Here is a 56,533-nt window from a genome sequence, read left to right on the forward strand (position 1 = left end):
CGATCTACCGGAGACCTCCCTACTTTTCGATCACCGACACGCCGCCTGTGACCTGACCAGGCAACCACCAACGCCAGTTCTTAAACACGGCCTAGTCGAGGAGCGATCGCGCGCAGTCAACAGATGCCATGGCCTGGGCCGCAGGCTGGGATCAGGCGCGAACTTAGTCCGAGCAGGCGGGCGGTGGCACCGAGCTACGGACAGCGACGCTAGGGTATTTGATACAGCAGTCCATGCCTCGGTCGAGTGGAGATGAGTTGTGGCGGAACAGCGTCGACAGACAACGCAACCTATCGCTTGGTTCTTAGACCTTCACCGCCGCGAGCTCCTAGACCTCGAGCCGCCGTATCAGCGTCGCAGTGTCTGGAATCAGGCGTACAAGGATTATTTCATAGACACAGTTTTGCTCAACTATCCAGCGCCAGCAGTTTTTATATTTGAGGAAATTACCGATGAGGGCGTCGGGAACTACGCCGTTGTCGACGGCAAGCAGCGACTGCAAACTGTTTTTGAGTTTATAGATGGTGAATTCCCGATTGGCGATAAGGCATCCACACCGCGACTTCGTGGTTTGTACTTCTCTGACCTAGGAAGCGCAGAGAAGCGCAGCTTCTACGCCTATCAGTTTTCAATTGAGTTCCTTCCATCGACGGACGAAGGGACGCTAAGCAATATCTTTGACAGAATCAACCGCAACGTTTCCAAGTTGACTCCTCAGGAACTTCGACACGCGAGGTATTCGGGAGTGTTCGCTGCGTCCGCCGAGCGGCTGACTGAGGACTTAATCCGTAAACTTCCTAATGACTTCCCCCGTATTGCATCTTCCTCACGACGCCAAATGAAGGACGTCGAGCTCGTTGCCCAGCTACTGCTTTTAGTTGAACGCGGCATCGAGTCATATTCCCAGGCAGATCTTGACGCGGCATATAGCAGCCGAGACGAAGACTGGGAGAGCGCAGCGGAGGTTGAAGAGGAGTTTTCGGAGGTCTTGGGGGTCATGCGCTCCTGGGCTGAGGGTCTACTCGCCGGCGAGGCGAAACGGCTACGAAACCAAGCGGACTTCTACTCATTGTTTGGCGCGATCCTGCTTGCATTTCGGGAAGGCGAATTGCCAGATTCCGAGACGGCGATTCCGCGCCTGAACCTCTTCATGTCCGAGGCCAACAGCGAAGACGCGCGAGCAGACAACGCGAGGGCCCGGCGATACTACGAGGCGGCAAGATCGGCTTCGAATGACCTCGCACAACGCAGAGACCGTATTGCCATAATCCGGGACGTAATCACGGGTAACTGACCATGCCTGCACCGGAGCGTTTACGGCTGGAATACGAGAAGGCCTCTCCCCTCCTCCGAGAACTTCAAGCATACGTAGCTCGCACGTTACGACCATATTGCGATTCCGAAAAGTATATCTTCCTTGACCGAGTCAAGGACCTTGAATCCCTAAGCGAGAAGCTGGAAAGCGGAAGATACTCATCTTGGAGCGATCTTGACGACTTGTATGCCTGCACTATCGTGATTCCGGTTCCAAGTCACGAAGCGGAGGTTCTTGACAGGTTGAGACGCAGTTTCCAAGAGGTCAATCTTCGCGATAGGAGTATAGCTAAAAAGGCGCCGGAAGTATTTCGCTTCGACGGGCTGCGATGGTATGGTCGCATGAACTCAGAAGCTGCAGCTGCACGTCAGCCGGGCATGGCCACAATAACTTTCGAGGTCCAGGTCCTGACTGCCTTCGAGCATGCTCTGTCGCTGGTCACACACGACCTTGTTTACAAGGCGGACAACGCTGACTGGAAGCGCCTTCGGCTGGCTGCTCAACTGAAGGCCGCCGTCGAACAAATCGAGTTGATTATCGTAGCGTTCGATCAAGCCGCCGATTCCGTTCGGGTGTCGCCGTGGCCAGAGATGGAGGCAAAGGAACGACTAATTTCCGGCTTTAAGAATTTCTTTGCCCTTGACTTGATTTCGGAAGTTCTCGTTCCAGCAAGCTGGCGACGCTTCGCCGACAACACCTACGACTTGATTCGGTCCTACGAGCGAGATCCCAACAAGTTACCAAGCAGTGTTGATGATCTCTTGAGCGCTTGCGAGTCCAGGCTGCAGGACTCCAGCTTGCCGGGTCCACCGATTAGTGGATCCCTCTTCCGGTACGTGCTATCAGTGGTAAATTCTCCTGCAATTCGCGGGAACCTCAACAAGTTTGTAATAGTTGATTCTTCGGACCTGGCCGAGCTTTACGGGATTAAGAGCGTTCCCAGGAGGTTCACATTTCCTGACCTTGCGACCTGATTCGGGCTTGAGCGGGGCGAATGGGGGCGGGGGCCGCAGTCATCCTGGAGTCGGAGTACCCCGCTCGAGGTGAGTTAGCCGCGAGTAGCACAGTTGGCCACCGCGCGTCGTAGTGACCGACGCGCGTAGCTGGTCCGCGCCTTCCAGGTCGCGCCGGTAAGCTGCCGGCAAATTTCTTCACCCACATAGCCCGCGTTCTGCCTGGTGTAGACCCAGTCGACTCTGCGTTCCACGCAGACGACGAGGCCGCCTGCCTGCCCCGGGCCAAGCCCGACAGCGACGGCCCAGGCACGCACCCAGTCGGGTGCGTGAGCGGCCCGCTTCGGGCCGCCTTGAATACGTACAGCAAGTTGACAAGATCCGGCGGCACCGCCTGCCGTGGGCGAGGACGGTCTGCGTCACAAATCATGCAAGCGGCACTGATGCTGGCAGCGGCTCTAGGCATCGCGGACCCCCGGGGAGGCGGCTGGCACGAACCCGGTCGCGCTCGCCCCTTTGTGGGGGGTTTTCGAGGGACGATTCAAAATCCGCAAACGAAACAGGCGTGTCCTGACCGGAAAAATCTGGTCAGGACACGCCAGTGGTCGGGGTGGCCGGATTTGAACCGACGGCCTCTTCGTCCCGAACGAAGCGCGCTACCAAGCTGCGCCACACCCCGAGCTGCCAGCAAATACTATCCGACGCCGAGGCCGACGCGAAATCGGTATCCCCCCACCCGCAAAACCCCAGCTCAGCGCGGGATCAGCGTCAACACCGAAGCCTCCGGCCGGCAAGCGAACCGGATCGGCGCCGTCGGATGAGTCCCCAGCCCAGCCGACACGTGCAGCCAGGCATCCGTCCCCGGCCACCGATGAAGCCCACGAGCCATGCCGTGCGGCAAATCGCAGTTGGTAGTCAACGCCCCATACGCCGGCACCCGAACCTGCCCGCCATGCGTATGACCGGCCAGCATCAGCGCGAACCCATCACCCGCCATGGCGTCCAACACCCGCGCGGCCGGCGTGTGCGTAACCCCAATATGCAGGTCAGCCCCACCCGAGACAGCCCCGGCCACCGAGGCATAGTCGTCCCGATCAACGTGCGGGTCATCCACCCCCACCAGCTCGATCGACCGCCCCCCAGCCTTGACGATCGTCCGAGCGTTGTTGAGGTCGGCCCAGCCGGCGTCCACGAACGCAGCCCGCAGATCCTCGCTAGGCAGATCCACCCCCTGCACGTACTCGCGCTCACCAGGCAGGACATACCGCAACGGATTAGCCCAAACCGGCCCCCGATAATCATTCGACCCGAACACGAAAGCTCCGGGCACCGAGAGGAACGGATCCAACGCCCGCAACACCCCCGGCACCGCCCCCGGATCGGACATATTGTCGCCGGTCACCACGACCAGATCCGGGTCGGTGCCGACCAGGGCCGCCACCCAGTCCTGCTTTCGCCGCTGGTCAGGCATCATGTGCAGGTCTGAGATGTGCAGAATCCGCAGCGGCTCCGCGTCCGGCTCGAGAACCGGCACATCGAAGCGCCGCAGCGTGAAAAGGTTTCGCTCGATCAGCGACGAGTAGGCGAAGGTGGCCGCTCCGGCCGCCGCCACACCGGCGGCCAGGGCAATAAGGGGACGCTTGCGCATGATGGCAAGAGTAGTTTCTCCGTCCATGGGAACGCTGAAAGACCGCCTGAACGATGACCTGCACACCGCAATGAAGGCCCGCGACGAGCTGACCACCGCCACGCTGCGGATGACCCTGGCCGCGGTCCGCAACGCCGAGGTGGCCGGCTCCGAGGCACGCGCTCTCAGCGACGACGAGGTGCTGGCCGTGCTCACCAAGGAGTCCAAGAAGCGTCGCGAGGCAGCCACAGCCTTCGCCGACGCGGGCCGCACCGAGCAGGCAGCCAAGGAGCGCTCCGAGGGCGAGGTGATCGAGCGCTACCTGCCCAAACAGCTGACCGACGACGAGATCGCCGACCTGGTGAAGGGTGCGCTCGCATCCGGCGGTTTCGCCGGCAAGGCCCAGATGGGTCCCGCCATGAAGGCAGCTCAGGCCACGGTCGCCGGCCGCGCCGAGGGAGGCCGCGTAGCCGCCGAGGTCCGCCGTCAGCTAGGCGCGTAACAGCCCAGCGATCAAGCGCCGGCTAACTGCACTTTCAAAAGCCCTCATATCGTACGGGCGGGAGCCGTCCACAACCGCAGCAGCGGGGCACCCGGCTGCTCAGGCCAAGGGCCGGCACCCCGGTGCGCCTCAAGAAACCCGACGAGCGACCGATCTACTCCAGGCCCATCCCCTCCTGGAGACCCGCCATGAGCTGCACGACCTGTGGTTCCCCCCGGTCCGCCCAAGCCGCCTACTGCGGCACCTGCGGCCAGCCCACATCCCCACCCGCCTGGCATACGACACCAACCCAGTTCACCCCCACCGTCCATGCCGAGCCCCAGCCCGCCCCCCACGACCCACCATCGCCGGCGTCGTCGTACCCCCAGCCCGACTTCCCGACGCCGTCCCTCTACCCCCAGTCGGCGTTCCCCACGACGCCGTCGCACACCGACTCGGCCTTCCCCGCGACGCCGTCTTACCAGTCGGCGTTCCCGACGTCGTCCTACACCACTCCCGACTTCAACCAGCCCTTCTCCCAGCCCAGCTACGGCGCCACCTTCGCGCCCAGCTACAGCGAGTCCACCTACGCCGAGCTCACCTACACCACCAGCCTCAGCGACTACGGCTCGCCCACCTTCACCGGCCAGCCTTACGCCGAGCCGGTCTCCCCGGTGCCGCAGTCGTACCCCCAGCCGATCTCCCCGGCCCTGGCTCACGTCTCGGCGCCGATCGAGCCCCAGGCTCCCGCCCTCAGCTCAGCCCCGCCCGAGGCCCAAGCCCCATCTTCGCCCCCGCCCCAGGCCCCACTTCAGCCCGGCCGGCTATATGGTCCGCCACCGATCCAGCCCTACGCCGGCCCAGGCCGGCCCTACCCGGCTTACGAAGAGCCCCGACCCCAGGCCGCCAACCGCTTCGACATAGCCGCCATCCTCTTGGCGCTGGTAGCGATCCTGGCCTCCCCCATGGGCATAGTCCTGCCCGCCGCCTTCGGCGCCCTGGCCGTCCTCTGCGGCGTAGTAGCCCAGCGCCGAGCCGAGCCCCAGGGCAAGCTCTCCCTGATAGTCGCCGCTGGCGCGACAGCCCTGGGCATGCTCGCCGCCATCGTCATCACCCTGCTCTGACGACGAGCCGGCCCTGACTGCCTTCCGGCTTCGGCGTCAGGGTCGGCCCGCTGACCTTTCATTGACACGCTTCGAATGTCAGCGAACCCTCGCCTCATGCGACCCGTCTCGCACCACCTGCCGCTCTCCACCGCGAATACCTCTCGATCGCCGGCGCGTCGCCGGTCGTTCACCGTCGCCGGTCTAGCCGTCGCACCCCTCGTCGTCGTGTTGGCCGCGGCGGCTCCCGCCCAAGCCCACACTTTCGGGCTGGACCCCTCGTTCGGCGACGCCGGCACCGTCAGCACCGACTTCGCCGGCTTCATCGATGAGGGCCTGGCCCTGCTGGTGCAGAACGGAAAGCCGGTCGTCGCCGGTTCGGCCGGCCGGCTGGTCGGGGGACTGGGTGTTACGGACTTCGGCCTGGCCCGATACACCACTGACGGTCGCCTGGATCCGAGCTTCGGCTCCGGCGGGACGGTGACGACGGACTTCTTCGGCTCCTCCGACGACGCCTACGCGGTGGTAGGGCAGCCCGACGGCGCCGTGGTCGCGGCCGGCCGCACCATCACTGACGACAGCGGTGACTCCGACTTCGCGCTGGCCCGCTACCGGCGCGACGGCACCCTGGATCCGGCCTTCGGCAGCGGAGGAAAAGTCCACACTGACTTCGGCGGCGCGTTCGACGTGGTGAAAGCCGTGGCACGGCAGCGCGACGGCAAGATCGTCGTGGCCGGGAGCACTCTGGTCTACCCGGTGAGCGACGACTTCGCGCTGGCCCGGTATCACGCCGACGGCAGACTGGACACCAGCTTCGGCGTCGGCGGCAGAGTGGTGACCAAGTTCAGCGGCAACAGCGCGGCCACCGCTCTGGTGCTCCAGAACGACGGCAAAATCGTCGCCGCCGGCGAGACCTCGACGGACACCTTCGACTTCGCATTGGCGCGTTACAACACGAACGGAACCCTGGACACCCGCTTCGGTAATGGCGGCATGGTGGTCACGGACTTCGGCGGAGCCGATCGGGCTTCCGCCCTCCTCATCGACAACGCCGGCAAGCTCGTCGCCGCCGGTGGCAGTGGGGGTCCGCTGAGTTCCGCTGTGGCGCTCGCCCGGTATCGAGGTGACGGCAGTCTGGACCGTACCTTCGGCGCCGACGGCATGGTGACCACCGAGATCGACAGCGCCACCGCCACCGCCGTGGTGGCACAAGGCACCAAGCTGCTGGTCGGTGCGGTCGCCGGCGCGTTCACGATGGCGCGTTACCACGGTGACGGCACACTCGACCGGAGCTTCGGCACCGACGGTGTGCTCGCCACCTACTTCGGATCCAGCACCACCCAGCTGGCGGCGCTGGCCCTGGATCACCGCGGCCGGGTCGTCGCGGCGGGAACCACCGCCACCGATCCGTACTACTGGGGCGACTACTTCGTGGCCCGCTACCGCTGATCGTCAACGTGGAGCCGCGGGCTGAGATCGTGGTCGCATGACGCGTTCGCGCAGGTCTGGCCGCCGCTTGAGCTGGGGTGAGGTGGCGGTCGACGCTCCGCAGGTGGATGACGGCGGCGGCCGGCCGGCGATCGCGGCGGCCGTCATTGTCGACGACGGCAGGGTGCTGATGGTTCGTCGCCGTGTTGGCGAGGGCCGTCAGGCTGCGATAGAGCGGGGCACGGCTGACGCCGTACCCCCTGATGTTCTTAAAGTGCCAGCTGGGGACGCACCGGGACGGCGGCCACCGACGGGCCGACGCTGCGGCCCGGGAGCTGTTGGGGAACCGAGTAGGGGCCGAGCATCGACTCGACCGCGGGGGCGATCGCGGGGCGGGCGTCCAGCTGGATCAGGCGGGCGGCTCGGGCCAAGGAACCGGTCTCGCCGTCGCGGAAGCCCTCCCGGTAACCCTTCTCGTAGCGCTCGCCTCGGCCCAGGGCGCGGCCGAGGGCGAAGCATGAGGAGCCGGCAAGTGCGAGGAGGAAGAACAATGCGAAGGGTGTCACGGAATGTTCCTTCCGAGTAATTAGCACCAATTAGGCGAAAAGTACCCCAAAAGGATCTCCCATGTTGTAGCGCGGTGATCAAGTACGCGGATGGGTGAAGATCTGTGTGGAGGCCAGGCGGGAGGGCACGTCGTCGGGGTCGGTGGGGCGGCAGAGGTGGTAGCCCTGGCCGTAGGCGCAGCCCAGTCTGCGCAGCGCCGCGAGCTGGTTCGCGTTCTCGATGCCCTCGGCCACCGTGCGCAGGCCGAGGATCTGGGCGAGCTCGACGATCGTGCGTACGAGCGCCAGATCTTCGCCGGTCAGCTCGGCGCGGGCGATGAAGGCTCGGTCGATCTTCAGCTCGTCGACGGGCAGCTCGCGCAGGTACGCGAGCGACGAGTAGCCGGTGCCGAAGTCGTCGATCGACAACTGCACGCCGAGACCGCGCAACACGTGCAGCGCCGCTTTCCCCAGGTCCGGCTCGCTCATCAGGACCGATTCGGTGAGTTCCAGCGTGACGGCGCTGGACGGCAGGCCGGCGATCGCCAGGGCGCGCAGCACGGTGTCGGCGAAGCGGGGGTGCATCAGCTGGTGGCCGGAGACGTTGACGTTCAGCCCGAGGTCGGGGAAGTCGCGCCGCCAGCGGGCCACCTGCTTGGCGCTGGTCTCGAGCGCCCACTGGCCGATGTCGACGATCAGGCCGAACTCCTCGGCGATCGGGATGAAGTCGACGGGGGACACGAAACCGCGGGTCGGGCTGTGCCAGCGGATCAGCGCCTCGACGCCGGTGGGGGCCAGGTCGCCGAGGCGGATCAGCGGCTGGTACTGGAGGCGGAACTCGCCCTCGCGCAGCGCGCGCTGGAGGTCGCCGCGCAGGCTCAGATGATCGAGCGCCTCGCTCTGCATGTACGGCTCGTAGAGCAGCACCCGGCCGGGGCCCTCCTTCTTCGCCCGGTACATAGCCAGGTCGGCGTTGTGCAGCAACGCCTCCGAGCGCTCGACGGAGTCGCGTGAGGTGGCGATGCCGATGCTCGCGCCGATGAAGATCTCGCGGCCGGCGACCCGGAACGGCTCCTTGATCGAGGCGATGATCCGCTCGCCGACGATCTTGGCGGCGCCGGCGGGAGAGTCGTGCAGGACGGCGGCGAACTCGTCGCCGCCGAGGCGGGCAGTGGTGTCGCTGGCCCGTACACAACCGCGCAGCCGGCGAGCGACCAGCGCGAGCAGTTGGTCGCCGGCCTCGTGGCCGAGGCTGTCGTTGACGGTCTTGAACCGGTCGAGGTCGATGAACAGCACGCTGGTCGGGTCGGTCTCGGTGTTGCGGGAGGCGAGGACCCGGTTGAGGATCTTGAGGAAGAGGGCCCGGTTGGGCAGACCGGTGATCGCGTCGTGGTGCGCCTCGCGGACCGCCTCGACGGTGCGCGCGTCGGTCAGCGCGAGGCTCACCTGCTGGGCGAAGGCGGCGAGCTGATCGCGCTCCTCGGTGTGCTGGTCGGCGCCGCCGAGCAGGTGTGCGACCAGGCTGCCGGCCATCTCGCCGGTCACCCGCACCGGAGCGGCGATCACCGTGCCGTTGCCGTCCGAGCGGATCAGCACGGTGCCGCCGGACATCGCGGCTCGCGCCGCCGACTCGTGCAGCGGCCGGCCGTCGGCGCCGCCGCAGGTCGAGGCGACGCTCAGCCGCCGATCGGGTCCTCCCTCGGCGAGCAGCAGCGACACCGTGGCGCCGTCCAGGAGCTCGGCCGCCCCGCCGGTCACCGCGTCGAGGATCTCGGGCAGCGGCCGCCGGGCGGAGATCGCGCGCTGGATGGTCAGCAGCGACTCGACCAGCCGCTGCCGGGTCTGCGCCGTGGTCGCCTGCCGCTCCTTCTCCGCGCGCAGGTGCCGTTCGGCGACCAGCACCCGGATGCTGCGCAGCGCGAGCCCCAGCACCTGCGCCATGCCCTGGAGCATCTGCCGCTCCTCGGGGGCGAACGGCTCGTCGGCGCGGCAGACGATCAGCGCGTCCGCGTTCTCGCCGCCGAGAGGGCTGGCCACCGCGTACAGCTCGCCGAGCTCGAAGACCTCGAGCAGGAATTCACCGGCGGCCACGGCGAGCAGGCCGGCTTCCGGAACAACGGCGCCGAACCCGTACGCGCCCGAGACCTTGCCCTCCCGCACCACCGCGCCCACCTCGGCCTCGACCATCTCGGTCGCCCGCTCGACGGCGTTGGCGATGGCCGACGCCTCGTCGTCGGCGGCGTTGACCGCCGTGAAGTACTCGGTCAGCAGGTGGGTGGGCCAGGTCAGCATCTGTCAGGCCAGGGCGAGGGTGACCAGGGTGAGGTGGTGCAGGCCGCTCGCGCCGCGCACCCGGGCGATCTCCCCGGTGGTGTAGAAGCCGGCGAACGGCGCGTCGCCCAGTGCCGTACGCATCGCGGTGATCTCATCCTGCATGCCGCCCTCGATCAGGCCGGCCCGCCGGCCGCCGCAGTCGAAGGCGAGCACGCCGAGCGGGGCCAGCCCGTCGAGCCGGGCGATCGCCTCGGTGCACGACCAGGTCGCGCCGTCGATCAACGCCTGCCGGTCGGCCTCCATGAGCCACACCAGCGCGCCCTGCGGCACATCGGCGGTGCCCCACACCGAGCGCTCCTCGTCGTCGCCGGCGTGGATCACCCGGATGTCCTCGCCGTTGCGCCGGGACAGCCCGAGCGGTTGCAGCGACCGTCCCCGATCGAAGAACTCGTCGGCGGTGCCGTCGAAGTCGTTGCGGCGCAGCAGCACGTCGAGGGCGGGCTCGTCGTCGAGGCGGTAGATGTGCGCGCCCTGGCTCTTGGTGACGACCATCGGGGGCTCGGTACGCCGCCAGCCGTGCGCCATGCCGATGCCGATCGGGCCGTCCGAGCCGAGCGCGAGCCCCACCACCGCGCCGCTGAGCACCTCGTCGTCGCAGAACTGGTACGTGCGCTCGAAGTGCCGGTCGTCCGCGCCGAAGCCACCGACCAGCGGCCAGGCCGCGCCGACCGTCGAGTACGCGCCCCGGACGACATCGTGGGGCCGCCCGGTCATCCCGTCGGCCAGCAGGATCAGCACCCGGTTCGGATCGTGCAGGCCACGCAGCGCCTCGGCCGCGGCCGCGCCGGCCGCTCGCGGATCGTGCTCGTCGACTCGCGCGACCCGGGTGTGCACGGTGAAGCCGTCGCCGCCCAGCGCGGCGACCGCCACCCCGCCCACGGTCATCCCCGCGTTGCCGAGCTCGCCCATGGTGGTGCTGCCCACGATCGCCGTCTCCGGGCCGGCCTCCTCGCGCACGGCGACCAGCAGCGCGGGCAGGTCGTGAGCGACCGAGCTGAAGACGAAGACGGCCTTGGGGTCGCGGCCCCCGACCGCCTCGACCGCGGCCTCGGCGCCGGCCTTGGCCGAGTCGGCGGCGCTGCTCTGCCCGGCGCCGAACCAGCGGTGCGTCTCCACGATCTTATGATCGGCACGTTTTGTCGGTTGCTGAGTGGTTGCATCCGGGGTGCCGTCGCTTGTCTCGGGACGGCCTGACAGGCTAAGCCCTTGTGACTTCCTCTGAAGACCTCGCGCGGCGCGTCCGCGACGTGAGCCGCCTGACCGGTGAGTTCGTCCTGCGCTCGGGGCGGATCGCCAACGAGTATTTCGACAAGTATCAGTTCGAGGCCGACCCGGAGCTGCTCGACCAGCTGGCCGAGCGGATGGCGGTGCTGATCCCCGAGGACGTCGAGGTGCTCGCCGGCCTCGAGATGGGCGGCATCGCCGTGGTGACCGCGCTGGCCCGGCACGCCAAGCTGCCCACCGCGTTCATCCGCAAGCAGGCCAAGCAGTACGGAACCGCGCGGCTCGCCGAGGGCGCCGAGGTGGCCGGCCGGCGGGTGCTGGTGGTGGAGGACGTGGTGACCTCCGGCGGGCAGGTGGTGATCTCGACCGGCGATCTGCGGAAGCTCGGCGCGCACGTCGACCACGCGCTCTGCGTGATCGACCGTCAGGAGGGCGGCGCCGCGGCCCTCGCCGCCGAGGGGATCACGCTGCGAGCATTGCTGACGCGGGAAGACCTGAGTTGATCCGCGGTCGCCGCCGAGCGAAGCGGAGCCGGCTCAACGCTCGGCGGCGATCAGCTCGGCTATCTGCACGGTGTTGAGCGCCGCCCCCTTGCGCATGTTGTCGCCGGTGACGAAGAGGTCGAGCGCCCGCGGGTCGTCCATGGCCCGGCGGATGCGGCCCACCCAGGACGGGTCGGTGCCGACCGCGTCGATCGGCATCGGGAACTCGCCCGCCTCGGGATCGTCGACCAGGATCACGCCGGGCGCGTTGCGCAGCGCCTGGCGGGCGCCGTCGGCGCTGACCTCGGAGCCGAAGACCGCGTGCACGGCGATCGAGTGGCCGGTCACGACCGGAACCCGCACGCAGGTCGCGGAGACCTTCAGCGCCGGGATGCCGAGGATCTTGCGGGACTCGTTGCGCAGCTTGAGTTCCTCGGACGACCAGCCGAGCGCGGCGATCTCGCCAGACCAGGGCACCACGTTGAGCGCGAGCGGCGCCGAGAACGGGCCCAGGTCGTCGCCGACGGCCTGGCGCACGTTGCCCGGCCGGGAGCCGAGCAGCCGGTCGCCGGCCACCTTGCTGAGCTGGTCGTGCAGGGTGTCGACGCCGATCTGGCCGGCGCCCGAGGCGGCCTGGTAGGAGGCCAGGACCAGCTCGCGCAGGCCGTACTCGCGGTGCAGCGGCGCGATCGCCATGATCATCGCCATGACCGTGCAGTTGGCGTTGGAGACGATGCCGCGGGGGCGGTCGCGCATCGCTTCCTGGTTGACTTCGGGCACGACTAGCGGGACGTCGGGCTCCATGCGGAACGCGGCCGAGTTGTCGACCACCGTGACGCCGCGCGCGGTCGCGACCGGCGCCCATTCGCGCGAGACGTCGTCGGGGAGGTCGAACAGGGCGACGTCGACGCCATCGAAGGCCTCGGGCGTGAGCTCGCGCACGGTCAGCTGCTCGCCGCGGCAGGCGAGCTGCTTACCGGCGGAGCGTGCCGAAGCCAGCAGTCTGATCTCTCCCCAGACGTTGCGCCGGGAGGAGAGCAGCTCGAGCATGACCGTCCCGACGGAGCCGGTGGCCCCGACGACGGCGAGCGTGGGCTGCGCCATCGGACGGCTTACCGGCCGGTGCCCGCGTACACCACCGCTTCCTCGTTGCCACCGAGCTCGAACTGCTCGTGCACGGCGCGGACGGCGGTGTCGAGGTCACTGTCGCGGCAGACCACGGAGACGCGGATCTCGGAGGTCGAGATCATCTCGATGTTCACGCCGGCCTCACCGATGCAGGCGAAGAACGAGGCGGCCACGCCGGGGTGCGAGCGCATGCCGGCGCCGATCAGCGACACCTTGCCGACGTGGTCGTCGAAGAGCAGGCTCTTGAACTTGATCTTTTCCTTGATCTTGTCGAGAGCGGTCATCGCGGTGGGGCCGTCGGCCTTCGGCAAGGTGAAGGAGATGTCGGTACGGCCGGTGCCCTCGGTCGACACGTTCTGCACGATCATGTCGATGTTGATCTCGGCCTGGGCCACCGTGTTGAAGATGTGGCCGGCCGCGCCGGGCTCGTCGGGCACGCCGACAATCGTGATCTTGGCCTCGCTCCGTTCGTGGGCGACCCCGGTGATCAGCGCTTGTTCCACGTCAGGGTCCTCCATAGATCCGGTCACTAGCGTGCCTGGCTTGTTCGAGTACGAAGAGCGTACGTGGATCGGCACCTTGAAGCGGCGCGCGTACTCCACACATCGCAACATCAGCACCTTCGCCCCACCGGCGGCGAGCTCGAGCATCTCCTCGTACGTGATCTGCTTGATGTGCTTGGCGTTGGGGACGATGCGCGGGTCGGCGGTGAAGACGCCGTCGACATCGGTGTAGATCTCGCAGACGTCGGCGTGCAGGGCCGCGGCCAGGGCCACCGCCGTCGTGTCGGAGCCGCCGCGGCCCAGGGTGGTGATGTCTTTGGTGTCCTGCGAGACGCCCTGGAAGCCGGCCACGATCGCGATCGCGCCCTCGTCGAGCGCCGAGCGCAGGCGGCCGGGCGTGACGTCGATGATCCGGGCCTTGCCGTGCGCCGAGGTGGTGAGCACGCCGGCCTGGGACCCCGTGTAGGAGCGAGCCTCGTAGCCCAGGTTGTGGATCGCCATCGCGAGCAGCGCCATCGAGATGCGCTCGCCCGAGGTGAGCAGCATGTCGAGCTCACGGCCGGGCGGCAGCGGACTGACCTGATTGGCCAGTTCCATCAGCTCGTCGGTGGTGTCGCCCATCGCGGAGACCACGACGACCACGTCGTCGCCGGCCTTGCGGGCGGCCACGATGCGTTCCGCCACCCGCTTGATGCGCTCGGCGGTCGCAACGGACGAGCCACCGTACTTCTGCACCACCAGTGCCACGGGGAACCATTCCTTCAACCTCTACGCCGGCGGCGCCGGTCAGGACAATCGCCACCACAGTAGCCGCGACCGCCGGAGAGGCCGACACGCGATCCCAGATTGCGGCCATCCGAGGCTCCGGAGGCGAGAATGTCTCGGTGCGCCCACGCTTTCTGCCTTTGTCCGCGCCGGCCGCCGCACTGCTCGTGCTGGCGGTCGCGACCGGCTGCGACGGCACGCCCGAGGCCACGCCGACTCCCTCGTCCTCGCAGCCACCGGCGGGTGGCGACGATCCCGGCGGCCGCGCCGATCTGATCGCCCGGGCCACGCGGGCCCAGGACAAGGCGTACGCGGCGCTCTACACCCTCACCACCGACGGCGACGGCCGGCAGCACAACGTCGTGGCGACGATCGGCGCCGACGGCACGTGGCGCGTGGATGTCAGCGACGCGGTACTCGGCGGCACCACCGACGTCTCGATCGTCTCAACAGCGGCCGGTGTCTTCCAATGCACCGTCTCGTCCCCGAGCAACCCCATCACCCCGACATGTGTACGCGTGGCGGACGCCGGAAAACGCGTGCCGAAGGATTACTCCCCCCAGGTCGAGCGCCTCTTCCGCCAGTGGCTGCCGGTCTTCACCGACCGGCAGTCGGCGCTGTCCGTGACCGAGGTGGAGCCGCTGGCGGGGGCGCAGGGCACCTGCTTCTCGATCGACTCGATCTCCGCCTCGCTCAAGGCGCCGGTCGACATCGGCATCTACTGCTACGCCCAGGACGGCGTGCTGACCGCGGCGCGGGTCGACTTCGGCGTGCTCAAGCTGGTCAGTCAGGTCGCCGGGCCGGCCACCGTGGCGCTGCCCGGCCCGTCGGTGCCCGGCCAGGCGATGAGCACCGACGCCCCGCCCGCCGTGCAGACGCCGTCCGTCGGGGCTTCGCCCGCCTGACTCCGGGATCCCACGATCCGGGCGTAGAGTTAGCCACGTCCGAGATGATCACGTAGGGTGATTCCGACATGTGGCAGACGCTCCTCCTTCGCTGCCGCGACGAGGCCCCATTCCAGGCCGGCACCTCGTCGCGGAGTTGACGCGCGCCGCCTGAACGTCTCGTTCTCGTTTGGAGCAGCCACATGTCCGACAACCCTTTTGCCTCGCAGCGGCCGAGCTCGATGCCGTTCGAGCGCTACGCGCCGTACCAGCAACAGTTCGCCATTGACCTGCCCGACCGCCGGTGGCCGACCCGGCGTGTCGAGGCAGCGCCCCGCTGGTGCGCCGTCGACCTGCGCGACGGCAACCAGGCCCTGATCGACCCGATGTCCCCCGAGCGCAAGCGGCGCATGTTCATGCTGCTGGTCCAGATGGGGTACAAGGAGATCGAGGTAGGTTTCCCGGCCGCGTCGCAGACCGACTTCGACTTCATCCGCCAGCTCATCGAGCAGGATCTGATTCCCGACGACGTCACCGTCCAGGTGCTGACGCAGTGCCGGGAACACCTGATCGAGCGGACCTTCGAGTCGCTGCGCGGCGCCAAGCGGGCGATCGTCCACTTCTACAACTCGACCTCGGTGCTGCAGCGCCGGGTCGTCTTCGGCCTGGACAAGGACGGCATCACCGACATCGCCACGAGCGGCGCCCGGTTCTGCCAGAAGTACGCGGAGATCTACACCCCCGACACCGAGATCTTCTACGAGTACTCCCCCGAGTCGTACACGGGCACCGAGCTGGAGTACGCGCTGGAGGTGTGCTCGGCGGTGATCGACGTGATCGACCCGACGCCGGCCCGGCCGCTGATCATCAACCTGCCCGCCACCGTCGAGATGGCCACGCCCAACGTGTACGCCGACTCGATCGAGTGGATGGACCGGCACCTGCCGCGCCGCGAGTCGGTGATCCTGTCGCTGCACCCGCACAACGACCGCGGCACCGGCGTGGCCGCCGCCGAGCTGGGCCTGCTGGCCGGCGCCGACCGCATCGAGGGCTGCCTGTTCGGCAACGGCGAGCGCACCGGCAACGTCGACCTGGTGACCCTGGGGCTGAACATGTTCTCCCAGGGCATCGACCCGATGATCAACTTTGCCCAGATCGACGAGATCAAGCGGACCGTCGAGTACTGCAACCAGCTGCCGGTGCACGAACGGCACCCGTACGTGGGCGACCTGGTCTACACCTCGTTCTCCGGCTCGCACCAGGATGCGATCAACAAGGGCTTCGCCTGGCTGAAGGCCGACGCCGACGAAGCCGGCGTGGAGATCGACAAGTTCACCTGGGGCGTGCCGTACCTGCCGATCGACCCGAAGGACGTGGGCCGCAGCTACGAGGCGGTCATCCGGGTCAACTCGCAGTCCGGCAAGGGCGGCGTGGCGTACATCATGAAGGAGGAGCACAACCTCGACCTGCCGCGGCGGCTGCAGATCGAGTTCTCCGGCGTGGTGCAGCATCACACCGACGAGGAGGGCGGCGAGGTCTCCCCGCAGGAGATGTGGGACATCTTCGCGGCGGAGTACCTGGTCGAGCAGCAGCAGTCGACCGCCTTCAAGATCGAGGGCTACAGCACGGCCACCGTGGACGGCAAGGTCGAGATCGACGTCGAGATCTTCCACCGGGGCGTACGCCGTCCGCTGGTCGGCGTCGGCAACGGGCCGATCGACGCGTTCGTGCAGGCCGTGCTGCCGCTGGGCATCCAGGCGCGAGTGCTCGACTACAACGAGCACGCGCTGACCTCCGGCGGCGACGCGCAGGCCGCGGCGTACGTCGAGGTCGAGGTCGGCGACAAGGTGGTCTGGGGCGTGGGTATCGACGCGAACATCGTGAGCGCGTCGATCAAGGCCGTGACCAGCGCCATCAACCGCGCCCGCTGAGTTCGCATCCCGCGCGTCGTGACGGCGGCGCGCGGGATGATCCACTCACGAGCGATCGACTCGGACAGAACGGGCGGGGCGCTCCTACTCTGAAGGCGTGCCCCCTCACATCCCCCGCTGGACCCTTGTTCTCCTGACCGTCGCCGCCCTGAGCCTGAGCGCCTGCGAAGGCGTCTCGATCGCCAATGGCACCTCGCCCTCCGCCTCCTCCGGCTCCTCCAGCGAGGCGTCCGGCGATGCCGAGGCCCAGCTCGACAAGCTGGTTGTGGCCAAGGCCGGCTCGATGAAGGGCTACAGCCGCGAGAAGTTCCCGCACTGGCGCAGCACCGGCAGCAACTGCGACGTCCGCGACTCGGTGCTCAAGCGCGACGGCACCAAGGTGAAGCTCTCCGGCTGCAACGTGGTGGCCGGCACGTGGAAGAGCATCTACGACGGCAAGACGCTGACCTCGCCCACCCAGGTGGACATCGACCACATGGTGCCGCTGGCCAACGCGTGGCGCTCGGGCGCCTCGTCCTGGACGACCGACCAGCGCGGCGACTTCGCCAACGACCTCGACGATCCGCAGCTGGTCGCGGTGTCGGCGTCGTCCAACCGATCCAAGGGCGACCAGGACCCGTCCACCTGGAAGCCGATCGACTCCAGCGCGTGGTGCGACTATGCGCGAGACTGGATCGCGGTGAAGACCCACTGGAAGCTCACGGTCATCACCGCCGAGAAGTCCGCCCTCGCCGACATGCTGGAGAAATGCTGATGAGCGACCCAGCCCGTTCCACCAACATCACTGCGGGTCCCGGTGGGGTGATGACCGACGAGGTCGGCGTCGTCACCGGCGACCTGACGCTGCGCACCGAGACGACGGGCAACGACGTCACCGTGCGCGTGCAGTACCTCGAGGCCGACGAGTGGTACACGGTCACCGGCGGCAAGACCAAGGTCAAGGACCCGGCCGACGCGACGGCCGTGCACGAGGTCGTGGTGGGGATCCTCAACCGGCCGGAGGGCTGACCCGCCCCGCCTGACGGCGGGACGGGTGCTCCGGGCGTACGGAAGACGCTCTTGGATCTTCGCTCAGGCCGGCGTCGCCGCCGGACGGCGACCCGCGATCACGTCTTCGTTCACCACCGGGAAGTGGCATGCCGTCAGATGGGACGCCGGGTCGTCGAGGCGGGTGACCAGCGGCGGCTCTTCCGTCGCGCAGATGTCCTGCGCCTTCCAGCAGCGCGTGCGGAAACGGCAGCCGGACGGCGGGTTGATCGGGCTGGGCACGTCGCCGGTGAGCAGCACGCGCTCACGCTGCGCGCGATCACGCCGGGCGGGATCGGGCACCGGAACCGCCGACATCAAGGCGACGGTGTACGGGTGGCGCGGGTTCTTGTAGAGATCGTCACGCTCGGCGATCTCCACGACCTTGCCCAGGTACATGACCGCGACGCGGGTGGAGATGTGCCGGACCACCGACAGGTCGTGGGCGATGAAGACGTAGGTCAGGTCGAACTCGCTCTGGAGGTCGTCGAGCAGGTTGACCACCTGGGCCTGGATCGACACGTCGAGCGCCGACACCGGCTCGTCCGCAATGATCATCTTGGGCCGCAGGGCGAGCGCGCGGGCGATGCCGATGCGCTGGCGCTGACCGCCGGAGAACTCGTGCGGGTACCGGTTGTAGTGCTCGGGGTTGAGGCCGACCAGCTCGAGGAGCTCCTGGACCGCCTTCTTGATGCCCTGCGGCGTCGGCATGCTCTGGATCTGCAGCGGCGCCGCGATGATCGAGCCGACCGTGTGCCGCGGGTTCAGCGACGAGTACGGGTCCTGGAAGATCATCTGTACGTCGCGGCGCAGTGGCCGCAACTGGGCCGTGGACCTGTGCGAGATGTCCTGACCCTCAAAAATGATCTTCCCGGCCGTCGGCTCGACGATCCGGCTGAACAGCCGGCCCGTGGTCGACTTTCCGCAGCCGGACTCGCCCACCAGGCCCAGCGTCTCGCCGGCCTTCACCTGAAGATCGATGCCGTCGACCGCGCGCACCGCGCCGACCTGTCGCTTGAACAGGCCCTTCGTGATCGGGAAGTGCTTTTCGAGCCCCGACACCTCGAGCAGGATCTCACTCATCGTTCATTCACTCCGCTCACAGGTTCGGTAGCACTTCCTCCTGGAAGATCTTGCGTCGATCTTCCGCGGGAAGGTGGCAGGCGACCAGGTGCCCGGCGCTGTGGCCGTCGTCGCGCAGCAGCGGCACCTCGGTGTAGGACCGGTTGCCGTTGCGGCCCGCGTAGGGGCAGCGCGGGTTGAAGGCGCAGCCCTGCGGCAGGTTGATCAGGCTGGGCGGGCTGCCCTTGACCGGCGTGAGCCGATCGCGGACGTCACGGTCGAGACGTGGCATCGAGCCGAGCAGACCCCACGTGTACGGGTGCTGCGGGTTCCGGAAGACATCGAGGGCCGGACCCTTCTCGATGACCTTGCCGCCGTACATGACCAGGACATCGTCGGCGAGCTCGGCCACCACGCCCAGGTCGTGGGTGATCATGATGACCGCCGAGCCGAACTCCTGCTGGAGATCGCGGATCAGGTCGAGGATCTGCGCCTGCACGGTGACGTCGAGGGCCGTGGTCGGCTCGTCCGCGATCAGCAGTGCCGGGTCGTTGACCAGGGCCATTGCGATCATGGCGCGCTGCCGCATACCGCCCGAGAACTGGTGTGCGTAGTCGCTGAACCGGCGCTCGGGCTGCGGGATGCCGACCCGGGCGAGCATGTCGATGGCCCGCTCGCGGGCGACCTTCTTGTTCATCCCGGGGTGGTGCACCCGGTACGCCTCGACGATCTGCGACCCGACCGTGAAGTACGGGTGCATGGCGCTCAGCGGGTCCTGGAAGATCATGGCGATCTTGCCGCCGCGCAGCAGGCGCACATCCTCGTCGGTGGCCCGGATCTGCTCCTGGTCGTCGACCCAGATCTCACCGGTGACCTTGGCGTTGCTGCGGGTGCGGTGCAGGCCGAGCAACGCCAGCGAGGTGACGCTCTTGCCGGAGCCGGACTCGCCGACGATGCCGAGCGTCTGGCCCTTCTCGAGCGTGAAGCTCGACCCGGTGACCGCCTGGACGATGCCGTCGTCGGTCTCGAACCGGACGTTGAGGTCCTTGACCTCGAGGAACGGTCGTGGGGCAGCGGAGCCGATGGACAACGTAACCTCCCTCAGCTCAGCCGCACGCGCGGGTCGATGACGCCGTACAGCAGGTCGACGATCAGGTTCATGATGACGATGAAGGACGCGGCGAACAGGGTCACGCCCAGGATCACCGGCAGGTCGCTGGTGCGGATGCCGTTGAGTGCGTAGTAGCCGAGGCCGCGCAGGTTGTAGACCGCCTCGGTGAGGACGGCGCCACCGAGCAGCGCACCCAGGTCGAGGCCGAAGACCGTGACCAGCGGGGTCAGGCCCGAGCGCAGACCGTGCTTGCCGATGACGGCGCGCTCGCGCAGTCCCTTGGCCCGCGCGGTGCGGATGTAGTCCTCGCCGAGGGTCTCGAGCATGTTGGCCCGCGTGAGCCGGGCGTACGTCGCGGCGAACAGGAACGCGAGCGTGATCCACGGCAGGATCAAGCCGGTGAACCAGTGCCACGGGTTGTCGAGGAACGGTGTGTAGCTCGGGTTGGGCCAGCCCAACCCGTACACGAAGATGCTCAGTGACAGCAGACCCGTGAAGTAGATCGGCAGCGAGACGCCGGCCAGGGCGATCGTCATCACCGATCTGTCCCAGATCGTGCCGCGCCTGAGCGCCGAGATGACACCGAAGGTGATGCCCATCAGCACCCACAGCACGGCGGCGCCGATGGCGAGGGAAACGGTGACCGGGAGGGCCTCCATCAGCAGCGGCCACACCTCCTGGTTGGTCTTGAACGAGTAACCGAGGCAGGGGGCAGCGCAGTGCGTGACGTCCGTTCCGGTGCCGTAATCACGGCCGGCCACCAGGCCCTTGAGGAACTTGCCGTACTGAACCACGATCGGGTCGTCGAGCCCGAGCTTGGTCCGGATGCCCTCGATCGCCACGGGGTCGGCCTGCTTGCCGATGTACAGCAGCGCAGGGTCGCTCCCGGTGGCCTTGGGCACCAGGAAGAAGACGCAGAAGGTCACGAAGGTGACCACGAGCAGCGTCACGACGGCGTTGAACAGCCGCCGAATGAGGTAGGTCAGCACGACTTTCGGCCGTAGACCGGGTGGGCGCCGGGCTCTTGCGAACCCGGCGCCCACCCGGAGGGGGCGGCCTTCACCTGCCCTTCGATTTACCCGTCGGTGCTACAGCGACCGCTAGGGATTACTTGCCGTCGCTGACGCCGAGGGACGCGAAGTCAACCATGGCCAGGCCCTGGTGGAAGTACACGTTCGTCAGCCGCGGGTTGTAGTAGTTGAGCGCCTTGTCGAAGACGAACGGCACGAAGTAGTTGCCGTCCATGACCTTCTCGTTGGCCTGCTGGTAGTCGGCAGCCGCCGCCTGAGCGTCCTTCTCGGCCAGACCCTTGGTGAACAGGTCGTTGATGGCCGGGTCGTTGATCTCGGGCAGGTTGTAGTTACCGGTCTTGGCGATGAACGAGCCCATCGCCAGCGGGGCCAGGTATCCGTAACCGGTGGGGAAGTCGGCGCCCCAGCCGGAGATCATGATGCCGTAGCCCTTGGCCTTCACGACGGCCGGCGAGCCGACGACCGAGCTGACGTTCTTGCCGTCGTACTGCTCGATCGACGCGTTGATGCCGACCTGCTTGAGCGCCGCCTGGAGGGCGGTCGCCGTGGCGACCTCGGCCGGCTTGTTGTTCCGGACCGCGATCTTGGTGTCGAAGCCAGTCGGCTTGCCACACGCCTGCAGGGCCGCCTTGGCCTTGTCGATCTGCGGCTTGCCCTGGGCGCGACCGTACGGGTCGTACTTCGGGTCGGCGCCGAGGATGTTCGGCGGCAGCATGTTGGTGGCGATGTCACCACCGGCAACCGGGCCACCGCGAGCGGTCTGCAGCGTGGTGGGGTCGGACGCGTAGATGACTGCCTTGCGGCACTCGATGTTGTCCAGCGGGGCGACCGTGGTCCCGAGCGCCGCGTACCGGATGAACCCGTTGTTCGGGTTGTACGCGGTCTCCTTGAGCTTGTCGTTCGTCAGGATCTGCGTACGCGCCTGGGTCTGCACACCGCTCTGGCTGGCGTCCAGGTCGGCGGTGCCGGCGATCAGACGGGAGTCCATGTCGTCGGCGTTCGTGGTGATCGTGAGAACGATCTTGTCCGGGAGCGCCTTGCGGCTCGGGTCGGTCGACGCGTCCCAGTTGGTGTTGCGAACCAGGGTGGCGCCGCTACCGGGCTTGATGCTCTCGAACTTGTACGGGCCCGAGGAGGCCGGCGCGAGGGCGTACTTGTCGCCGGTGTCCCGCTTCTGCGGCACCGGGGCGCCGCCGGGCAGGGCCAGCTCGTACGGGAAGTTCGCGTTGGCGGCCTTCAGGTGGAAGATGATCGTCGAGTCGTCCGGCGTCTCGACGGTCTTCAGACCCAGCTTGTTCGGGTCGGTGTCCTTGTACGGGCCGGGGTAGTTCTGGCCCTGGTCCAGCTCCTCGATCAGGTACAGCGGGCCGCCGGGGACGACGTCCTGAGCGAAGATCCGCTCGATGCCGTACTTGATGTCCTTCGAGGTGATCGCCGAGCCGTCGTCGAACTTGAGGCCGCTCTTCAACTTGAAGGTGTACGTCTTGCCGTCCGCGCTGACCTCCGGGGCCGCCGTGGCCAGGTCGGGGGTCAGGATCAGACCGTCGGTGCCGGGCTTCGGCGTGTAGGTCATAAGCGTCCGGCTGTACAGCCGGTTCATGTCGATCGTCCAGGCGTAGTACGAGATCGCCGGGTCCCACGAGTCAGCGTCCTGCGGGCTCCACAGGTTGAGCGTGCCGCCCTTCTTGTCGCTCGCGTTGACGACCTTGGTCGCCGCGGCGTTGAAGGCAGCGCCCGTGCTCGAATTGTTGTCCGTGTTGTTGTTGTCATCCGAGCCGCCACCGCATGCGGCGGTCAGCCCCAATGTGAGAGCAGCCGCAGCGGCCACCATCACCTTCGTCTTGCCTGCCACCTAAACTCCTACCTCCTCGAACGGCGACCTGCGGGGGGTCGCCGAGTTACATGCGATGGAACCGCGTTCGGATCCCATGCTCGTCAGTGGGCCTTCGGGTCAAGCGCGTCGCGAAGACCGTCGCCGAACAGGTTGAACGCCAGCACGGTGATGAAGATCATCGCGCCGGGAATGATCATGAACATCGGGTCGTACCGGTAGAACCCGAGCGCGTCCGAGAGCATCCCGCCCCAGGACGGGTAGGGCGGCGGGATACCGACGCCGAGGAAGCTCAACGCCGCCTCGGTGAGAATGTTGGTCGGGATGATCAGCGTCGTGTAGACGAGGATCGGCGCCGCGAGGTTGGGCAGGATCTCGCGCAGCAGGATGCGCGGGGAACGCGCACCCAGGCTCCGCGAGGCCTCGACGAACTCGCGCTCACGCAGCGAGAGCGTCTGGCCGCGAACGATACGCCCGATGTACGGCCAGCCGAAGAATCCGATCACCACAACCAGCACCAACACGCGCGACCACCGTGGGCCGAGGCCGAACGAGGTGGCCGGCAGCACCGAGACCAGCGCGATCGAGAAGAGCAGCTGCGGGAAAGCGAGCAGGAAGTCCATGATGCGGCTGATGACCGAGTCGACCCAGCCACCGATGAAGCCGGCCGACATGCCGAACAGCACGCCGAGGATCGTCGACAGGAACGCGGAGAGGAACGCGACGGTCAGCGTGGTCTGTGCGCCGTAGACGATCCGGCTGAAGATGTCGCGGCCGTTGACCGGCTCGACACCCAGGAGGTAGTCCTTCGAGATGCCACCGAGGTGACCGAGCGGGAGGCCGAGAGTCGGGTCGATCTTGTCGTTGTGGAGCTCGTCGTACGGGTGCCCGAACCACTTGATCAGCAGCGGGGCGAGGATCGCGACGGCGATCAGCACAAGGATGACGATGCCGCCGCCGAGCGCGACGCGGTCCCTCTTGAGACGACGCCAGGCGATCTGCCTCAGCGATCGACCGGCAACCGCGGCCTCGTCGGGAGTCCGCTCCTGAGCCGCGTCGGCGATAGGCGCCGTGGATTCGTCGGCGATTGGCGCCTCTGGGCCAAGCGACATCTAGCGCCGGTCCTCTCCCGGTGAGCCGGGTCGAAGCGGGGCGCTCACAGCCCGCGGCACACCACAGAGCGGTGGGCCGGCAGGCGATGGCTACCCGCAGCCGCCGGCAACCGATCGGTTGTCTCATGCCTCGAGTGCCGGCCCTCGTCGCGACGGTCAGATGAGTCCGCGCCACGAAGGCACTCGACGGCGGGGGTGCCGCCATCGCAAGGAACATTCACCTAATGTGGTGCCTCGGTCAAGTTCACGGACCGCACACGGTCAGTTCCGTGTCTCCCTCGTGATGTGGCCGTGACCTATGGCACCGACCAAACGGAAACTACCGCGTGAGATGGCCCGGATCTAGCTATTCCGGACTAAATCACTAGCAAGGCGTTACAGGCGCGTTACGCGACGTAGATCTAAATGGCTCGACGTCCCTCGAACGCACGACCGAGCGTTATCTCGTCGGCGTACTCGAGGTCACCACCCACCGGCAAACCACTGGCCAAACGGGTGACCGAAATTCCCATCGGCTTCACCATGAGTGCCAGATAGGTGGCCGTGGCCTCACCCTCTGTGTTGGGATCTGTGGCAAGAATCAACTCGTGAACTTCGCCCGTTCCGAGCCGTAACAAAAGTTCGCGGATGCGCAGGTTGTCCGGGCCGATGCCCTCCAGCGGGTTGATCGCCCCACCGAGGACGTGGTACCGGCCGCGGAACTCGCCGGTCCGCTCGACCGCCACGATGTCCTTGGGCTCCTCCACCACGCACAGCACCTCGTTGGTGCGGCGCGGGTCGCGGCAGACGCGGCATTGCTCGGACTCGGCCACGTTGAAACAGGTCGTGCAGAAGCGGACCAGCTCCTTCACCTTGCGCAGCGCGGTGGCGAGGCGGTTGACGTCTGCGGGGTCGGCGGACAGGACGTGGAAGGCGATCCGCTGGGCGCTCTTGGGTCCCACACCCGGGAGCCGGCCCAGCTCGTCGATCAGGTCCTGGATGGCGCCTTCATACACGTGATCAGAACCCGGGGATCCCGAGGCCGCCGCCGAGCCCGCCGGTGACCGGGCCCATCTTGGCCTCGGTGAGCTCGCGCTGCTCTTCGGCCGCGTTGCGAACCGCGGCGAGCACCAGGTCTTCCAGCGTCTCGACGTCGTCCGGGTCGACGGCCTTGGGGTCGATCCGCACCGACTTGACCTCGCCGAGCCCGGTCATGACCACGGACACCAGCCCACCGCCGGCGCTGCCGGTCACCTCGGCGTCGGCCAGCTCGGCCTGCGCCTGCGCGACCTGCTCCTGCATCTTCTGGGCCTGCTTCATGATCTGCTGCATGTTCGGCTGTCCACCGGGGCGCATGCCACCGCTCCTCAGCTAGAAAGTCACTTGTTTCTTGAGCGCCGTCGATACCCACCCGGCCGACCACGTCAATCGCCGCCCAGCGTAGCCGCCCGACGCGCCCCACCCGTCACACGCCACCCACGCGCCTCGCCGCCACCCGTCAGACGCTACCCACGCGCCTCGCCGCCACCCGGGCTGGGCCAGCCGCGCCTCGCGGCCAGGCGGCCGAGCCAGCCGCGCCTCGCGGCCACGGCCGCATTCCGAGCGCCGGCTGAGCTCGGCGCCCCAGCAGGCCGGCGCGGCCCCAGCAGGCCAGCGCCCCAGCGGGCCGGTGCGGCCCCAGCAGGCCAGCGCCCCGGCAGGCCAGCGGGCCAGCGCCGAAAGGGCGGCTACTGCGGGCCGGGCTTTGGTCAGCTCTCGCCGATCTTCTCGGCGCCCAGCACTTCCTGCAGTAGGCGCATGGCCTGCTGCTCGCTGCTCTCGCGCGCCGTCTTCTCGTCGATCACGTCGTCCAGAGGCTCGTCGCCCGGATCGAAGCCCTCGTAGGCCGCCGCCCCGCCGCGCGGCGGGCCGTCGTATTCGGGGTCGTAGGGCGCTTCCTCGGCGGACGACCCGTCGGGCCACGCCGACGACGCCGATGCCGCCGCCGGTGATGAAGCGGGGCGAGCACCCTGACGGGCCGCGGCCCCGGCCCGGGCACCGGCCGCAGCAGCCCGCGCGGCGGCCAGGCCACCGCCGCGCTCCGCGTTACGGGCAGCGCGCGCGGCAGCGGCCTGGCCCGGGGCAGCTTCGGCGTTGCGCGCGGCCGGGGCGGGGGCAGCCTCCGCGTTACGCGCGGCCTGCGCCGGGGCACCTTCGGCCGCTGGCTCGCTGCCGAGGCCGGCATCACCGGGACCGCGGACTCCGGCATCTACCGAACTCGCATCGGCCGCCCGAGAAGAGGCCTCACCCGTGAGAGCATCGTCAAGGTTTGGCGCCCCGCCCGAAATGTCCGACCGAGGAGGGCCGTCGTGCGGGGCTCCTACGCCCAGTCCGTCCGCGGTACTCGCGGCCAGCGCGTCGCGGGAGCCAGGCGCAGAGCCAGGGCCAGGGGCAGGGGCAGGGGCAGGGGCAAGCGCAGGCGCAGAGCCAGAGGCAGGGGCAGAGCCAGGCGCAGCGGCAGAGGCAGGGGCAGAGCCAGGCGCAGCGGCAGAGGCAGGCGCAGCGGCAGAGGCAGGCGCAGCGGCAGAGGCAGGCGCAGAGCCAGAGCCAGAGTCGAGCGGCGACGAGTGCGATGGATCGCCGGCCGGTGCGGCTGCTGCGCCGATCGGGCGGACCTCGGGCCAGTCCTCATCCTCGTCATCGGCCGGGGGTGACGTGGCCGCGGGCGCGGCCGGCGCCAAGCCGCCCGGTCTGGCCGGCTCCGGCCAGTCGTCGTCTCCGGAGGAACTGGACTCGGCCTCCTGGCGGCGGCTCTGCGGCGGCCGGGCCGCGGCGGCGTGCGCCTGCTCGGCGCCCGGCGCGGGCTGGGCTGCGCGACCGTTGCGCACGCTGGAAGCCCCGGGAGACTCGTTGCGTTGCGCATCGCGCCCGGACCCGGAGCCGTCGCCGGGGTGACCCGAACCGCCGCGCGGGGCCGGCGGGACCGACATTGCGCCGGCTTCGCCCCCGACCTCGCAGCGGATCTCCCACCTGCCACCAAGCGCCTCGTAGAGCGCGTTGGCGACCGCGGGCGCCTCTGCGGCAGCCATCTCCGCGTGCTTCGGGTAGCGGAACGTCAAAACGAGCGTCTGCCCGGTGAGATCGCGCACCACCGCGTTGGACAGCAGCGCGACCAGCCGCTTGCTCCGCCGGCCGATTGCCGTGAGGATCTCGGGCCAGACCTCGCGCACCGCCGCCACGGTCAGCTGTCCGGGCGGAGGCTCCACCGCGGCAGCACCCGACTCCTCCGGCGCGTCCGGCAGCACTCCCCGAGGCGCCGGCCGTCGCTCGGGGGCGGAGGGCGTGGGCTCGTCTCGGCGCTGAGCACCAACGGCCGACTCGTCGCGGCGCTGAGAACCCACGGCCGACTCGTCGCGGGGCTGAGAACCCAGGGCGGGTGCGGCCATTTGCTCCGGCTCTGCGGTCGCGACCGGCTCGGGGCGACGCACAGGGGCGCTGTCGTAGGCGTCAGGCTCGGGCTCGTCGTCCCACGGCGGCTCGTCGTCGTAATGATCCGGCTCCGGTGGCGAAACAGGCGCAGCGGACGCTGCTGGGACGGCCACCGGTGGAGCAGACGCAGGCTCAGCAGAGGTAGGCGAACCGGAGGTAGGCGAACCAGGGGTAGGCGAAGCAGGGGCAGGCGAACCAGGGGCAGGCGAACCAGGGGCAGGCGAACCAGGGGCAGGCGAACCAGGGGCAGGCGAACCAGGGGCAGGCGAAGCAGGAACGGGTGGCGCAGAAGGAACCTCCTCAGCCTCGGCGGGAGCGGGCGAAGCCGCACCGGCCGGCCGCCGCCCAACCGCCGCCGTTGGAGACCGCCGACTAGCAGCCGCCGCAGCCGCCCGCGCCGCAGACAAGCCGCCCCGGGAGCCGCCGACCGGCCCATCCCCGGCCGCCGGCCCAGCGGCGAGTCCTAGCGCGGTGACGCCCTGCCCGGAGTCGGCTACGGGCGCCGGGACGCCGGCGCTCGGCGCAGAGGCGGCAACAGGCGCCACTGCACCGGCACCCGGGGCGCCGCCCTCCTCGCGTGCCAGAGGAGCGTCACCGCTCAGGGTGAGTCGCCGCTCCATGCGCTCGAGCCGCTGGAGCAGCGCGCCCGTCGAATCGTCGGCTCCCGGCAGCAGCATGCGCGCCGTCACCAGCTCGAGCAGCAGGCGCGGCGCGGTCGTGCCGCGCATTTCCACCAGGCCGTTGTGCACGATGTCGGCGCAGCGGGACAGGGTCGCCGGGCCCAGCCGGCCGGCCTGCGCGCTCATTGCCTCGAGTTGGTCGGCCGGGCCGTCGATCAGGCCCTTGGTGACCGCGTCGGGGACCTGCTGAAGGACGATCAGGTCGCGGAATCGCTCGAGCAGGTCGGACGCGAAGCGCCTCGGGTCGTGGCCGGCCTCGGCGACCCGCTCGATCGTCGAATACGCCGCGGCGCCGTCGCCGGCGGCCAGGGCGTCGCACATCTCGTCGATCAGGGTGACGTCGGTGACGCCTAGCAGGGCGACCGCTCGCGAATACGAGACGCCGTCGGGGCCGGCGCCCGCGATCAGCTGGTCGAGCACCGAGAGCGAGTCTCGCGCGCTGCCGCCGCCGGCCCGCACCACCAGCGGAAGGACGGCCGGCTCGACGTGGACGCCCTCGGCCTCGGTGAGCTGCTGCAGGTACGGCCGGAGGACCGCCGGCGGGATCAGCCGGAACGGGTAGTGGTGGGTGCGGGAACGGATGGTGCCGAGCACCTTTTCGGGCTCGGTGGTGGCGAAGATGAACTTGACGTACTCGGGTGGCTCTTCGACGAGCTTGAGCAGCGCGTTGAAGCCGGCCGGCGAGACCATGTGCGCCTCGTCGATCACGTAGATCTTGTAGCGGCTGCTGGCGGGCGCGAAGAACGCCTTCTCGCGGAGGTCGCGGGCGTCGTCGACGCCGCCGTGGCTGGCCGCGTCGATCTCGATGACGTCGATCGACCCGGTGCCGTCGTTGGCCAGCGAGCGGCACGACGCGCACACCCCGCACGGCTCGGGCGTGGGGCCCTGCTCACAGTTGAGCGAGCGGGCCAGGATGCGGGCGCTGGACGTCTTGCCGCAGCCACGCGGGCCCGAGAACAGATAGGCGTGGTGCAGCCGGCCACTGCGCAAGGCCTGCGACAAGGGCTCGGTTACGTGCTCCTGCCCGATGACCTCAGCGAAGGTACGCGGCCGGTACTTGCGGTACAGAGCGAGTGACACTCCTACCCCTCCTCAACGACGGCGCCATTGTCCGTCGGGGGTATGACAAGAACAAAGTCGCGGAAGGGTGGAAACAAAAAGGGCCTCCCGTGCACCCGTCAGAGCCCGCTTATCCTTGCTGCCTTCCGGCCCTGGGGAGGTTCACGAGATGCACGCCGCACGAGAGGCTGTCCAACAGCTTACCCGGCCCCGTCAGCACGCGAGCGCCGACCCACACGCACGGCTCGGGGTAGATGTCTGTATCCTGGCCGACGGAGGATTCGCCTAGTGGCCTAGGGCGCACGCTTGGAAAGCGTGTTGGGTTAACACCCTCACGAGTTCGAATCTCGTATCCTCCGCCAGCCCTACCAGCACAAACGCGGCAAGGCCGGACCCATCTTGGTCCGGCCTTCTTGCATTCCCCGTCCTGGCGAACCGCGCTCGGCCCACCAAAGGTAGTACCGGCGGTGCTACCCTTGGTAGGATGACGACATGAAGATAAGCGTCAGCCTCCCCGACGAGGACGTCAGATTCCTCGATGCGCAAGGTGTGAACCGTTCGGCAGCCCTGCACGAGGCTGTTGCCCTTCTGCGCGAGCGGCAACTGGCGGACCAGTACGCGGAGGCGTTCGGAGAGTGGGAGGACTCACCCGACGCCGAGCTGTGGGACGCGGCCACTGCTGACGGCCTCCCATCGTGAGGTGGGGCGACATCGTGCGGGTCGATCTGAACCCGGTCGTCGGGAGCGAGGCCAGCAAGGTCCGGCCGGCCGTCATTGTCAGCAACGACGGCGCCAATCGAGCCGTGGAGCGGTTCGGTCGCGGGGTCATCACCGTGGCACCGATCACCTCCAACGTCATCAAGGTCTATCCGTTTCAGATTTTGCTCGCACAAGATCAGACCGGGACAGGGCTCGCCCTGGAGTCAAAGGTTCAGGTCGAGCAGATCCGCGCCGTCGACGCGGGACGCATCGGGCGGCGCCTGGGCCGGCTTCCCCTCGCCCTGCATGAACCACTACGCGAGGCCCTAGTGGTCCATCTGGGTCTTCGAAGCGGCCGACAGTCCTGATCCGCCCGCGCGACCGCGTCGACCTCAGAGCTGGCCGGCGGCGATCGCGTCCTCGACCTCGGGGAAGATCGCGAAGTAGCGGGTCAGCCCCACGGTCCCCAGCAGGCGCAGCAGGAACGGGTTGGCGCCCGCGAAGCTCAGCCACCCGCCGCGATCCGTGATCACCTGTTTACTCGTGATGAACGCGCTCAGCCCGACCGAGTCGCAGAACTTGAGGTCGGTGAGGTCGACGACGATCCGGGGAACGGGACGCTCCAGCAGATCGGCCATCGTCGAGCGGAGCTTCTCGGCCGTGTCGGCGTCGAGCTCGCCCCGGAGATGCAGCACCGCGATGTCGCAGCGGTGGTCGGTGACTGTCGCCTGCATGGCGTGAAACGTTAAACCCGATCGACTGTTTGCCATCGGACAAACAGTCCGGTTCGACGCGAACGGGCCGGACCCTAGGGGAGGGGTCCGGCCCGTACGGAAAATTCGGCTGGCCGATGAAGTCAAGCAGGCGGCGCAGCCGGCCCAAGGCGCGTCAGATCTCGCGCCACTGCCAGCGTGGACCACGCCACGCATCCGCCAGGATCAAGGCCGAGGCCTTCCCTGGACACTGCTGCACCTTCGACTTGCCGTCGGGTCCGCCCATCTGAGCTTCAACTTCCCAGGCGATGCCGTCGGTGCGTACGAAGACGTCACGGCGTGCAACGCGGACGTCACCATTCCACCAGTGATGCTCAACTCTCACATGTCAAATCTAGGACAGACTCAGGAGATCGGTGTAGAGCAATCTTGTGAAAAGTTCTCACCAGCCGGTTGGAGCGCATTGTCTGATCCGGTGGTTTTTGGCTGCGTGACTTGCGCAACAGCGCTCGTATTAGGGCGGTCCCCTAACCACTACGCTATGTAATCGATCCAGCTAGCGCTGAGGGCCATCCGACGCCGAAACGACCGCGTTACGTATACGACATCTGATCATGGAGAACACCCGAACGGCGGAGTGCCCGCCAACCCGTACGGTTGACCGGCTTTTAGGCACTGAGAGTGACTCTTGTCGGTAACCGAAAGCACGGACAAAATGGCGCACCGCGAGCACGAAAAAGCCCGGCGATCCGCGAAGAACGGGCCGCCGGGCGTTGGCGGTGGTGAAGGGATTTGAACCCTTGGAGGGCGTAAACCCTCACACGCTTTCGAGGCGTGCTCCTTAGGCCGCTCGGACACACCACCGCGAAGAAGGTTACCGGACGCGGGCGCGCCGTCGTCGGCGGGTCACCCATTGCCGAGCCCAGCGGCCCTGACCTGGCAGGATCGGCGGCATGACCAAGCGAGAGGAGCACGAAGCATGAGCGTGCACATCGGCGGGCAGCCGGGCGACATCGCCGAGCGGGTTCTGCTCCCCGGCGACCCGATGCGGGCGAAGTGGATCGCCGAGACCTTCCTGCAGGACGCGAAGTGCTACACCCAGGTCCGCGGAATGCTCGGCTTCACCGGCACCTACCAGGGCGTCCGGGTGTCGGTGCAGGGCTCCGGCATGGGCATGCCGTCGGCGTCCATCTACACGCACGAGCTGATCAACGAGTACGGCGTGAAGTCGGTCATCCGGATCGGATCGTGCGGCGCGCTCGCGATGGATCTCCAGCTCGGCGACGTGATCGCGGCGATCGGCTCGGCGACCGACTCCAACATGAACCGTGCGCGCTTCGACGGCCTGATCGACTACGCGCCGGTCGCGAATTTCGACCTGCTGCGCACCGCGGTCGAGGTGGCCGAGCGGCACGGCACGGCGATGCGGGTGGGCCCGATCCTGGCCGCCGACGCGTTCTACACCGACCGTCCCGATCTCTACGACGCCCTGGCCGACTACGGGGTCCTCGCGGTCGAGATGGAGTCCGCCGCGATCTACACGATCGCTGCGCGTTACGGCGCCAAGGCGCTGACAATCCTCACCGTGAGCGATCACATCAAGACCGGCGAGAAGATGGACTCGGCGCGGCGCGAGCAGGGCTTCGGCGACATGGTCCGGATCGGCCTCGAGACCGCGATCTCCGACGCGTCCTGAGGTGCTGCCGCGGCGTCACTCTCCGCGACTCTCCTCAACCATTCTTCGTACGGGCGACGGGCTCCGACAACCGCAGGCGCGGAGGAGCCCGGCTGCTCACCTGAAGAAATCCCGCAGCAACGCGGCGCACTCACGCTCCAGGACCCCCGAATAGACCTCGGGCCGGTGATTCAGGCGGCGATCCCGCACGACGTCCCAGAGCGAGCCGACCGCGCCCGTCTTGGGCTCCCACGCGCCGAAGACGAGCGTCGACACCCGCGCCAGCACCAGCGCGCCGGCGCACATCGTGCAGGGCTCCAGCGTGACGACGAGGGTGCACCCCTCGAGCCGCCAGCTGCCGAGGATCACCGCGGCCCGGCGCAGCGCGAGGATCTCGGCGTGCGCCGTCGGATCCCCGGTCGTCTCCCGCTCGTTGCCGGCGGCGGCCAGCTCCACCCCGTCAGGGCCGTAGACGACCGCCCCGACGGGCACGTCCTCCGGGAAGGCGGACGCGACCTCGATGGCTCGCCGCATCCATGAAACGTGCTGAGGTGACGCCGGAAGACTCACGCCTCGCGCAGCTCTTCCACCTCATCGCCGCAGCCGATCCGCTGGCAGATCTCGGCGGTCACGTCGGAGGGCAGCATGCCTTCCTGACCGCAGAGTCCGAGCAGCCGGTTCGCGCTGATCCCGAGGTCGTTCAGCAGGTCGGCGTCCCCGACCGGGTCGGCGTCGGGATCGGGCGACGGACGGTCCGTGTCCTCCTCCTCGCTTTCCGACGTCAGGTCGTCGATCTCGAGCACGGCCGGCACCTCGATCTCGCCGAGCAGCACCGCCCCGATCCGCGACTCCTCCACGAACGCCGAGTCGGAGCCGAAGACCCGCAGGTCCTCACCTTCGTCGAGGCGGACGATCGACAGGTACTGGTCGTCGCTCTCGACGAAGAGCAGCGCCACATCGGCGTCCGGCTCGACGTCGCGCAGCGCGTCCACCACCTCGTCGATATCGGCGAGGCCGGCCAGGTCCAGCTCGGACGCCGTCCACCCGTTCTTGCCCCGAGCGACGGCGGCAGCGAAAGTCGACAAGTTTTCCCCCCACGCGACTTTTGTCTTCAGCGAGTGACGGTAGCGGGAAGAACGGCGGGCGCGGCGCGCCACGCCCCCAATGGGGTGGGAAGTCAGTTCGCCAGGCGACGGCGCGTGGCGATGAGCTCGCGGAGACGTGCCCCGCGAAGTCGTTGCGGCTGTGCGTTCTCGCGAGCCTTCGCGTCGGCGAGAGCCGCCAGCAACTCCAGACGGCGACGGCGACGATCGGGGTCGAGCCGTGGCGGTGAGGGGGCCATGAAGCCGAGCGTGCCCACCGCCGCGTGTCGCGTCAAGACCCCGTGCGGACGGCGACGAGGACGGCACACCCGGTCGCTCCCGATTCCGTGCTTTTCACCACAAAGGCCAGTCGTAGGTGGCTATCCATCGGGCGCCCACGAAGGCCACCGCTATCGATAGCCCGAGCCCGCTCGCGAGGGCTATGCCGACCGCCGCGCCGCGGTCGCCGAGGACGGTCAGCACGATCGCCATGGCCCATGCGGTGATCGCCGCCACCATCGTCCACCACGCGTACGCGGCGAGGTCGTGAGCGAGGCCGCCGAAGAGCGCGAACCAGAGCAGCGCCGCGCCGAACCCGGCCAGCACCGGCGCCGCGGCCACCGGGTGCGGCTCGCGGTAGACCGGCCGGGTCGGCCCCGGGAAGAGCCCCGACGGCGGCCGGGCCGGCGGCGGAAGGTAGCCGGCGGGGCGGCGGGCGAAGGTAGGCAGGGGCGGCTGCGCCACCGCGGGCGGGTAACCGGGCTGAGCGTGGGGCTGAGCATGGGGCTGGGCGTGGGGCGGCTGCGCGTGGCCGGGGTGTGCGTACACGGCCGGCGGCACCATCTCGACCCGATCACGACCGGGCGCCGGGGGCGACGCGGCCGGCCAGGACGGCTGGTTCTCGCTCACTGCGCCTCCTCCTGCGTGGCTCGCCGCTGAGGCCAGCCTACCGAGCGCGGGACGGCACGACCGGACGAGTTCTGCCAGGATGGCGCGGTGCGCCTGCTTCGTACCCTCACCGGCCTGACCGCCGCGGCCATGACCATGGCCGCCTGTGGCGGCGCTCCCGGCGGCTCTCCCGGCGGCGTGTCGAACGAGGCCACCCCGCAGTTCGTGGAACCGGTGGCCGCCGACGAGTCGTCCCTGCCCGCCGCCCCGCCGAGCTCCGTTCCACCTTCGGCCGCGGCCGGCGCCACGCCGGTGAGCCCGAGCGCCACGCCGTCGAAGACGCCGTCGGCAAAGGTCAAGGTGAAGTACGTCTTCCCGGTCAAGGCGTCGAACGTGGCGTTCCACCCGACCCACTCGAAGTATCCGGCGACCGACATCTTCGCCGACTGCGGCGAGACCGTGGTCGCCACGACCAGCGGCGTCGTGCTCGAGGTGAGCCTCAAGGACGCGTACGTCGAGGGCTCGCCCGACGGCCCGGACAACGGCGGCCTCTCGGTGTCGATTCTTGGCGACGATGGCGTGCGCTATTACGGCTCCCACCTGAGCAAGGTGCTCGGCGGCATCCGGGCCGGCGCCCGGGTGACGGCCGGTCAGCAACTCGGCAAGGTCGGCAAAACCGGCAACTCGAGCGGCGTCTGCCACCTGCACTACGGCGTCTCCCCGCCGTGCGCCAAGACCGGCGACTGGAAGGTCCGCCGCGGCGTGGTCTGGCCCGCTACCTACCTGACGTCCTGGCGCGGCGGCGGCCAGAAGAGCCCGGTGGCGACGGTCGCCGCCTGGAAGCGCTCGCACAACTGCAAGGCATAGACGCGGGGCCGCACCCTCGCCCAAAGGTGCGGCCCCGCGCTGCCGGGAGAAAAGTCGCTGCCGAATGCGATTCCCGGCGGGGAAAGTCCGGCCGAGACGGTCTAGGTCTCGCTGAACTGAGCGAACCGCTTCTGAGTGCGGCCGTCCACGGTGGTGAAGGCGCCGCCCATCGCGACCGTGCCGGTCTCGGCGTTGCTGGCCAGCGCCAGCACCCCCTCGACGCCGTTGGCGTCGGCGGTCCAGTCGAGCAGGTGGCCGTCGCCGACCGCGAGCGCGGCGAGCTTCACCCGGTTGTCCGAGCCGTCGACGCATGAGCCCTGGGTGCCGGTGCGGGCGGTGCTGCACGCCCGGTCGAAGTGTCCGCCGGCGTAGACGACGTCGCCGAGCACCGTGACCGCCTGCGCGTCCCCGTCGAAGGTGGCCGACCAGCGCAGCGTCCCGCCGGGGGTGTAGGCGCTGACCCGTCCGCCCTGGCCGCCGTGGGCCGAGTAGACGCCGGCCGCGGTGACGGCGATCGCGTACGTGATGAACGGCGGGCGCGGCTTGAAGGCGGTGATGATCGCGCCGCCGGCCGGGTCGAGGGCGGCCAGCCGGTCGTACCCAGGAATGCTGTTGATTTTGTGGAACTTGCCGCCGGCGTAGACCCGCCCGCCGCCGGTCGCGACCGTCTCGACCTGGTCGTCGGCGGTGGGCCGCCAGCGGGTGTCGAGCGCGCCGGTGGTGAGGTTGAAGGCGGCCAGCCGGCCACGCGCCTGACCGTCGACCGCGGTGATCGCTCCGCCTAGATAGAGCCGGTTGCCGCCGGCCGCGATGGCGTAGGGCCGTCCGCTGATCGTGTGCTTGAAGGTGGCGGAGAGGGCGCCGCTGGTCGCGTCGACCCGGGCCAGGCTGTCCCGCTTCTGTCCGCCGACCGTGCCGAAGTCGCCGGCGAGGTAGACCGATCCGCCGCTGACCACGATCGCCTTGACCCGTCCGTCGGCGGCGGGCGCCCAGGGCAGCAGGCCTCCGGTGCGCGCGTCGACGGCCGCGAGGTGGCCGCGGGTCACCTGCTTGCCGCGGACGATCGCGGCGGTGAAGTCGCCGCCGAGGTAGGCGACGTTTCCCGAGTACGCGATGGTGAGCACCGCGCCGTTGAAGCTGGGCATGCTGTCCGAGGACTGCGCCTGGGCGGGCGCGGCCGCGACGGCGAGAGCGAGCGCCGCCGCGGAAAGTCCGATGATGAGTGTTTTCCCCCGGTAAGTCACATGAGAACCGTAATATCCGGTGGCATGCGGTCGGCAGGTGCAAAACGGACAGAATGCGCAGGTGGGACGGGTGATCCCCTCCCGGTCCGAACGGCTGATCTTGGCAGGTGTGGGAGAGTTCCCGGGTGGACGTGGCGGTGATCGGACTCGGGCTCATCGGCGGCTCGCTGCTGCAGGCGCTGGCCGCGGCGGGGCACCGGGTCGTCGGGTACGACGCCGACCGAGCGACCCGCGAGCTGGCCCGCGACGGCGGCGGGAACGTGGCCGGTTCGGTGGCCGAGGCGGTCGCGAACGCGGAGCTCGTCGCTCTCGCCGTACCCTTGCCGGTCCTTCCCGAAATCATCGCCCAGCTCGCCGATCACGACGGCCTGATCACCGACGTCACCTCGGTCAAGGGGCCGGTGCGCGACCTGGCCGTCAAGCACGGACTGCGACGGTTCGTCGGCGGGCACCCGATGGCCGGCAAGGAGACCTCCGGATTCGCGGCGGCCGAGCCGGGACTGTTCGAGGGGTGCGCGTGGGTGCTCTGCCTCGAGCCGCACGAGACCGGCCTCGGCGACTGGCTGACGCTCGCGGCGCTGTTCACCGCGATGGACGCGCGGGTCGTGCCGATCACCGCCGCCGAGCACGACCGGGCCGTCGCCCAGATCAGCCACGTGCCGCACCTGTTCGCCAGCGCGCTGGCCCGTCAGCTCGAGGGAAACCCGCTGGCCGGCACCCTGGCCGCCGGCTCCTTCCGGGACGGCACCCGGGTCGCCGCCACCCGCGCCGAGCTGATCGTGGCGATGTGCGGCGGCAACGTGACGGCGGTACGCGAGGTGCTGCGCGGGCTGCTCGACGGGCTCGAGCGGATGGACGCGGCGCTGGCCACCGACCCGGTCCGCTTCCTCACCCCGCTGGTGGCGGTCGGCGCGGAGTTGCGGCAGCACTGGCCCGCGCGCGGCGGCGCCCCGGCGGAGATGCCGGCCGAGGTCGACCGGCTTCTCGACCTCGGCCGCGGCGGCGGCTGGATCACCGCGGTCGCCGAAGATCGGGCCGGCGTCGTGACAATGCGGCCAGAAACTGACCGCATTGGTTCCTAGGGTGATGGGCGTCGGAGAAAACGCCCGCGCTTAGGAGAGACGACATGGCCGCTCAGGTCGGACCCGTGAACAACGAGCAGGAGGGCCTGCTCGCCTACCTTGCCCAGATGCGGTACGTGGTCCGGTTGACCGCCTACGGCCTCACCGACGAGCAGCTGCGCGCCACGCCGTCGGCGAGCGAGCTCAGCGTCGGCGGCATCGTCAAGCACTGCGCCTCGACCGAGGAGGGCTGGCTGTCGACGATCCGGCGCGAGCCGCAGTCGGTCGACTACCAGAAGTACGCCGAGAACTTCAGGCTGGCCGAGGACGAGACGATCGAGGACGTGCTTGCCCGCTACGACCGGGTCGCCGAGCAGACCGAGAAGACGGTGAACGAGATCGGCGACCTCGGCTTCCCGATCGAGATCGACCACTCGGTGCCGTGGAACCGCAAGGACCTGACCCATTGGAACATCCGCTGGATCCTGCTGCACCTGATCCAGGAGACGGCCCGGCACGCGGGACACGCGGACATCATCCGGGAATCGGTCGACGGCGCGACGGCGTACCCGTTGATGGCGGCCGCCGAGGGCTGGCCCACGACCCCGTGGCTGAAGCCCTGGGCGCAATCGCCCCTTCGGGGGCTGATGAGGAGTCAGCCAGCTCAGCGAATGACCCGCTGATCGGTCACGATCGCGGTGACCAGGTCGCGCGGCGTGACGTCGAAGGCCGGGTTCACCGCGTCGGACCAGGGGGTGATCTCGGCGGCGCCGCGGTCCTCGATCGGGACCGCGTCGCCGCTGGGCGTGTCGACGTCCACCGTCGATTCGGGGGCGACCACGACGAACGGGATTCCGGCCCGGCGGGCGCCGAGCGCGTGCGCGTACGTGCCGATCTTGTTGATCACATCGCCGTTGGCGCAGATCCGGTCGGCGCCCAGGATCACGGCGTCGACCTCGCCGCGGGCCATCAGGAACGGCCCGGCCGAGTCGACCGCGACCCGGTGCTCGATCCCCCACTGGGACAGCTCCCACGACGTGAGGCGGGCGCCCTGCAGCAGCGGCCGGGTCTCGCTCGCGATCACACCGCCCAGCGTGCCGCGCCGGTGCAGCTCGAAGACGACGCCGAGCGCGGTGCCGAGCGTGACCGCCGCCAGCCCGCCGGTGTTGCAGTGGGTGAGCAGCCGGGGCCGGTTGCCGCACAGCTCGACCATCAGATCGGCGCCGCGGGCCGCCATCGCCCGCGAGGCCGTGACCTCCTCGTCGCGGATCGCGCACGCCTCGGCCAGGACCGCCTCGGGCCCGCGCGGCAGCAGCGCCGCCGCCCGCCGGACGCCCCGGGCCAGGTTGACCGCGGTGGGCCGGGCCGTCTCGACCCGGGCGATCGCGGCGGCCAACGCCTGCGGGTCGTCCGCGTGCACCCGGGCGGCCAGGGCCACGCCGAAGGCGCCCGCGACGCCGAGCGCCGGCGCGCCCCGGACCGCCAGCGACTGGATCGCGGCGACCAGCTCCGGCACCGTGTGCAGGCGCAGGACACGTACTTCCTTGGGGAGCACCGTCTGATCGATGATCTCGACGGCCCCATCCACCCAGTCGATCGTCCGCACGAGGCCGAGCGTAACCGCCTAACCTAGCGGGCATGGCATCTCGTGATCCGGTCGACGATCTGCGACGCATCGCCTTCTATCTGGAGCGGGCGAACGAGGCGACCTATCGGGTGCGCGCGTTCCGCTCGGCCGCCGCCGCGATTTCAAAGCTGCCGGCCGACGAGCTCGCCGAGCGGGCCACAGCCGGCACGCTGGCCAAGCTGCCGGGGGTCGGCGACGTCACGGCCCGCTGCATCGCCGAGTCGCTGGCCGGCGAGGAGCCGGTCTACCTGCGCCGGGTGCGCACGACCGAGGGGACCGAGCTGCCGGTCGCCGCGGCCGCGCTGCGGGACGCGCTGCGCGGCGACTGCCACTCCCATTCGGACTGGTCGGACGGCGGCTCGCCGATCGAGGAGATGGCGCTCGCCGCGGTCGAGCTCGGCCACGAGTATCTGGTGCTCACCGACCACTCGCCGCGGCTGACCGTGGCCAACGGCCTGTCGCCGGCCCGGCTGCGCAAGCAGCTCGACCGGGTCGCCGAGCTCAACGACGCGCTGCCCGACGGCTTCCGGGTGCTCACCGGCATCGAGGTCGACATCCTCGACGACGGCTCGCTCGACCAGGAGGACGAGCTGCTGGCCCGGCTCGACGTGGTGGTCGGCTCGGTGCACAGCAAGCTGCGTGACGAGTCGCCGCGGATGACCCGGCGGATGGTCAACGCGCTCGCCAATCCGCATCTCGACATCCTCGGCCACATGACCGGCCGCAAGGTGTCCGCGGCCGGCGAGGGCGACAAGGGCCATCGGGCCGGCCGCACCCGGCCGCCGAGCACGTTCGAGCTCGACAAGGTGATCGAGGCGGCGCTCGAGCACGGCAAGGCCCTCGAGATCAACTCGCGGCCCGACCGGCTCGACCCGCCCAAGCGGATGCTGACCGTCGCGGTCGAGTCCGGCTGCCTGTTCAGCATCGACACCGACGCGCACGCGCCCGGTCAGCTCGACTGGCTGCGCAACGGCTGCGAGCGGGCCGCGCTGTGCGGGGTGCCGGCCGAGCGGGTGGTCAACACCTGGCCGATGGAGCGCCTGCTCGAGTGGACCGGCGGGCACAAATAGATTGTGCCTTTACCGTAGGGTCGCAGGGTGGGACGAATTGACGACCTGGCCGACCGTTACGTCACCGAGTGGGCCGAGCTGAGCCCGACCGGCGCGACCTATGTCGGCATCGCCGGGCATGACGACAAGACCGACGACCTTTCTCCGGAGGGCTTCGCTGCCCAGGCCGAACACGTGCGGCGCACCCTCAACGACCTGGACGTGATCGAGCCCGAGCACGAGACCGAGCAGGTGGCCAAGGACGCCATGATCGAGCGCCTCGGCCTCGAGCTCGCCACCTACGACGCGGGGTATTCCAAGAGCGCGGTCAGCGTGATCTCCAGCGGCCTGCACGGCCTGCGTGGCGTCTTCGACGTCATGCCCACCGAGGGCGAGGAGGCGGTCGCCAACATCGCGGCCCGACTCAACGGGTTCGCCACCGCGGTCGAGCAGTACAAGACGACCCTGCGCGACGAAGCGGCCGCCGGCCGGGTCAGCGCCCGCGCCCAGCTGCTGGCCGTCGCCGAGCAGTGCGATGCCTGGACCGACCCGGCGCGCGACAACTTCTTCCACGGCCTGACCGGCCGGCTCGACGCGAGCGGCGCGCTCGCCACCGAGCTCGAGCTCGGCGCCACCGCGGCGACCGCGGCCACGGCCGGCTTCGCGGCGTTCCTGCGCGACGAGCTGGCCCCGGTCGGCCGCGAGAAGGAGGCGGCCGGCGAAGAGCGGTACGCGCTGGCCTCGCAGTACTTCCTCGGCGCCAAGGTCGACCTGCACGAGACGTACCTCTGGGGCTTCGCCGAGCTGCACCGGCTCGAGCGCGAGATGGCCACGGTCTCGGCCGTCATCGCCGGCTCGGGCGCCACGGTCGACGAGGCGGTGGCCGTCCTCGACGCCGACCCGGCCCGGCGCATCCCGGGCAAGGAGGCGTTCCGTGACTGGATGCAGCAGCTGGCCGACAAGGCGATCAGCGAGCTGAACGGCACGCATTTCGACATCGAGCCGGCGGCCCGCAAGATCGAGTGCTGCCTGACCCCGACCAGCGACGGCGGCATCTACTACACCGGCCCGAGCGAGGACTTCTCCCGTCCCGGCCGGATGTGGTGGGCGGTCCCCGAGGGGATCACCGAGTTCTCCACGTGGCGCGAGGTCACCACGGTCTACCACGAGGGCGCGCCCGGCCATCACCTCCAGGTCAGCCAGACCATGCTCCGCAAAGACCTGCTCAACCGCTGGCGGCGGCTGCTCTGCTGGTGCTCCGGGCACGGCGAGGGCTGGGCGCTCTACGCCGAGCGGCTGATGGACGAGCTGGGCTACCTGGAAGACCCGGGCGACCGCCTCGGCATGCTCGACGGCCAGGCGCTGCGCGCGGCCCGGGTGATCGTCGACATCGGCATGCACCTGGAGTACGAGATCCCCCGGGACAACCCGTTCGGCTTCCACCCCGGCGAGCGCTGGACGCCCGAGCTGGGCTGGGAATTCCTGCGCGGGCACGTACGGATGTCCGACGAGGTGCTGCGCTTCGAGTGGAAGCGGTACCTCGGCTGGCCCGGCCAGGCGCCGTCGTACAAGGTGGGCGAGCGCATCTGGATGCAGGCGCGCGAGGAGACGAAGCAGCGCAAGGGCGCCGATTTCGACCTCAAGGCCTTCCACCGCGATGCCCTCAACCTGGGCTCGCTCGGCCTCGACCCGCTGCGCAAGGCCCTCGCTCGGCTGTGACCTCTTCGGGCTTTTCCCCGGCAAAAACCGGGGAAAAGCCCGTTTTGCGTAAGGGCCATCATTACGCAGCGCAATTCCCATTCCCGTAAGCAATCGTACGACTACTCAGAGTCAATGCGATTCCGAGTCATAATCGTTATCTATTGCGAATCTTGTATCTTTTCGCGGGCCCGCCCTGCCGTTACCATCTCCGCGGTGGCCAACCGGCTCCGGAAGCGCTGTGCGCTGCGACTTCGGCCCGACATAACGAGCGGGAATCGCGCGCGAACAACGACTGACGGCGCCCGCGGGCATCCCCCGATCAGCCGAGAGAATTCTGCCCCTTGGAAAGGGGCTTCCCGAGGATTTCTCGGATAGATTGGCCCGGATCCGTGCGCCCAACTGGCTACGGACAGTAGCCGTCACCAGCGGCTCATCGCGTGTTGCATGGCGGAGGACGAAAGCAATGAACAGCCGGCGAACCCGTTTACGCTCCGCTCTCGCGGTGATTCTGACGGTTTTGGTTCTTGTGCCCAGCGCGGTCCTGTTCGGGCGAGTTTGGCAGGAGAACTCGAGCCAGCGGGCACAGACCGATCTCGAGAAGAAGGGCGTCGAATACATCACCGCCCTCACCCCGCTGATCAACGCGCTCGCCGAGGCGCAGTCCTCGGCGGTCCAGGGCGTGTCCGCGCCGCCCGACTCGCTGAACGCCGCCGTCGCCAAGGTCGCGGCGGCCGACGCCAGCCTCGGCGACGACCTCAAGACCAAGGAGCGCTGGGCCGATCTGAACACCAAGATCGCCAAGCTGCCCAAGGCGACCGGCGGCTCGCTCGCCGTGCTCCAGGCCCATATCGAGGTCTCCGACCTGGCCCTCGCCCTCTACGGCGCCGTCCGGCGCAACTCCGAGTTGAGCCGCGACCCGGACAGCGACCTGTCCAACCTCCAGCAGGCCGTCGCGGTCGACATGCCGACCACGGTCGTGCGGGTGAGCCGGATGGGCGACTGGGCGAACATCCTGCAGACCGCGAACGCCAAGACCCGCGGCACGATCGCGGTCCAGTTCGGCCAGGAGGTGCTCGCCGTGCAGGACTCGGTGAACTCCCTGACCGAGAGCCTCCAGGCCGCCGTCGACGACACCAACAGCCCGACGCTGAGCGGCTCGCTGGTCACCACGCTCGACTCGTTCCGCCGCGGCGTCGAGTCGATGACCCGTGGCGCCAACCCCGGCGGCACCCCGAACGTGGCCACCATGTCCACCGCGCAGACCGCCCTGCAGACCGCGCTGAACGCGCTGGCCGGCGTCACGCTCAAGGAGATGGCGAAGCTGCTCGAGGACCGGTCGAGCTCGCTGTCCTACCGGCGTACCGAGGCGCTCGCCATGGGCCTGCTCGCGATCGCGCTGGTGCTCGGCGCCCTGGTCTGGCCGGCCATCGGCCGCCGCCGCGACTTCGCGCCGGCCGCGCCCCCGATCGGCGAGTCCACCCGGGACATCCCGAGCAGCCGTCCACCGGCACCCGCCGCGTACGGCGGCCAGTACGACATCACCCCGGCCTACGGCGACATCGACCCGACACGGCGGGAGCGGTCCGGTGCTGTTCGGTAAGTTCCGCATTCTGGGCAAGCTCGCCCTGCTCGTACTCGTTCCCCTGCTCGGCGTCGTGGCGCTGAGCGTGCCCATCATCGTCACGCGTATCAGCGACGCCCAGGACGCGCAAAAGACCTCGGACGCCGTCCAGCTCGCCACCCGGGTCAGCACCGCCATCCAGGAGCTCCAGGAGGAGCGGCTGCTCTCGATCGGCTTCATCTTCGGGCTGATCCAGGAGCCCGAGCTGGTCGTGCAGAGCGCCAAGGCGGCCGACACGGTGGCCCGCATCGACGACGGCGGCCAGGCGCTCAGCAAAGATCTGCGCAAGGCCATCCGCAACACGTCCCGGCTGGACAACACCCGGCAGAACGTACTCAACCGAGGTGCGATCCGGCCGGACACCCTGGTCACCGAGTTCACCGACGTGATCACGCCGCTCATCAACGGGCTCGCGCTCTCCTCGAGCGCCGACCTGACGACCGGCGTCGGCAAGCAGATCTTCGCGCTCGACCAGGCGCTGCGCACCGACGACATGATCAGTCAGGCTTCCGCTTACCTCGTGGTCGCGACGATCACCAAGAACGCCGGCTTCGTCGGCCTCTTCTACTCGACGCTGGTGCAGCTGCAACAGGTGATCCTGAACGCTCAGGCGTTCTTCACCGACGCCCAGTACAAGCTGTACCTCGGCGCCCAGGACGCGTTCTCCTCCCGGGTCGGCTCGGACTTCCTCATCCAGGCCGCGATCGACCCGGCCACGGCGGTCGGCTCGCTGAACATCAAGACGCTGTTCCCGTCGCTGCGCTCGGTGCTCGTCCTCGGTGGCTTCGTGGAGAAGCGGGTCGCCGCGGACGTGGACCAGATCGTGACCAACAACCGGGACACGGCGCTCCGGGACGCCCTCCTCATCGGTGGCGGCTCGCTGATCCTGCTGCTCCTGGTGATCTCGCTGAGCCTCTTCATGGCCCGCGCGGTCGCCCGGCCGCTGCGCCGCCTGACCGTCTCGGCCGACCGCATCGCCCGCGCCGCCGAGGCCGAGCTCCAGCGCGTCGCCGACGACGAGGCGGAGACGGTACGCCCGATTCGCCTCGACCCGGTCGACGTCGAGGCCCAGGACGAGATCGGCGACCTGGCCCGCGCGTTCGACCGGGTGCAGACCACCGCCGTCCGGCTGGTGGAACGCCAGGTGCTCGGCCGCCGCAACGTGGCCCAGATGTTCGGGCACGTCGGGCGGCGTACCCAGAACCTGGTCGGCCGCCAGCTCGCGCTGATCGACAACCTGGAGCGCAAGGAGACCGACAGCGACCGGCTCCGCGAGCTCTACCGGCTCGACCACATGTCGTCCCGTCTCGGCCGGAACGCGTCCTCGCTGGTCGTGCTCTCCGGTGGGGCCGGCGCGAACGAGCACATGGCGCCGCTGTCGCTCTCCGACGTCGTCCGTCTCGCCCTCGGTGAGATCGAGGACTACACCCGGGTCGACGTCGAGGTGCCCGAGGAGATCGTGGTCGTACCGGCCGTCCTCGCCGACCTGACCCTGCTGCTCGCCGAGCTCATGGAGAACGCCACCGCGTTCTCCCCGCCGCACACCCGGGTGCTGATCACGGCGACCGAGCTGCGCGGTGGCGCCCGACTGGCGGTCATCGACAACGGCCTGGGCATGACGCCCGAGCGGATGGCCGAGGAGAACTCCCGGCTCACCCGCCGTGAGCGCCTCGACCTGGTGCCCACCGAGGTGCTCGGCCTGTTCGTGGTCGGCCGGCTCGCCCGCCGGCACGGCATCGAGATCACACTGACCGACACCCCCGGCGGCGGTGTCACAGTCTGGGTCGACCTGACCCCGGCGCACCTGATCTCGCGGGTACCGAGCACGACCATGGCACCGTCGTTCCTGGGCGGCCCGTCCTCAGCGCCGAGCTACCACACGTCGGAGTTCGCCCAGGTGATCGCCGGTTCCGCGGCCCGCGCCTCGGTGCCCGGCAGCCAGCTGCCGTTCGACTCCAACGTGCTGGAGCGGGCCACCCGCACCCTCGAGTCCGGACACTCGTGGAACGCGTTCGCGACGGCCACCCGGGCCGACGCGGGCCCGGCCCTCGCGGCGCCGTCGTACGAGGCGCTGCCCGCCGGCCCGGTCGAGGCCGAGCCGGTGTACGAGGCCGAGCCGGTCTGGGCGCCGGCACAGGTCTACCAGCAGCCGGCGCAGGTCTACCAGCAGCCGGTCCCGACGCAGCCGATGTACGACCTGGGCGCGCCGGTCGCCGGCCGGGGGCCGGCCTCGCTGCCGGAGCTGCCCGCGGCCGGTCCGTCGGCCTGGAACCAGCAGCCCATGGAGGCGCCCCAGCCGACCTGGAACGCGTACCCGGTCGAGGCCCCGCAGCCGACCTGGAACGCCCCGTACCCGGAGGCACCGGCCATCCCGCACCAGCGCACCGACGAGGACCCCCGGTACGGCGCGCCGGTGCCGCAGGCCTACGCCCAACCCGCGTACCCGGAGACCCAGCCCGCGTACCCGGAGACCCAGCCGGACCCGTACGCCCAGCCGGACCCGTACGCGCAGCCGGACCCGTACGCGCAGCCCTATGGTCAGCCGGAGCCCGCCGCGTCGCCGGAACGGGGCGCCGGTGGTCCGCTTCGCCGTCGTGTGCCCGGCAGCCAGTTGCCGGCCGAGTCCGGCGCGCGGCCGACCATCGCCGCACCGGACGACGCGGTCGCCGCGCGCGCCGCGTTCGACGCCTTCGAGGCCGGCGTCAGCCGTGCCCAGTGGGACGTCGCCGAGACCGAGATGACGGCCCCGCCGTCGGCCGGTCACTCACCCCTCGCCCGTCGCGTTCCGGGCGCCACCCTTCCGCGGGACGTGCAAAACACCCCGCCCCCGCCCGCTCCGGCACCTCCGCTCGATCCGGATGCCGCACGAGCACTGATGGAACAGTTCGAGTACGGAGTCGCACTCGCACTGAACGAAACTCAGCCACAACCCGAGGGACAACCGCGATGACTAGCCCCTACTCCACGGAAACCGGCAACGGCTACGGCCAGGCCCAGCTAAGTGCCGAGGCGAAGACCTTCAACTGGCTCCTGGACTCGTTCACCTCCGGCACCGCAGGCGTGATCGAGGCCATCGCCGTCTCCTCCGACGGCCTCCTGATGGCGATGTCCGCGATCAAGGACCGGCCGAACGCGGAGCGCCTGGCCGCGGTCGTCTCCGGTCTGACCAGCCTCGCCGGCGGCGCCGCGAGCTGGTACCGGCTGGGCGCGCTGAATCGGGTCATCATCGACATGGCGGAGGGCTACCTCCTGGTCACCGCCATCAGCGCGGGCTCGGTGCTCGGCGTCATCGCGGACCGTTCGGCCAACCTCGGCACCCTCGCGTACGAGATGACCCTGTTCGCCACCCGGGCCGGCGGCGCCCTGAGCCCGCGGTTGATCGCCGAGTTGAAGAACGCCGTCCAGCAATGACATACCCGGACCCTGACGACCCGGCACACCCGGCTCGCCCGAGTGTCCGGCCCTTCCTGCAGTCTGGCCTCCCGTTGGCCGGCGGCTATCGCCCGACATCCCTGGGCGAGCTGCCGGCCGACGATTCGGCCACGACATTGCGCCCGTTCGTCATCACGTCCGGACGCACCGACGGCGCCGATCCCGACATCGGGATGGAAACCCAGGTGACCGTCAACCACGCCGCGATGCCCATGCGGCTCTCGCCGGAGATGCGCGCCATCGTTGCGCTCTGCGGCGAGCCACTGTCCGTGGCGGAGATCTCCGCCCGGCTGCGTCTGCACCTCGGCGTCACCCGGATCCTCGTCGGCGATCTGCGCGCCGCGGGCCAGCTGGACGTCCATGTGCTGGACAACGAGACCCCCGACCCCGAAACCATCATGCGAGTGATCCGTGGACTTCGAGCAATCACCTGACCACTACGTCGGCACCGCGCAGGTGGGCGGCGGCGGCAAGCCGAAGAAGGCGCCGGTCCCGGTGAAGATCATCGTGGCTGGTGGCTTCGGTGTCGGAAAGACGACAACCGTAGGCGCCATCTCCGAGATCTCTCCGCTCACCACCGAGGCGGAGATGACCTCGGAGTCGGTCGGCATCGACGATCCCGGCCAAGCGTCCATGAAAACCACCACGACCATCGCCATGGACTTCGGCGTCCTCACCATCGACCAGACGCTGAAGCTCTACATCTTCGGCACGCCCGGTCAGTCCCGCTTCGCGTTCATGTGGGACGACCTGATCAAGGGCGCGCTCGGCGCATTGGTGGTGGTGGACACGGCTCGGATCGACGACTGTTACCCCGCCGTGGACTACTTCGAGCGGGCCGGCCTGCCGTTCGTGGTCGGCATCAACACGTTCAACGGGCAGATGAACTACAACCTCGAGGAGGTGCGCTGGGCGCTCGCTGTGCGTGACGATGTGCCGGTTCTCTCGTTCGACGCGCGCTTCCGGGCATCGGTCCGCGACGCCCTGCTCGTCGTCCTCGACCAGGCGCTCGACAAGGCAATCCGGGCGAAGTCCACGTAGGGTGTGCGCTGCGTCGCGCAGATCGAGGTTTTCAAATCGGCCTTCCAGCGGGCAGAGTGGATAGGAACCACCCGTAGAGGAAGGACGGTGACGTGCGAGGCGGACTGGACGACGCGCTCGACAAGCTCGCGCGCCGTGATGAGCTGCGCAGGCGCGCCGCGAGTGAGGCCACAGGGACCTCACCCGCTGTGACGGAGCTGGTCGAGGCGATCGCTGGGGTCGTGGCACGCCATCCGGAGCTGGGCGTGACCGTCGGCGCGGAAGGCTCGGGCGATCCCGTCCTGCTGCACTTCTACTTCGCCGAGGGCCAGGTGCAGGTCACCGCCGACACACCGGTGCCGGCGGCCCCGGCGGCCCCCGCCGCCCGGCACGCCGACATCGTCGACGTGGATCTCGACGAGCCGATGGTCGAAGATCCCTATCAGGCGCCACCGGTCTCGCCGGCCGACGATCCCCGGCGCATGTCCCACGACGATCAGGATCGCTACGGTCCGGCTCATTACGGGTACGCGGAACCGGGCGCCCACGACGCGTACTTCGCCGACTCCGACACGGCCGAACGCCGTTACGGGTCGTTCGACTCCCCGCCGCCGGCCGCCGAGCCGCCGTACCCGCCGCATCCCGGCGAGACCTCCCGCGACCTGGGCGCCCGCATGCGCGACCTGGGCATGGCTTCGCGTGGCTCGGGCCCGGGAGCCGGGTTCCCGCCACCCGGGACGCCGGGCGCCGACAACAGCCGGGACGCCTACCCTCCGCACCCGTTCGCGGCCACGCCGCCGCCGCCCGTGCCGCCGCAGACGCCGTCGGCCGAGCAGACCCATCGCATCCGCGCCGAGCAGCACCGCGCGCCCGCCGAGCCGGCGGCCAACGAGCGCATGGCTCCGCAGCGCAACGGCGCCATGCCGACCCCGCTGCCCAAGCCGATCCCGCTGCAGGTCGAGCGCCCCGAGGAAACCGAGATCGCGGCCCGGCGGCTCGCCGCCCTGCTGCGCGACGATCCCTCGCTGCTCAACAACGCTCCGCGCGACTAGGCACTCTCTGTTATCAGCCTCTCGCGGGCTGGCATTGCAGTGAGTAGCAGTCGTTGATGACGTCTGCCCCGTTTGATCCCGATCTGCGACGTCTGGGCTGGGCCGTTTGGCCACAAAGAGTGGTGACGGCTTGCCTCACGCTCCGTGACTGCATAGCGTCCAACGAGCCGCTGACCCCCGCAGTTCCGGAGAAGACATGACGCTGCCCGAAGTCCACCTCGCCGGTGGTACGTGCGCCGAGGCGCTCCGGCTCGCCCCGGTCGCCATCGCCCTGCGTGAGCAGGGCCTGGTCGCCCCGGTGCTGATCGCCGCCGGACCCGACCCCACCGCCGTGGCGAAGACCTGGATCGCCTGCGGGCTCGCCGCCGACATCACGCTGCCGGCCTCGGCCGACCTCGCGGCGGCGATGCGCCGGTACGACCAGCTGTGGGCCGTTCGCACCCCGGCCTCCGTGGTCGTCCGCGGCGAGAACCTCGCCGCGGCGCTGGCCGCCTACTGGCGTCGCGTGCCGATCATGCACATGGACGCGGGGCAGCGCTCCGGCTCGCTGGTCGCCGACGATGCCGACGCGGACCGGCGCCTGCTCGCCCAGGTCGCGACCGTGCACCTGGCCGCCGCGCCACTCGCCGCGATGAACCTGCTCGACGAGCGGGTCGTCCCCGGCGACGTGCTGCTCACCGGCGGCACCGCGGTCGAGGCGGCCCGGCTGATGGCCGCGCGCACCAAGCGGCGCGCCAAGCCCCGGCCCCACCGGATCGTGGTGGCCGGCACGAGCGCCGCGCGAGACGAGCCGGTACGGGCGGCCATGCTCGCGATCGCCGCCCAGCACCACGATCTCGACGTCATCGGCGGGCTGCGGATGCCCTACCCGGAGCGGTCCCGGCTGATCGCGGTCGCCGAGGTGGTCGTCACCGACGACGCCGACCTGGCCGAGGAGGCGCTCGCGGCCGGGACGGCGGTGCTGGTGCCGGGCGAGGGCGGCGGGCTCACCGAGGCCATCCACGCCGGCAGCGCGCGGCAGGTCGACGCCGAGGCCGGCGAGATCGTGGCGGCGCTGTCCGAGCTGCTGGAGAGCCGGGTGCGGCGGGACTCCATGGGGGTCGCCGGGACCCCGTACGGCGATGGCCTGGCCGCCGCCCGCATCGCGCAAGCCACCGCGGCCCTGCTCGGCCACGGCCAGTTCCCCGACCCGATGCCCGCCCGGCCCGAGGCCGGCGTGCCCCGTTGAATCCAGCCTAGGAGAGCCAACAACATGGACGTCATCGGGTTCTGGACCCGGTCGTGGATCAACGACGACCGCACCGCGGTACGCAAGCTGCTCGCGCCCGACGTCGAGGTGGAGTGGAACCTGGACGCGCCGGTCGACGACGAGGAGCTCCTGCAGGTGCAGCACCGGATCGCCGCGTTCGCCGACAAGGTCACGGTGGCCGGCGAGACGCTCGCCGAGGACGGGGCGACGATCGTGTACGACATGGTCGCGCCGTTCGGCGCCGCGCGGATGGTGGAGTTCCTGGCCGTCGCGGGCGGGCGGATCACCGAGGTGCGGCAGGTGTACGACGTGACGCTGACCGACCGCTACTTCCCGGGCCTCTACGACAACTGACGAACTTGTCGTACCTCACGGCTAGCGTGCGGGACATGGCATATGACTTCCAGGTGGTCGTCGACAGCGCCGACCCCCATACGCTCGCCGACTGGTGGGCCGAGACCCTCGAGTGGCAGGTCGAAGAGCAAGACGAGTCCTTCATCAAAGACATGGTGGCCCGCGGCTTCGCGACCGACGACGAGACCACCACCCACAAGGGCAAGCTCGTGTGGCGCACAGGGGCGGCGATCCGCCATTCCGAGTCCTACGCGAGCGGCAAACCGCGTCGCGTGCTCTTCCAGCAGGTGCCCGAGGCCAAGTCGGTGAAGAACCGCCTTCATCTCGACGTGTGGGCGGGCGAAGAGCAGCGTGACGCCGTGCGCGACGCTCTCGTCGCGCGCGGCGCCATCTTTCTCTATTCGCAGTGGCAGGGGCCGCACTCGTGGCACACGATGGCCGACATCGAGGGCAACGAGTTCTGCGTCAGCTGATGGTTCAGCCGACCGGCAGGTTGCGGTGGAGCAGGGCAAACAGGTTGACCCAGTGCCGCTCCTCGGCACCCGCGTTGTACATCGAGGTGTCGCTCATCGTGAAGCCGTGCGGCGCGCCCTCGTAGACCTCCGAGGTGTAGGCGACGCCCGCCTCGTCGAGGGCCGCCTCGAGCGCCTTGATGTGTTCCGGTGTCATCGAGCGGTCGTTGTCGGCGTGGGCGAAATACGCCTCGCCGGTGATGTTGCCGACCGCGAGGTGCGGGCTGTCCGGGCCGTCGGTGACAACGCCGCCGGCGTGGAAGCTGCCGAGCGCCTTGATCCGGTCGGGGTGCGCCTCGATGGCCCGCAGCGCGTTGCGCCCGCCCATGCAGTACCCGACGATCACGACCGGGCCGGCGGCGACGCCCGGTTGGGCGGCCAGGTAATCGAGGTACGAGCCGGTGTCGCCGGCGACCCGCGGCGGCGTGAGCTTCTGCATCATCGGCCCGAGCCGTCCGAAGGCGGCGCCCCGCTTCTCGGGGTCGGCCAGCTCCTCCGGAGTGACCAGCAGCCCGCTCGCGCTGCGGTAGAAGAGGTTGGGCGCCAGCACGGCGTACCCGCGCTCGGCGATCCGCCCGGCCATCTCGGCGAGCCGGGGCCGCAGGCCGAACGCGTCCATGAACATCAACACACCGGGGAACGGTCCGTCGCCGTCCGGCTTGACCAGGTACGCTTCCGCCGTGCCGTCGGCGGTCGGCACCTGCACAGTCGTGGTCTGCATGTGCGCAACCTAGCACCAACCGGGGATGGCTCCCCGGTCTCGTCGTACCCTGTCCCCCATGGCCAATCGACTGCGCGCGGACGCGGAGCGCAACCGCGCCGCGCTTCTCGCCGCGGCGCGGGAGATATTCGGTGAACACGGGCTCGACGCGTCACTCGACGAGATCGCCCGGCGGGCCGGCGTGGGCAACGCGACCCTCTACCGCCGCTTCCCCACCCGCCGCGACCTCATCGCCGAGGTCTTCGCCGGCCAGATGACCGAGTACGTGGAGCTCGCCGAGCTCGCCCTGCACGAGCCCGACCCGTGGGCGGCGTTCGTCGGCTACCTCACCCGCCTCTTCGAGCTCCAGGCCACCGACCGCGGCCTCTCCGAGCTGCTGGTCTCGACCTCCTTCGACGACGACGAGCGGCTCTCGGCGCTGCGCGCGGCCACCCAGCGCGGCGCCAGCGAGGTCATCGTCCGGGCTCAGCAGTCCGGCGCGCTGCGAGCCGACTTCACCCGGCGCGACCTTGGCATCCTGATGCGGGCCAACGCGGGCGTGGTGCGGGCGTCGCTCGAGCCCGACGCGTGGAAGCGCCAGCTGGTACTGCTCCTCGACGGCCTAGCTCGCCGTTGACAACCCGGCTACAAACGGTCATTTAAGGATCTTTAAGGTCCGCTCAAGGTCGTTTAAACGGGCCACGGCAAAGAATCGACTCCCGTCGTCACCACCTGCGATCGGAGTCACCCATGCAACGCAGCCGTCTGCGTCTTGCCATCTACGCCTCGGCGGCCGTCCTCGCCGTAGCCGGTGGCGTCGGCGCGGCCGTCGCGGCCACCACCCCGACCACCAAGGCCGCGGGCGTCCTCACCGCCACGTTCAGCAAGGACAGCGACTGGGGCACGGGCTATCAGGCGAAGTACACGATCACCAACGGCACCGGCGCGACGGTGAACGGCTGGCAGCTGGTCTTCGGGCTGCCGTCGACCGCGAAGCTCGGCAGCTTCTGGGATGCCACGATCACCACCTCCGGCGGGGTCTCGACGGCGAAGAACCCGAGCTGGGCCACCACCATCCCGGCCGGCGGCAGCGCGGAGTTCGGGTTCGTCGTGGCCGGCAGCGGGGCGCCGACCAGCTGCACGATCAACGGCGCATCCTGCGGCGGCGGCTCGGTGCCGACCACCGCGCCGCCGACGACCAAACCCACCACGGCCCCGACCACCGCGCCCACCACGAAGCCGCCGACGACCGCTCCGACGACCAAGCCGCCGACGACCGCGCCCACCACCGCGCCGCCGACCACATCGGCGCCGACCGGCGGGAACGTGCTCGTCGCCCCGTACGTCGACATGGGCTTGCTCTCGAATGGCTCGACCACCCTCGCCCAGCTGGGCAGCAGCGGGAACCTCAAGTCGTTCAGCCTGGCCTTCGTGACCAGCGCCGGCTGCAAGGCGAGCTGGTTCAACGCCTTCGACCCGCGGCAGAAGCAGTTCGCCGACCAGATCGCGGCGGTGCGCGCGGCCGGCGGTGACGTGAAGGTGTCCTTCGGCGGCGCGACCGGCATCGAGCTCGCCCAGGCCTGCACCAGCGTCCCGGCGCTGCAGGCCGAGTACCAGGCGGTCGTCTCGGCCTACAACCTCAAGTACATCGACCTGGACATCGAGGGCGCGGCGGTCGCCGACCCGACCACGATCGCCCGCCGCTCGACCGCGCTGGCCGCCCTGCAGAAGGCCAACCCCGGCCTGAAGATCTCGCTGACCCTGCCGGTGCTGCCGGAAGGCCTCACCGCCGACGGCCTGAACGTGGTCAAGTCGGCCAAGAACGCGGGCGTGGGCCTCGACCTCGTCAACATCATGGCGATGGACTACGGCCGCGCCGGCCAGGACTACGGCGACCTCGCGATTCAGGCGGTCAAGAGCACGAAAGACCAGATCAGGTCGGTGTACGGCAACAGCGACGCGGCCGCGTTCAAGATGGTCGGCGTGACCCCGATGCTGGGCGTCAACGACGATCAGGGGAAGTTCACCCAGAGCGACGCGAAGGATCTGGTCGCCTTCGCGAACGCCAACCACATCGGGTTCGTCTCGTTCTGGGAGCTGAACCGCGACAAGAACGCCTGCTCGGGCGCCCTCTTCCAGTGCACCAACGTCACGCAGGCGCCGTTCGAGTTCAGCAAGATCTTCGCCGGCTTCACCGGCTAGGACTCTATTCTCATCCCCAAAGGTAGGAAGCGCGCGGCTCCGGGCCCCCACCCGGAGTCGCGCGTTTTCTTTACTCGAACCCTCGGCCCGCGGTGGCCAGGGCTTCTTCCGCGATGCTCCACAGCGGGGTGCCGGCCGGGGCGTCGAGCCACATGTTGAGCGAGACGCGCAGCGCCACCAGGAAGGTCGCGGCCGTCATGCGCGCGCGCACCCCTCGCGGGTCGTCCTCGCTCATCCGGGCGGAGACCTCGGCGGCCAGTTCGCGCTCGACCCCGGCGAACGTCTGCACCTGGGCCGCGATCAGCGCCGGGTGCGCGCGCAACAGCCGGCCCTGCGCCACGGACTGGGGGTCGAGCTCGCCCAGCTCGCTGTTGAAGGAGGCGGCGGCCGCGGTGAGGGCCGCCCAGGGCGACTCGGTCGCCGGCCGGGAGCGCACCGACTCGATCAGGCTCTGGACGCGCTGGAAGTCGCCGTACATCAGCGCTTCTTCCTTGCTCCCGAAGTAGTTCGAGAAGGTGCGCCGCGAGACGCCGGCCTCGTCGGCGATCGCCTCGACGGTGATGCGGTCGTAGCCGTGCTCGGTCGCCAGGCGGACCGCCGCATCGTGCAGGGCATGCCGGGTCGCGGCCTTTTTGCGCTCTCGGAGGCCCGGCTCCGCCGTCGTGCTCATGAGTCGAGCCTACCGGCCTGTGACTTGCTTCTCAATGCGAAAGATTGCGCAATGGGAACCGTTCGCCGATTGTTGTATGAGGCAACCACCCACGACTCGCCGGAGGCTGCGCGATGAGCGCGAAACCCATGAACCACCGCCAGATCATGGAGGCCCTCTCCGGCCTTCTGCTGGTGCTCTTCGTCGCGATGGCCTCGTCGACCATCGTCTCCACCGCACTCCCGAAGATCATCGGATCGCTGAACGGCACCCAAACCCAGTACACGTGGGTGGTCACCGCCAGCCTGCTCACCGCCACCGCCTCCACCCCGATCTGGGGCAAGCTCGCCGACCTGTACAGCAAGAAGTTGCTGGTGCAGATCTCGATCGTGGTGTTCGTGCTCGGCTCGATCGTGGCCGGCATGGCCCAGACCGCCCCGCAGCTCATCGCCGCCCGCGCCTTCCAGGGCCTGGGCATGGGCGGCGTGCAGGCGCTCGTCCAGATCGCCATCGCCGCGATGATCCCGCCGCGGGAACGCGGCCGGTACAACGGCTACCTCGGCGGCGTCATGGCCGTCGCGACCGTCGGCGGCCCGCTGCTGGGCGGCCTGATCGTCGACACCGCGTGGCTGGGCTGGCGCTGGTGCTTCTACATCGGCGTGCCGATCGCCATCATCGCGCTGGTCGTGCTGCAGAAGACGCTCAACCTCGCGGTCATCAAGCGGGACAACGTCAAGGTCGACTACGTGGGCGCCACGCTGATCGCGGCCGGCGTCAGCATCCTGCTGGTCTGGGTGTCGTTCGTGGACAGCTCGTTCGCGTGGCTCTCCTGGCAGACGTACGCCATGGTTGGTATTGGTCTGGTCATTCTGGCCCTGGCCGTCTGGGTCGAGACCCGGGTCGCCGAGCCGGTCGTGCCGCTTCAGATCGTCAAGCAGCGCAGCACCGCCCTCGCGATCATCGCGAGCCTCGCGGTCGGCATGGCGATGTTCGGCGGCGCGGTCTTCCTCGGCCAGTACTTCCAGATCGGGCGCGGTTACAGCCCGACCGAGGCCGGCCTGCTGACGATCCCGATGATGGCCGGCGTGCTCGTCTCGTCGACGGTCTCCGGGCGCCTGATCAGCAAGAGCGGCCGGATCAAGCCGTACATCGTCGCGGGCACGCTGATCCTGGTCGCCGGCTTCGCCGGGCTCTCGATGCTCGACCACGACACCAGCCTCTGGTACGTGGGCGGCGCCATGGCCCTGGTCGGCATCGGCGTCGGCATGTCGATGCAGAACCTGGTGCTCTCGGTGCAGAACACGGTCTCGCTCAAGGACATCGGCGCGGCTTCGTCGACGGTGGCGTTCTTCCGCTCGCTGGGCGGCACGATCGGCGTCTCGGTGCTCGGCGCGGTGCTGGCCCACCGGGTCACCGACAACCTGACCCACGAGCTGGCGGCGGCGGGCATGCCGGCCGGCGGCGACGCGGCGGCGTCCAGCTCGCTGAACCTGTCGGCCCTGCCCGAGGCGATCCAGAACCTGGTCCGGGTCGCCTACGGCGACGCCACCGGCCACATCTTCCTGATCTCCGCGGCCATCGCGGTGGTCGGCGTGATCGCCGCCCTCCTGATGAAGCCGACCGCCCTGCGCTCGACGGTCGACCTGACCAAGGCGGCTGCCGAGACCCCCGCGGCCGAGGACGAGGCCCAGATCCCGGCCGAGGCCCTGGCCCGCTGAGCGTTTGTTCGAATGAGGCGCTCCGCGGAGCGCCTCATTCGCGACTTGGATCACGTGGGTGCGCCTGGGATGTTTCGCTTACCCAGAGCTAGCCTTTGAAAGCACGCAGTGCTGTGGGAGGGGTGGGACGGGGTTGGACGGCGAGCGATTATCGGTAGCCCTCCTCGAGCTCGAGGACGAGATCAACTGGGATGCCGCGGCGATGCTCGAGCGGGCCGTTCAGCTCGAGCGGCTGGCCCTCGCGCTCGGCGATGAGCTGCTCGTCGCCCGGGCCCGGCTCAGCCAGGCCAACCTGCACATGCGCGCCGGGGACGTGGCCGGCGCCGCGCGGCGTATCTGGAAGGTCCATCAGTGGG

Annotated in this window: 53 protein-coding genes, 3 tRNA genes, 1 other RNA gene and 1 pseudogene (1 of these 58 cut by a window edge); 32 read left to right on the forward strand and 26 right to left on the reverse strand. The window is 69.3% G+C overall.

Annotation, left to right across the window (positions count from 1 at the left end; translation table 11 throughout):
* The first annotated feature begins 259 nt into the window (after positions 1-259).
* Both ACIA5D_RS22975 and ACIA5D_RS22980 read left to right on the forward strand, forming a co-directional pair.
* The gene (locus ACIA5D_RS22975) at positions 260-1,294 is read left to right on the forward strand and encodes a DUF262 domain-containing protein (RefSeq protein ID WP_396032203.1); all 1,035 of its coding nucleotides are present in this window, start codon (positions 260-262) and stop codon (positions 1,292-1,294) included.
* A 2-nt stretch (positions 1,295-1,296) separates the two neighbouring features.
* Entirely contained in the window at positions 1,297-2,289 is a 993-nt protein-coding gene (locus ACIA5D_RS22980) for a hypothetical protein (protein ID WP_396032204.1), read from the forward strand.
* Positions 2,290-2,870: 581 nt separating this feature from the next.
* On the opposite strand, the gene ACIA5D_RS22985 is transcribed toward ACIA5D_RS22980, so the two are convergent.
* Together ACIA5D_RS22985 and ACIA5D_RS22990 are read right to left on the reverse strand one after the other, a co-directional pair.
* Positions 2,871-2,947 (reverse strand) — tRNA-Pro (locus ACIA5D_RS22985).
* A 72-nt stretch (positions 2,948-3,019) separates the two neighbouring features.
* Positions 3,020-3,916: a metallophosphoesterase gene (locus tag ACIA5D_RS22990; RefSeq protein ID WP_396032205.1), complete on the reverse strand. Its 897-nt coding sequence runs from the start codon at positions 3,914-3,916 to the stop codon at positions 3,020-3,022.
* 25 nt (positions 3,917-3,941) lie between these two features.
* Between ACIA5D_RS22990 and ACIA5D_RS22995 the strand changes: the two genes are divergently transcribed.
* The 3 genes from ACIA5D_RS22995 to ACIA5D_RS23005 all read left to right on the forward strand — a co-directional run bounded on the left by ACIA5D_RS22995 (position 3,942) and on the right by ACIA5D_RS23005 (position 6,928).
* Positions 3,942-4,397 (forward strand): GatB/YqeY domain-containing protein, encoded by a 456-nt coding sequence (locus ACIA5D_RS22995; RefSeq protein WP_396032206.1) that lies wholly within the window; start codon positions 3,942-3,944, stop codon positions 4,395-4,397.
* 188 nt (positions 4,398-4,585) lie between these two features.
* Positions 4,586-5,500, forward strand: coding sequence for a hypothetical protein (locus tag ACIA5D_RS23000; RefSeq protein ID WP_396032207.1), 915 nt, complete (start codon positions 4,586-4,588; stop codon positions 5,498-5,500).
* Between the two features lie 96 nt (positions 5,501-5,596).
* Positions 5,597-6,928, forward strand: coding sequence for a hypothetical protein (locus tag ACIA5D_RS23005; RefSeq protein WP_396032208.1), 1,332 nt, complete (start codon positions 5,597-5,599; stop codon positions 6,926-6,928).
* 248 nt (positions 6,929-7,176) lie between these two features.
* Here the strand turns inward: ACIA5D_RS23005 and ACIA5D_RS23010 are convergent, their stop codons facing one another.
* The 3 genes from ACIA5D_RS23010 to ACIA5D_RS23020 all read right to left on the reverse strand — a co-directional run bounded on the left by ACIA5D_RS23010 (position 7,177) and on the right by ACIA5D_RS23020 (position 10,902).
* Positions 7,177-7,473, reverse strand: coding sequence for a hypothetical protein (locus ACIA5D_RS23010; protein ID WP_396032209.1), 297 nt, complete (start codon positions 7,471-7,473; stop codon positions 7,177-7,179).
* A 78-nt stretch (positions 7,474-7,551) separates the two neighbouring features.
* Entirely contained in the window at positions 7,552-9,744 is a 2,193-nt protein-coding gene (locus ACIA5D_RS23015) for a putative bifunctional diguanylate cyclase/phosphodiesterase (RefSeq protein ID WP_396032210.1), read from the reverse strand.
* A 3-nt stretch (positions 9,745-9,747) separates the two neighbouring features.
* Positions 9,748-10,902, reverse strand: a complete 1,155-nt coding sequence (locus tag ACIA5D_RS23020) for an FIST signal transduction protein (protein ID WP_396032211.1) — start codon at positions 10,900-10,902, stop codon at positions 9,748-9,750.
* A gap of 92 nt (positions 10,903-10,994) precedes the next feature.
* On the opposite strand from ACIA5D_RS23020, the gene pyrE reads away from it, so the two are divergent.
* Positions 10,995-11,513, forward strand: a complete 519-nt coding sequence (pyrE, locus tag ACIA5D_RS23025) for an orotate phosphoribosyltransferase (RefSeq protein WP_396032212.1) — start codon at positions 10,995-10,997, stop codon at positions 11,511-11,513.
* A 33-nt stretch (positions 11,514-11,546) separates the two neighbouring features.
* Here pyrE and ACIA5D_RS23030 read toward each other — a convergent pair whose 3' ends face one another.
* A complete protein-coding gene (locus tag ACIA5D_RS23030) occupies positions 11,547-12,596 on the reverse strand; it encodes an aspartate-semialdehyde dehydrogenase (RefSeq protein ID WP_396032213.1) in 1,050 nt (349 codons plus the stop codon).
* A gap of 8 nt (positions 12,597-12,604) precedes the next feature.
* Positions 12,605-13,870 (reverse strand): aspartate kinase, encoded by a 1,266-nt coding sequence (locus tag ACIA5D_RS23035; RefSeq protein WP_396032214.1) that lies wholly within the window; start codon positions 13,868-13,870, stop codon positions 12,605-12,607.
* Positions 13,871-14,007: 137 nt separating this feature from the next.
* Here ACIA5D_RS23035 and ACIA5D_RS23040 point away from each other — a divergent pair, with 137 nt between their 5' ends.
* The 4 genes and pseudogenes from ACIA5D_RS23040 to ACIA5D_RS23055 all read left to right on the forward strand — a co-directional run.
* On the forward strand, positions 14,008-14,793 hold the full coding sequence (locus ACIA5D_RS23040) for a hypothetical protein (protein WP_396032215.1): 786 nt from the start codon (positions 14,008-14,010) through the stop codon (positions 14,791-14,793).
* A gap of 182 nt (positions 14,794-14,975) precedes the next feature.
* A complete protein-coding gene (gene leuA, locus ACIA5D_RS23045; protein WP_396032216.1) occupies positions 14,976-16,703 on the forward strand; it encodes a 2-isopropylmalate synthase in 1,728 nt (575 codons plus the stop codon).
* 97 nt (positions 16,704-16,800) lie between these two features.
* Positions 16,801-17,457, forward strand: a complete 657-nt coding sequence (locus ACIA5D_RS23050; protein WP_396032217.1) for an HNH endonuclease family protein — start codon at positions 16,801-16,803, stop codon at positions 17,455-17,457.
* Between the two features lie 11 nt (positions 17,458-17,468).
* Positions 17,469-17,711: pseudogene (locus ACIA5D_RS23055) on the forward strand (hypothetical protein); the annotation flags it as partial.
* 63 nt (positions 17,712-17,774) lie between these two features.
* Here ACIA5D_RS23055 and ACIA5D_RS23060 read toward each other — a convergent pair.
* The 9 genes from ACIA5D_RS23060 to ffs form a co-directional block, all read right to left on the reverse strand.
* Positions 17,775-18,812, reverse strand: a complete 1,038-nt coding sequence (locus ACIA5D_RS23060; RefSeq protein ID WP_396032218.1) for an ABC transporter ATP-binding protein — start codon at positions 18,810-18,812, stop codon at positions 17,775-17,777.
* A 16-nt stretch (positions 18,813-18,828) separates the two neighbouring features.
* A complete protein-coding gene (locus ACIA5D_RS23065; RefSeq protein ID WP_396032219.1) occupies positions 18,829-19,881 on the reverse strand; it encodes an ABC transporter ATP-binding protein in 1,053 nt (350 codons plus the stop codon).
* Positions 19,882-19,892: 11 nt separating this feature from the next.
* Positions 19,893-20,891: an ABC transporter permease gene (locus tag ACIA5D_RS23070; protein WP_396032220.1), complete on the reverse strand. Its 999-nt coding sequence runs from the start codon at positions 20,889-20,891 to the stop codon at positions 19,893-19,895.
* 118 nt (positions 20,892-21,009) lie between these two features.
* Positions 21,010-22,785, reverse strand: coding sequence for an ABC transporter substrate-binding protein (locus tag ACIA5D_RS23075; RefSeq protein WP_396032221.1), 1,776 nt, complete (start codon positions 22,783-22,785; stop codon positions 21,010-21,012).
* An 83-nt stretch (positions 22,786-22,868) separates the two neighbouring features.
* The gene (locus ACIA5D_RS23080; RefSeq protein WP_396032222.1) at positions 22,869-23,876 is read right to left on the reverse strand and encodes an ABC transporter permease; all 1,008 of its coding nucleotides are present in this window, start codon (positions 23,874-23,876) and stop codon (positions 22,869-22,871) included.
* 401 nt (positions 23,877-24,277) lie between these two features.
* Entirely contained in the window at positions 24,278-24,871 is a 594-nt protein-coding gene (gene recR / locus ACIA5D_RS23085; RefSeq protein WP_396032223.1) for a recombination mediator RecR, read from the reverse strand.
* 4 nt (positions 24,872-24,875) lie between these two features.
* Positions 24,876-25,187 (reverse strand): YbaB/EbfC family nucleoid-associated protein, encoded by a 312-nt coding sequence (locus ACIA5D_RS23090; RefSeq protein ID WP_396032617.1) that lies wholly within the window; start codon positions 25,185-25,187, stop codon positions 24,876-24,878.
* Positions 25,188-25,603: 416 nt separating this feature from the next.
* A complete protein-coding gene (locus ACIA5D_RS23095) occupies positions 25,604-29,083 on the reverse strand; it encodes a DNA polymerase III subunit gamma and tau (protein ID WP_396032224.1) in 3,480 nt (1,159 codons plus the stop codon).
* 75 nt (positions 29,084-29,158) lie between these two features.
* Positions 29,159-29,255, reverse strand: an RNA gene (gene ffs, locus ACIA5D_RS23100) — signal recognition particle sRNA small type.
* Positions 29,256-29,336: 81 nt separating this feature from the next.
* Between ffs and ACIA5D_RS23105 the strand changes: the two genes are divergently transcribed.
* The 3 genes from ACIA5D_RS23105 to ACIA5D_RS23115 all read left to right on the forward strand — a co-directional run bounded on the left by ACIA5D_RS23105 (position 29,337) and on the right by ACIA5D_RS23115 (position 30,129).
* Positions 29,337-29,424 (forward strand) — tRNA-Ser (locus ACIA5D_RS23105).
* Between the two features lie 130 nt (positions 29,425-29,554).
* Positions 29,555-29,761, forward strand: a complete 207-nt coding sequence (locus ACIA5D_RS23110; protein WP_396032225.1) for a hypothetical protein — start codon at positions 29,555-29,557, stop codon at positions 29,759-29,761.
* A 14-nt stretch (positions 29,762-29,775) separates the two neighbouring features.
* On the forward strand, positions 29,776-30,129 hold the full coding sequence (locus ACIA5D_RS23115; RefSeq protein WP_396032226.1) for a type II toxin-antitoxin system PemK/MazF family toxin: 354 nt from the start codon (positions 29,776-29,778) through the stop codon (positions 30,127-30,129).
* A gap of 24 nt (positions 30,130-30,153) precedes the next feature.
* Here the strand turns inward: ACIA5D_RS23115 and ACIA5D_RS23120 are convergent, their stop codons facing one another.
* From ACIA5D_RS23120 to ACIA5D_RS23130, 3 genes are all read right to left on the reverse strand, one after another.
* The gene (locus ACIA5D_RS23120; protein WP_396032227.1) at positions 30,154-30,495 is read right to left on the reverse strand and encodes an STAS domain-containing protein; all 342 of its coding nucleotides are present in this window, start codon (positions 30,493-30,495) and stop codon (positions 30,154-30,156) included.
* 154 nt (positions 30,496-30,649) lie between these two features.
* Positions 30,650-30,859: a hypothetical protein gene (locus ACIA5D_RS23125; RefSeq protein ID WP_396032228.1), complete on the reverse strand. Its 210-nt coding sequence runs from the start codon at positions 30,857-30,859 to the stop codon at positions 30,650-30,652.
* 389 nt (positions 30,860-31,248) lie between these two features.
* Positions 31,249-31,338, reverse strand: a tRNA-Ser gene (locus tag ACIA5D_RS23130).
* A 115-nt stretch (positions 31,339-31,453) separates the two neighbouring features.
* Between ACIA5D_RS23130 and deoD the strand changes: the two genes are divergently transcribed.
* Positions 31,454-32,170 (forward strand): purine-nucleoside phosphorylase, encoded by a 717-nt coding sequence (gene deoD / locus ACIA5D_RS23135; RefSeq protein ID WP_396032229.1) that lies wholly within the window; start codon positions 31,454-31,456, stop codon positions 32,168-32,170.
* A gap of 96 nt (positions 32,171-32,266) precedes the next feature.
* Here the strand turns inward: deoD and ACIA5D_RS23140 are convergent, their stop codons facing one another.
* The 3 genes from ACIA5D_RS23140 to ACIA5D_RS23150 form a co-directional block, all read right to left on the reverse strand.
* Positions 32,267-32,719: a nucleoside deaminase gene (locus ACIA5D_RS23140; RefSeq protein WP_396032230.1), complete on the reverse strand. Its 453-nt coding sequence runs from the start codon at positions 32,717-32,719 to the stop codon at positions 32,267-32,269.
* Positions 32,716-33,234, reverse strand: a complete 519-nt coding sequence (locus ACIA5D_RS23145; RefSeq protein ID WP_396032231.1) for a tRNA adenosine deaminase-associated protein — start codon at positions 33,232-33,234, stop codon at positions 32,716-32,718. The genes ACIA5D_RS23140 and ACIA5D_RS23145 overlap by 4 nt, the downstream gene beginning before the upstream one ends.
* Positions 33,235-33,585: 351 nt before the next feature.
* Positions 33,586-34,140: a hypothetical protein gene (locus ACIA5D_RS23150; protein ID WP_396032232.1), complete on the reverse strand. Its 555-nt coding sequence runs from the start codon at positions 34,138-34,140 to the stop codon at positions 33,586-33,588.
* Positions 34,141-34,269: 129 nt separating this feature from the next.
* Here ACIA5D_RS23150 and ACIA5D_RS23155 point away from each other — a divergent pair, with 129 nt between their 5' ends.
* Positions 34,270-34,986: a M23 family metallopeptidase gene (locus ACIA5D_RS23155; RefSeq protein WP_396032618.1), complete on the forward strand. Its 717-nt coding sequence runs from the start codon at positions 34,270-34,272 to the stop codon at positions 34,984-34,986.
* Positions 34,987-35,087: 101 nt separating this feature from the next.
* On the opposite strand, the gene ACIA5D_RS23160 is transcribed toward ACIA5D_RS23155, so the two are convergent.
* Positions 35,088-36,230, reverse strand: coding sequence for a PQQ-binding-like beta-propeller repeat protein (locus ACIA5D_RS23160; RefSeq protein ID WP_396032233.1), 1,143 nt, complete (start codon positions 36,228-36,230; stop codon positions 35,088-35,090).
* 125 nt (positions 36,231-36,355) lie between these two features.
* Here ACIA5D_RS23160 and ACIA5D_RS23165 point away from each other — a divergent pair, with 125 nt between their 5' ends.
* Together ACIA5D_RS23165 and ACIA5D_RS23170 are read left to right on the forward strand one after the other, a co-directional pair.
* Positions 36,356-37,312, forward strand: coding sequence for a prephenate dehydrogenase (locus ACIA5D_RS23165; protein WP_396032234.1), 957 nt, complete (start codon positions 36,356-36,358; stop codon positions 37,310-37,312).
* 44 nt (positions 37,313-37,356) lie between these two features.
* Positions 37,357-37,974 carry a DinB family protein gene (locus tag ACIA5D_RS23170; RefSeq protein ID WP_396032235.1) on the forward strand — a complete coding sequence of 206 codons (618 nt, stop codon included), beginning with the start codon at positions 37,357-37,359 and terminating at the stop codon, positions 37,972-37,974.
* Here ACIA5D_RS23170 and mtnA read toward each other — a convergent pair.
* Positions 37,956-38,897, reverse strand: a complete 942-nt coding sequence (gene mtnA, locus ACIA5D_RS23175; RefSeq protein ID WP_396032236.1) for an S-methyl-5-thioribose-1-phosphate isomerase — start codon at positions 38,895-38,897, stop codon at positions 37,956-37,958. The genes ACIA5D_RS23170 and mtnA overlap by 19 nt on opposite strands.
* A 32-nt stretch (positions 38,898-38,929) precedes the next feature.
* Here mtnA and ACIA5D_RS23180 point away from each other — a divergent pair, with 32 nt between their 5' ends.
* The 11 genes from ACIA5D_RS23180 (at position 38,930) to ACIA5D_RS23230 (ending at position 50,869) form a co-directional block, all read left to right on the forward strand.
* On the forward strand, positions 38,930-39,988 hold the full coding sequence (locus ACIA5D_RS23180) for a PHP domain-containing protein (protein WP_396032237.1): 1,059 nt from the start codon (positions 38,930-38,932) through the stop codon (positions 39,986-39,988).
* Positions 39,989-40,015: 27 nt separating this feature from the next.
* Positions 40,016-41,686 carry a DUF885 domain-containing protein gene (locus tag ACIA5D_RS23185; RefSeq protein WP_396032238.1) on the forward strand — a complete coding sequence of 557 codons (1,671 nt, stop codon included), beginning with the start codon at positions 40,016-40,018 and terminating at the stop codon, positions 41,684-41,686.
* Between the two features lie 484 nt (positions 41,687-42,170).
* A complete protein-coding gene (locus ACIA5D_RS23190) occupies positions 42,171-43,268 on the forward strand; it encodes a hypothetical protein (RefSeq protein ID WP_396032239.1) in 1,098 nt (365 codons plus the stop codon).
* On the forward strand, positions 43,255-46,239 hold the full coding sequence (locus ACIA5D_RS23195) for an ATP-binding protein (protein WP_396032240.1): 2,985 nt from the start codon (positions 43,255-43,257) through the stop codon (positions 46,237-46,239). The genes ACIA5D_RS23190 and ACIA5D_RS23195 overlap by 14 nt, the downstream gene beginning before the upstream one ends.
* A complete protein-coding gene (locus tag ACIA5D_RS23200; protein ID WP_396032241.1) occupies positions 46,236-46,700 on the forward strand; it encodes a roadblock/LC7 domain-containing protein in 465 nt (154 codons plus the stop codon). Before ACIA5D_RS23195 ends, ACIA5D_RS23200 begins: the two co-directional genes overlap by 4 nt.
* On the forward strand, positions 46,697-47,155 hold the full coding sequence (locus tag ACIA5D_RS23205) for a DUF742 domain-containing protein (RefSeq protein WP_396032242.1): 459 nt from the start codon (positions 46,697-46,699) through the stop codon (positions 47,153-47,155). Before ACIA5D_RS23200 ends, ACIA5D_RS23205 begins: the two co-directional genes overlap by 4 nt.
* Complete coding sequence (locus ACIA5D_RS23210) at positions 47,133-47,762, forward strand: GTP-binding protein (protein WP_396032243.1); 630 nt, start codon at positions 47,133-47,135, stop codon at positions 47,760-47,762. Before ACIA5D_RS23205 ends, ACIA5D_RS23210 begins: the two co-directional genes overlap by 23 nt.
* A gap of 92 nt (positions 47,763-47,854) precedes the next feature.
* Complete coding sequence (locus ACIA5D_RS23215) at positions 47,855-48,793, forward strand: hypothetical protein (RefSeq protein WP_396032244.1); 939 nt, start codon at positions 47,855-47,857, stop codon at positions 48,791-48,793.
* Positions 48,794-48,989: 196 nt separating this feature from the next.
* Positions 48,990-50,021 carry a UDP-N-acetylglucosamine 2-epimerase gene (locus tag ACIA5D_RS23220; RefSeq protein ID WP_396032245.1) on the forward strand — a complete coding sequence of 344 codons (1,032 nt, stop codon included), beginning with the start codon at positions 48,990-48,992 and terminating at the stop codon, positions 50,019-50,021.
* A gap of 24 nt (positions 50,022-50,045) precedes the next feature.
* Positions 50,046-50,396 carry a hypothetical protein gene (locus tag ACIA5D_RS23225; RefSeq protein ID WP_396032246.1) on the forward strand — a complete coding sequence of 117 codons (351 nt, stop codon included), beginning with the start codon at positions 50,046-50,048 and terminating at the stop codon, positions 50,394-50,396.
* Positions 50,397-50,431: 35 nt separating this feature from the next.
* Entirely contained in the window at positions 50,432-50,869 is a 438-nt protein-coding gene (locus ACIA5D_RS23230; RefSeq protein ID WP_396032247.1) for a VOC family protein, read from the forward strand.
* 4 nt (positions 50,870-50,873) lie between these two features.
* On the opposite strand, the gene ACIA5D_RS23235 is transcribed toward ACIA5D_RS23230, so the two are convergent.
* On the reverse strand, positions 50,874-51,629 hold the full coding sequence (locus ACIA5D_RS23235) for a dienelactone hydrolase family protein (RefSeq protein WP_396032248.1): 756 nt from the start codon (positions 51,627-51,629) through the stop codon (positions 50,874-50,876).
* A 58-nt stretch (positions 51,630-51,687) separates the two neighbouring features.
* On the opposite strand from ACIA5D_RS23235, the gene ACIA5D_RS23240 reads away from it, so the two are divergent.
* Positions 51,688-52,245, forward strand: a complete 558-nt coding sequence (locus ACIA5D_RS23240; protein WP_396032249.1) for a TetR/AcrR family transcriptional regulator — start codon at positions 51,688-51,690, stop codon at positions 52,243-52,245.
* Positions 52,246-52,358: 113 nt separating this feature from the next.
* Positions 52,359-53,810 carry a cellulose binding domain-containing protein gene (locus ACIA5D_RS23245; RefSeq protein ID WP_396032250.1) on the forward strand — a complete coding sequence of 484 codons (1,452 nt, stop codon included), beginning with the start codon at positions 52,359-52,361 and terminating at the stop codon, positions 53,808-53,810.
* 70 nt (positions 53,811-53,880) lie between these two features.
* On the opposite strand, the gene ACIA5D_RS23250 is transcribed toward ACIA5D_RS23245, so the two are convergent.
* Positions 53,881-54,480 carry a TetR/AcrR family transcriptional regulator gene (locus ACIA5D_RS23250; protein WP_396032251.1) on the reverse strand — a complete coding sequence of 200 codons (600 nt, stop codon included), beginning with the start codon at positions 54,478-54,480 and terminating at the stop codon, positions 53,881-53,883.
* A 113-nt stretch (positions 54,481-54,593) separates the two neighbouring features.
* Here ACIA5D_RS23250 and ACIA5D_RS23255 point away from each other — a divergent pair, with 113 nt between their 5' ends.
* Together ACIA5D_RS23255 and ACIA5D_RS23260 are read left to right on the forward strand one after the other, a co-directional pair.
* The gene (locus ACIA5D_RS23255) at positions 54,594-56,177 is read left to right on the forward strand and encodes an MDR family MFS transporter (protein ID WP_396032252.1); all 1,584 of its coding nucleotides are present in this window, start codon (positions 54,594-54,596) and stop codon (positions 56,175-56,177) included.
* A gap of 133 nt (positions 56,178-56,310) precedes the next feature.
* Positions 56,311-56,533, forward strand: partial view of a diguanylate cyclase gene (locus ACIA5D_RS23260; protein ID WP_396032253.1) — the 5' portion only. Its footprint extends 1,346 nt past the window's final position; 223 of the gene's 1,569 nt are visible here — the first part of the coding sequence; the start codon lies at positions 56,311-56,313; its stop codon lies beyond the right edge, outside the window.

It is taken from the genome of Actinoplanes sp. NPDC051513, from assembly GCF_044454685.1.
Lineage (GTDB): Bacteria > Actinomycetota > Actinomycetes > Mycobacteriales > Micromonosporaceae > Actinoplanes.

Excerpts from the sequence above, each read along its gene's own strand:
- ACIA5D_RS22980 (WP_396032204.1), top strand. The coding sequence starts at position 1,297 with ATGCCTGCACCGGAGCGTTTACGGCTGGAATACGAGAAGGCCTCTCCC.
- ACIA5D_RS22990 (WP_396032205.1), bottom strand. The coding sequence starts at position 3,916 with ATGCGCAAGCGTCCCCTTATTGCCCTGGCCGCCGGTGTGGCGGCGGCC.
- ACIA5D_RS22995 (WP_396032206.1), top strand. The coding sequence starts at position 3,942 with ATGGGAACGCTGAAAGACCGCCTGAACGATGACCTGCACACCGCAATG.
- ACIA5D_RS23000 (WP_396032207.1), top strand. The coding sequence starts at position 4,586 with ATGAGCTGCACGACCTGTGGTTCCCCCCGGTCCGCCCAAGCCGCCTAC.
- ACIA5D_RS23005 (WP_396032208.1), top strand. The coding sequence starts at position 5,597 with ATGCGACCCGTCTCGCACCACCTGCCGCTCTCCACCGCGAATACCTCT.
- ACIA5D_RS23015 (WP_396032210.1), bottom strand. The coding sequence starts at position 9,744 with ATGCTGACCTGGCCCACCCACCTGCTGACCGAGTACTTCACGGCGGTC.
- ACIA5D_RS23030 (WP_396032213.1), bottom strand. The coding sequence starts at position 12,596 with ATGGCGCAGCCCACGCTCGCCGTCGTCGGGGCCACCGGCTCCGTCGGG.
- leuA (WP_396032216.1), top strand. The coding sequence starts at position 14,976 with ATGTCCGACAACCCTTTTGCCTCGCAGCGGCCGAGCTCGATGCCGTTC.
- ACIA5D_RS23060 (WP_396032218.1), bottom strand. The coding sequence starts at position 18,812 with ATGAGTGAGATCCTGCTCGAGGTGTCGGGGCTCGAAAAGCACTTCCCG.
- ACIA5D_RS23080 (WP_396032222.1), bottom strand. The coding sequence starts at position 23,876 with ATGTCGCTTGGCCCAGAGGCGCCAATCGCCGACGAATCCACGGCGCCT.
- ACIA5D_RS23090 (WP_396032617.1), bottom strand. The coding sequence starts at position 25,187 with ATGCAGCAGATCATGAAGCAGGCCCAGAAGATGCAGGAGCAGGTCGCG.
- ACIA5D_RS23110 (WP_396032225.1), top strand. The coding sequence starts at position 29,555 with ATGAAGATAAGCGTCAGCCTCCCCGACGAGGACGTCAGATTCCTCGAT.
- ACIA5D_RS23120 (WP_396032227.1), bottom strand. The coding sequence starts at position 30,495 with ATGCAGGCGACAGTCACCGACCACCGCTGCGACATCGCGGTGCTGCAT.
- deoD (WP_396032229.1), top strand. The coding sequence starts at position 31,454 with ATGAGCGTGCACATCGGCGGGCAGCCGGGCGACATCGCCGAGCGGGTT.
- ACIA5D_RS23155 (WP_396032618.1), top strand. The coding sequence starts at position 34,270 with ATGACCATGGCCGCCTGTGGCGGCGCTCCCGGCGGCTCTCCCGGCGGC.
- ACIA5D_RS23170 (WP_396032235.1), top strand. The coding sequence starts at position 37,357 with ATGGCCGCTCAGGTCGGACCCGTGAACAACGAGCAGGAGGGCCTGCTC.
- ACIA5D_RS23180 (WP_396032237.1), top strand. The coding sequence starts at position 38,930 with ATGGCATCTCGTGATCCGGTCGACGATCTGCGACGCATCGCCTTCTAT.
- ACIA5D_RS23200 (WP_396032241.1), top strand. The coding sequence starts at position 46,236 with ATGACTAGCCCCTACTCCACGGAAACCGGCAACGGCTACGGCCAGGCC.
- ACIA5D_RS23205 (WP_396032242.1), top strand. The coding sequence starts at position 46,697 with ATGACATACCCGGACCCTGACGACCCGGCACACCCGGCTCGCCCGAGT.
- ACIA5D_RS23220 (WP_396032245.1), top strand. The coding sequence starts at position 48,990 with ATGACGCTGCCCGAAGTCCACCTCGCCGGTGGTACGTGCGCCGAGGCG.
- ACIA5D_RS23225 (WP_396032246.1), top strand. The coding sequence starts at position 50,046 with ATGGACGTCATCGGGTTCTGGACCCGGTCGTGGATCAACGACGACCGC.
- ACIA5D_RS23230 (WP_396032247.1), top strand. The coding sequence starts at position 50,432 with ATGGCATATGACTTCCAGGTGGTCGTCGACAGCGCCGACCCCCATACG.
- ACIA5D_RS23235 (WP_396032248.1), bottom strand. The coding sequence starts at position 51,629 with ATGCAGACCACGACTGTGCAGGTGCCGACCGCCGACGGCACGGCGGAA.
- ACIA5D_RS23240 (WP_396032249.1), top strand. The coding sequence starts at position 51,688 with ATGGCCAATCGACTGCGCGCGGACGCGGAGCGCAACCGCGCCGCGCTT.
- ACIA5D_RS23245 (WP_396032250.1), top strand. The coding sequence starts at position 52,359 with ATGCAACGCAGCCGTCTGCGTCTTGCCATCTACGCCTCGGCGGCCGTC.
- ACIA5D_RS23250 (WP_396032251.1), bottom strand. The coding sequence starts at position 54,480 with ATGAGCACGACGGCGGAGCCGGGCCTCCGAGAGCGCAAAAAGGCCGCG.
- ACIA5D_RS23255 (WP_396032252.1), top strand. The coding sequence starts at position 54,594 with ATGAGCGCGAAACCCATGAACCACCGCCAGATCATGGAGGCCCTCTCC.